General features: G+C 50.9%; 43 protein-coding genes, 1 other RNA gene and 1 pseudogene (3 of these 45 cut by a window edge). 17 read left to right on the top strand and 28 right to left on the bottom strand.

Going from position 1 to position 57,671, the window contains the following annotated elements:
* The 11 genes from carB to ACYVUU_RS04895 form a co-directional block, all read right to left on the bottom strand.
* On the bottom strand, positions 1 to 2,273 hold the 5' portion of the coding sequence (gene carB, locus ACYVUU_RS04945) for a carbamoyl-phosphate synthase large subunit (protein ID WP_484500128.1). Its footprint begins 919 nt before the window's first position; only the first 2,273 of its 3,192 coding nucleotides appear in the window; its start codon is at positions 2,271 to 2,273; its stop codon lies off the left edge, out of view.
* Positions 2,273 to 3,328, bottom strand: coding sequence for a carbamoyl phosphate synthase small subunit (locus tag ACYVUU_RS04940; protein WP_484500127.1), 1,056 nt, complete (start codon positions 3,326 to 3,328; stop codon positions 2,273 to 2,275). The genes carB and ACYVUU_RS04940 overlap by 1 nt, the downstream gene beginning before the upstream one ends.
* 1 nt (position 3,329) lies before the next feature.
* Positions 3,330 to 4,244 carry an RluA family pseudouridine synthase gene (locus ACYVUU_RS04935; protein WP_484500126.1) on the bottom strand — a complete coding sequence of 305 codons (915 nt, stop codon included), beginning with the start codon at positions 4,242 to 4,244 and terminating at the stop codon, positions 3,330 to 3,332.
* 1 nt (position 4,245) lies between these two features.
* Positions 4,246 to 4,698 (bottom strand): signal peptidase II, encoded by a 453-nt coding sequence (lspA, locus tag ACYVUU_RS04930; protein ID WP_484500125.1) that lies wholly within the window; start codon positions 4,696 to 4,698, stop codon positions 4,246 to 4,248.
* Positions 4,699 to 4,709: 11 nt separating this feature from the next.
* Complete coding sequence (locus ACYVUU_RS04925) at positions 4,710 to 6,389, bottom strand: formate--tetrahydrofolate ligase (RefSeq protein WP_484500124.1); 1,680 nt, start codon at positions 6,387 to 6,389, stop codon at positions 4,710 to 4,712.
* On the bottom strand, positions 6,382 to 6,738 hold the full coding sequence (locus tag ACYVUU_RS04920) for a hypothetical protein (protein ID WP_439775066.1): 357 nt from the start codon (positions 6,736 to 6,738) through the stop codon (positions 6,382 to 6,384). Before ACYVUU_RS04920 ends, ACYVUU_RS04925 begins: the two co-directional genes overlap by 8 nt.
* Before the next feature lie 154 nt (positions 6,739 to 6,892).
* Positions 6,893 to 8,119 (bottom strand): metallophosphoesterase family protein, encoded by a 1,227-nt coding sequence (locus tag ACYVUU_RS04915; protein ID WP_484500123.1) that lies wholly within the window; start codon positions 8,117 to 8,119, stop codon positions 6,893 to 6,895.
* A gap of 18 nt (positions 8,120 to 8,137) precedes the next feature.
* A complete protein-coding gene (locus ACYVUU_RS04910) occupies positions 8,138 to 9,262 on the bottom strand; it encodes a THUMP domain-containing class I SAM-dependent RNA methyltransferase (protein ID WP_484500122.1) in 1,125 nt (374 codons plus the stop codon).
* A 127-nt stretch (positions 9,263 to 9,389) separates the two neighbouring features.
* Positions 9,390 to 9,750: RNase P RNA component class B (rnpB, locus tag ACYVUU_RS04905), an RNA gene on the bottom strand.
* A gap of 28 nt (positions 9,751 to 9,778) precedes the next feature.
* The gene (locus ACYVUU_RS04900; protein ID WP_484500120.1) at positions 9,779 to 10,243 is read right to left on the bottom strand and encodes a DivIVA domain-containing protein; all 465 of its coding nucleotides are present in this window, start codon (positions 10,241 to 10,243) and stop codon (positions 9,779 to 9,781) included.
* Positions 10,244 to 10,318: 75 nt separating this feature from the next.
* A complete protein-coding gene (locus ACYVUU_RS04895; protein WP_484500119.1) occupies positions 10,319 to 10,879 on the bottom strand; it encodes an SLOG family protein in 561 nt (186 codons plus the stop codon).
* Positions 10,880 to 11,039: 160 nt separating this feature from the next.
* Between ACYVUU_RS04895 and recU the strand changes: the two genes are divergently transcribed.
* From recU to ACYVUU_RS04855, 8 genes and pseudogenes are all read left to right on the top strand, one after another.
* Positions 11,040 to 11,672, top strand: coding sequence for a Holliday junction resolvase RecU (gene recU / locus ACYVUU_RS04890; RefSeq protein WP_439776335.1), 633 nt, complete (start codon positions 11,040 to 11,042; stop codon positions 11,670 to 11,672).
* Positions 11,659 to 13,974 carry a transglycosylase domain-containing protein gene (locus ACYVUU_RS04885; RefSeq protein ID WP_484500118.1) on the top strand — a complete coding sequence of 772 codons (2,316 nt, stop codon included), beginning with the start codon at positions 11,659 to 11,661 and terminating at the stop codon, positions 13,972 to 13,974. The genes recU and ACYVUU_RS04885 overlap by 14 nt, the downstream gene beginning before the upstream one ends.
* Before the next feature lie 177 nt (positions 13,975 to 14,151).
* Positions 14,152 to 14,607, top strand: a complete 456-nt coding sequence (locus ACYVUU_RS04880; RefSeq protein ID WP_484500117.1) for a MarR family winged helix-turn-helix transcriptional regulator — start codon at positions 14,152 to 14,154, stop codon at positions 14,605 to 14,607.
* Positions 14,608 to 14,661: 54 nt separating this feature from the next.
* Complete coding sequence (locus ACYVUU_RS04875) at positions 14,662 to 16,419, top strand: ABC transporter ATP-binding protein (protein WP_484500116.1); 1,758 nt, start codon at positions 14,662 to 14,664, stop codon at positions 16,417 to 16,419.
* Positions 16,412 to 18,174, top strand: a pseudogene (locus tag ACYVUU_RS04870) (ABC transporter ATP-binding protein). The gene ACYVUU_RS04875 and the pseudogene ACYVUU_RS04870 overlap by 8 nt, the downstream one beginning before the upstream one ends.
* Before the next feature lie 126 nt (positions 18,175 to 18,300).
* Entirely contained in the window at positions 18,301 to 20,229 is a 1,929-nt protein-coding gene (locus tag ACYVUU_RS04865) for an alpha/beta hydrolase family protein (RefSeq protein ID WP_484500115.1), read from the top strand.
* A gap of 47 nt (positions 20,230 to 20,276) precedes the next feature.
* Positions 20,277 to 21,278: a D-2-hydroxyacid dehydrogenase gene (locus ACYVUU_RS04860; protein WP_484500114.1), complete on the top strand. Its 1,002-nt coding sequence runs from the start codon at positions 20,277 to 20,279 to the stop codon at positions 21,276 to 21,278.
* A gap of 157 nt (positions 21,279 to 21,435) precedes the next feature.
* Positions 21,436 to 22,344: an alpha/beta hydrolase fold domain-containing protein gene (locus ACYVUU_RS04855; protein ID WP_484500113.1), complete on the top strand. Its 909-nt coding sequence runs from the start codon at positions 21,436 to 21,438 to the stop codon at positions 22,342 to 22,344.
* Positions 22,345 to 22,469: 125 nt separating this feature from the next.
* On the opposite strand, the gene nth is transcribed toward ACYVUU_RS04855, so the two are convergent.
* The 7 genes from nth to ACYVUU_RS04820 all read right to left on the bottom strand — a co-directional run bounded on the left by nth (position 22,470) and on the right by ACYVUU_RS04820 (position 35,762).
* Positions 22,470 to 23,099: an endonuclease III gene (nth, locus tag ACYVUU_RS04850; protein WP_484500112.1), complete on the bottom strand. Its 630-nt coding sequence runs from the start codon at positions 23,097 to 23,099 to the stop codon at positions 22,470 to 22,472.
* Between the two features lie 20 nt (positions 23,100 to 23,119).
* A complete protein-coding gene (locus ACYVUU_RS04845) occupies positions 23,120 to 23,767 on the bottom strand; it encodes a DnaD domain-containing protein (protein ID WP_484500111.1) in 648 nt (215 codons plus the stop codon).
* 90 nt (positions 23,768 to 23,857) lie between these two features.
* Positions 23,858 to 25,156, bottom strand: coding sequence for an asparagine--tRNA ligase (gene asnS, locus ACYVUU_RS04840; RefSeq protein ID WP_484499122.1), 1,299 nt, complete (start codon positions 25,154 to 25,156; stop codon positions 23,858 to 23,860).
* A 62-nt stretch (positions 25,157 to 25,218) separates the two neighbouring features.
* Complete coding sequence (locus ACYVUU_RS04835) at positions 25,219 to 25,713, bottom strand: hypothetical protein (RefSeq protein ID WP_484500110.1); 495 nt, start codon at positions 25,711 to 25,713, stop codon at positions 25,219 to 25,221.
* A 1-nt stretch (position 25,714) separates the two neighbouring features.
* Positions 25,715 to 28,498: a helicase C-terminal domain-containing protein gene (locus ACYVUU_RS04830; RefSeq protein WP_484500109.1), complete on the bottom strand. Its 2,784-nt coding sequence runs from the start codon at positions 28,496 to 28,498 to the stop codon at positions 25,715 to 25,717.
* Positions 28,499 to 28,526: 28 nt separating this feature from the next.
* The gene (addA, locus tag ACYVUU_RS04825) at positions 28,527 to 32,210 is read right to left on the bottom strand and encodes a helicase-exonuclease AddAB subunit AddA (RefSeq protein WP_484500108.1); all 3,684 of its coding nucleotides are present in this window, start codon (positions 32,208 to 32,210) and stop codon (positions 28,527 to 28,529) included.
* 12 nt (positions 32,211 to 32,222) lie between these two features.
* Positions 32,223 to 35,762, bottom strand: coding sequence for a PD-(D/E)XK nuclease family protein (locus ACYVUU_RS04820; protein ID WP_484500107.1), 3,540 nt, complete (start codon positions 35,760 to 35,762; stop codon positions 32,223 to 32,225).
* Positions 35,763 to 35,895: 133 nt separating this feature from the next.
* Between ACYVUU_RS04820 and mvk the strand changes: the two genes are divergently transcribed.
* The 4 genes from mvk to fni all read left to right on the top strand — a co-directional run bounded on the left by mvk (position 35,896) and on the right by fni (position 40,017).
* Positions 35,896 to 36,807 (top strand): mevalonate kinase, encoded by a 912-nt coding sequence (gene mvk, locus ACYVUU_RS04815; protein WP_439775859.1) that lies wholly within the window; start codon positions 35,896 to 35,898, stop codon positions 36,805 to 36,807.
* A gap of 55 nt (positions 36,808 to 36,862) precedes the next feature.
* On the top strand, positions 36,863 to 37,822 hold the full coding sequence (gene mvaD / locus ACYVUU_RS04810) for a diphosphomevalonate decarboxylase (RefSeq protein WP_484500106.1): 960 nt from the start codon (positions 36,863 to 36,865) through the stop codon (positions 37,820 to 37,822).
* A 76-nt stretch (positions 37,823 to 37,898) separates the two neighbouring features.
* Entirely contained in the window at positions 37,899 to 38,981 is a 1,083-nt protein-coding gene (locus ACYVUU_RS04805; RefSeq protein WP_439775861.1) for a phosphomevalonate kinase, read from the top strand.
* A gap of 10 nt (positions 38,982 to 38,991) precedes the next feature.
* Positions 38,992 to 40,017 (top strand): type 2 isopentenyl-diphosphate Delta-isomerase, encoded by a 1,026-nt coding sequence (fni, locus tag ACYVUU_RS04800; RefSeq protein WP_439775862.1) that lies wholly within the window; start codon positions 38,992 to 38,994, stop codon positions 40,015 to 40,017.
* Between the two features lie 213 nt (positions 40,018 to 40,230).
* Here fni and ACYVUU_RS04795 read toward each other — a convergent pair whose 3' ends face one another.
* From ACYVUU_RS04795 to parE, 3 genes are all read right to left on the bottom strand, one after another.
* Positions 40,231 to 41,166, bottom strand: coding sequence for a manganese-dependent inorganic pyrophosphatase (locus ACYVUU_RS04795; protein WP_439775863.1), 936 nt, complete (start codon positions 41,164 to 41,166; stop codon positions 40,231 to 40,233).
* A 115-nt stretch (positions 41,167 to 41,281) separates the two neighbouring features.
* Positions 41,282 to 43,765: a DNA topoisomerase IV subunit A gene (gene parC / locus ACYVUU_RS04790; protein WP_439775864.1), complete on the bottom strand. Its 2,484-nt coding sequence runs from the start codon at positions 43,763 to 43,765 to the stop codon at positions 41,282 to 41,284.
* A gap of 13 nt (positions 43,766 to 43,778) precedes the next feature.
* Positions 43,779 to 45,713 (bottom strand): DNA topoisomerase IV subunit B, encoded by a 1,935-nt coding sequence (gene parE / locus ACYVUU_RS04785; RefSeq protein WP_439775869.1) that lies wholly within the window; start codon positions 45,711 to 45,713, stop codon positions 43,779 to 43,781.
* A 92-nt stretch (positions 45,714 to 45,805) separates the two neighbouring features.
* Here parE and plsY point away from each other — a divergent pair, with 92 nt between their 5' ends.
* Entirely contained in the window at positions 45,806 to 46,450 is a 645-nt protein-coding gene (gene plsY, locus ACYVUU_RS04780) for a glycerol-3-phosphate 1-O-acyltransferase PlsY (RefSeq protein WP_439775865.1), read from the top strand.
* Between the two features lie 106 nt (positions 46,451 to 46,556).
* Here the strand turns inward: plsY and ACYVUU_RS04775 are convergent, their stop codons facing one another.
* The 7 genes from ACYVUU_RS04775 to ACYVUU_RS04745 all read right to left on the bottom strand — a co-directional run bounded on the left by ACYVUU_RS04775 (position 46,557) and on the right by ACYVUU_RS04745 (position 55,104).
* Complete coding sequence (locus tag ACYVUU_RS04775; protein WP_439775866.1) at positions 46,557 to 48,380, bottom strand: ABC transporter ATP-binding protein; 1,824 nt, start codon at positions 48,378 to 48,380, stop codon at positions 46,557 to 46,559.
* 2 nt (positions 48,381 to 48,382) lie between these two features.
* Positions 48,383 to 50,107 (bottom strand): ABC transporter ATP-binding protein, encoded by a 1,725-nt coding sequence (locus ACYVUU_RS04770; protein WP_439775867.1) that lies wholly within the window; start codon positions 50,105 to 50,107, stop codon positions 48,383 to 48,385.
* A complete protein-coding gene (locus ACYVUU_RS04765; protein WP_439775868.1) occupies positions 50,100 to 50,582 on the bottom strand; it encodes a MarR family winged helix-turn-helix transcriptional regulator in 483 nt (160 codons plus the stop codon). Before ACYVUU_RS04765 ends, ACYVUU_RS04770 begins: the two co-directional genes overlap by 8 nt.
* A 120-nt stretch (positions 50,583 to 50,702) precedes the next feature.
* Entirely contained in the window at positions 50,703 to 51,506 is an 804-nt protein-coding gene (locus tag ACYVUU_RS04760; RefSeq protein WP_484500105.1) for an HAD family hydrolase, read from the bottom strand.
* A 124-nt stretch (positions 51,507 to 51,630) separates the two neighbouring features.
* Positions 51,631 to 52,212 carry a hypothetical protein gene (locus ACYVUU_RS04755; RefSeq protein WP_439775732.1) on the bottom strand — a complete coding sequence of 194 codons (582 nt, stop codon included), beginning with the start codon at positions 52,210 to 52,212 and terminating at the stop codon, positions 51,631 to 51,633.
* A gap of 6 nt (positions 52,213 to 52,218) precedes the next feature.
* Complete coding sequence (locus ACYVUU_RS04750) at positions 52,219 to 53,379, bottom strand: diguanylate cyclase (protein WP_484500104.1); 1,161 nt, start codon at positions 53,377 to 53,379, stop codon at positions 52,219 to 52,221.
* Between the two features lie 36 nt (positions 53,380 to 53,415).
* On the bottom strand, positions 53,416 to 55,104 hold the full coding sequence (locus tag ACYVUU_RS04745; protein WP_439775904.1) for an EAL domain-containing protein: 1,689 nt from the start codon (positions 55,102 to 55,104) through the stop codon (positions 53,416 to 53,418).
* A gap of 384 nt (positions 55,105 to 55,488) precedes the next feature.
* Here ACYVUU_RS04745 and ACYVUU_RS04740 point away from each other — a divergent pair, with 384 nt between their 5' ends.
* Positions 55,489 to 56,103, top strand: coding sequence for an ECF transporter S component (locus tag ACYVUU_RS04740; protein WP_439775905.1), 615 nt, complete (start codon positions 55,489 to 55,491; stop codon positions 56,101 to 56,103).
* Positions 56,100 to 56,876: an energy-coupling factor transporter transmembrane component T gene (locus ACYVUU_RS04735; RefSeq protein WP_439775906.1), complete on the top strand. Its 777-nt coding sequence runs from the start codon at positions 56,100 to 56,102 to the stop codon at positions 56,874 to 56,876. Before ACYVUU_RS04740 ends, ACYVUU_RS04735 begins: the two co-directional genes overlap by 4 nt.
* Positions 56,855 to 57,671, top strand: partial view of an energy-coupling factor ABC transporter ATP-binding protein gene (locus ACYVUU_RS04730; protein WP_439775907.1) — the 5' portion only. The gene runs 2 nt beyond the window's last position; 817 of the gene's 819 nt are visible here — the first part of the coding sequence; it begins with the start codon at positions 56,855 to 56,857; the stop codon is cut by the window's right edge — 1 of its three bases falls inside, at position 57,671. Before ACYVUU_RS04735 ends, ACYVUU_RS04730 begins: the two co-directional genes overlap by 22 nt.
* A protein-coding gene (locus ACYVUU_RS04725; protein ID WP_439775908.1) for an energy-coupling factor ABC transporter ATP-binding protein crosses the window boundary here: on the top strand, positions 57,663 to 57,671 show its 5' portion. The gene runs 759 nt beyond the window's last position; the window shows 9 of its 768 coding nt (coding positions 1–9); it begins with the start codon at positions 57,663 to 57,665; its stop codon lies beyond the right edge, outside the window. The genes ACYVUU_RS04730 and ACYVUU_RS04725 overlap by 11 nt, the downstream gene beginning before the upstream one ends.

Genomic DNA, 57,671 nt, shown 5'->3' with positions numbered 1-57,671 from the left:
TTCATCCCCGAGATAAACTGGGAAATCGTGTAGTCATCAACCTGGTTTTCCCGGAAGTATTTCTCCAGGGCCGGCTGGTCATAGACTACGGCCGACTTTTGCTTGCTCTTTTGGTGGTAGCCCCCGACCAAAACCGGGTAGCCCACCTGGGCCACAAAGGCCAAAACAGCTTGGTAGTCGCTTGTTGCTAAATAAGGCACCCGTTTGACGTCAGAAATCTTCCCCGTATCTAAATGGCTGATTGGTAAAAGCCGGTCGATATCGTGCTGGCCAAAAATCTTCAGACCATGGCTCATCAATGGCAACCGCAAAGCTGACACCTGCTTGCCGGAGAACTGGGTGACCACGTCAGTGATCCCCTCTTCTTCGCAGATGGTGATAATGCTGTCCAGGTTGATCGGCTCAAAATAGACCCGGTCTGCCAGGTGGTAGTCCATCGAGGCTGATTCAGCGTTGTTGGACAAAAGGACCGTCTCATAGCCCTCTTTTTTCAAGGCCGCCAGGGCATGGTAGAGCATGTAGTCAAACTCACTGGTTACCGAGACCTGGAAAGGCGGCATCCCCAGCAAAAGAACCTTTTTCTTCTCCGGATCCTTGGCAAATTCCAATTCGCTTTCGACCCCGTAACTCTGGTAGTAAACCTTGACTTTTGGCTGGTAAACCCCAGCACTGTCATCGATTGCTGAGAATGACGGCCGGACATCTTTTTCATTGAGCAAAGGGAAAATGTCATGGACGTCCATTTTGGTCAATTTGGCCAAAAGGTCGCTGGAAAAGCCCCGGATCTTGGCCTTTAAAAGGAGGTCATGGTCTAATTCATCCGCGTGGGCGATGTCCCTGCCGATCTTGACCAGGTAGCGCAGCTTCTGGTAGTAGACTGGATGAATGTTGAAGACGCTGCTTATGGCCTGGTAGTCGATCCCCTGGCTAAGGGCAGCCAGCAGCTGGACCAGGTGCATTTCATTGGGGTGGCGGAGGTCATCTAAGATTACCTCGTCGCTCTTCTTCCGTTCGTTGATAAAAGCGGTCCACAAAACTTCCAGGTCATTGCTGGAAATCAAGGCCTTGAAAAAGGCACTTTCAAAATTCCGCCCGATCCCGACCGCTTCCCCAGTTGACTGAGTGTGCTTGCCCAGCTGGTAGTGGTTATAGCCAGTTTTGGCGAAGGACCAGTAAGGAATCTTGATGCTGACCGTGTCAGAGACAGGTTCAATAGCCGCGCACAGGCCGGTCGCCGGGTCAGTGACTTCATTCAGCCGCATCCCGATCGCCAGCTTGGCCAAAACATAACCAATTGAATACAGGCTGGTCTTTTGGTCCAAGACCGCTGTTCTGGTTAAGCGGGGCTTAACAGCCAGGAGCTTGTAGACCATGTCCATATCTCGGTGGCTGATGGCAAAATGGACGCTCAAAAAGCCGACCAGCTGCAGCTTGTCCGCGATTTTGCCAGCTTCCGCCCGCAAGACCTGGATCTGGTCATTGTTCATGGTCAAAAGCGGCTTGATCAAGACCGAGTCGCCTGAGTCGATCCCGACCGGTTCCAAAGACCCAGTTGCCCCGACAAAGCAGAGGTTGCCGTCCTCATCACGGAGCAGGTCCAGGATGACCTCTTCACAATTAGACAAGTCTTCCGTCATCCGGTAGCTGGCTGGGCGGAAGTCCTTGTCCTGGCTCTCCTGGCGCAGGTACTGGGCTAAATCCCGGCTGCTCTTGAAGGAGATGTGGTCATCGCGCTCAAAGTAGTATTTCTTGGTCAGAAGAATCGGGAAAGAGAGCTTGTTTTCCAGCTGCTCTTGCAGGTGCTCGTCGTATTTTAAGCCCAGGCCGTCTAAAAACCAGGTCTGCCCGACTGGCAAATGATTGGCTTCCAAAAAGCGGGTCCGCTTCTGCGGATTGGCCATGGAGATTGCCTTCTCATTAATCGTCAACAGCCGGATCCCCATCTGGTGCAGAATCCCGTCAGCCTGCAGCTTTTTGGTCACGTCCAGGGCCATCAAAGAACCGAAAGCGGTCATGATCGCGTCGGGCTCTTCCATCCGGAGGATCCGCTTCAAGAAGTCCAAAGTCATCGGCTCCAGGTACACGGTCAAGCCCGGCAAGGGGTCCGTCGATACGCTGGCCGGATTGGGGTTGACCAGGACCACCTGGATATTTTCTTCCAAAAGGGCCTCAATGGCGCTCTTAGTCAAAAGGTCCGTGTTGGCCACATTGCCCACCAGGGCTGAGCCGGCACCGATAATCAAGATTTTGTTTAAATCATTTTCGCGTGGCATTATTTCACCAGTTTCAAAAAGTCGTCAAAAATCACTTGGGCATCTTCCGTCCCCGGCGCTCCTTCCGGGTTGAAAGCCACTGCCAAGAGCTGCAGCTTGTCATTGCTGAAGCCGGCCAAAAGCTCATTGTGCAGGTCGAAATACTCTTCATTGAAGGTCATGGCCGTGTCATCAGGCAAAACCAGCTGGCCAATGTTCATGGCCGTCTGCCAGATCTGCCCGCTGCTCTGCCCGATCACCGGGAAATTGGTCCCGTTCTGGTACTGAGGCAGGTCAACCAGGCTGAGGTCCAGGTAAGCCGAAATGGCCAAAAAGCCCAAACCAATCCCCAAGATCGGCAGCTTGCCCAGATATTCATCTAAAATCTGCCGCAAATATGGCAAAACTTCTTTGGCCTGGCTGGGGCCGTTGGAAATGATGATCCCGTCTGGCCGCAGGCTCTTGATGTCGCGGACAGTCGCGTTATATGGCAAGACATTGGCGTTAACCTGTCTTAAAGACAATTCGCGCAGCATGGAGTGCTTAAGGCCCAGGTCGATAATGGCAATCGTCTTGCCGACGTTTGGCGCGGCATAGGCGTTCTTGGTTGAAACCAAAGAGCTCTTGTTTTTCGGCAACACCAGGGCTCTGATCTGATCAAAGGCATGGGCATCATTTGTATCCATGATTGAGGCTTTTAAAGGACCCAGATTTTGCAATTTCCTGACCAAAGCCCGGGTATCAACGTTAAAAATTGCCGGTACCTTTTTTTCTTTCAAAAAGTCGCCCAAAGATTGGAAGCTGTCATTGTCGGTGATATTCAAGGCAATGTCGTTAGCGATAACGCCGCGGACACTGGGCTGAATGCTTTCATAGTCAACGGCGTTGATCCCGTTGCTGCCGATCATCGGGGTGGTAAAAACGATGATCTTGCCCGCGTTTGACGGATCGGTCAAAACTTCCTGGTAGCCGTAGTTGCTGGTCTGGATGGCCAGTTCCCCCGTCGCGGTAACCATTGCCCCAATGCCGTCACCGGCATAAGAGCTGCCATCTTCAAGAATAAGGTAGCGTTTCATTTTATTTCACCCGCTTTTGCCGCAATTCTTTAACTGTTTTCTGGAAAATTTCCGGCGGCTGGACGGAAAATTCCAGCCACTCCCCGGTCCTTGGCTGCTCAAAGCCCAGGGTCATGGCATGCAAGAACTGACCCTTGCCAGGCAGAGTCTTTCTTGGCCCATACAAGGGGTCGCCGGCCAAAGGGTGACCGATATAGGCCATGTGAACCCGGATCTGGTGGGTCCGGCCGGTTTCCAGCTGGCATTCAACCAGGCTGTAGCCCTGGTATTGTTCTAAGACCTTGAAGTGGGTCACCGCGCTCTTGCCCTTTTCAACGACGGCCATCTGCTTGCGGTCCTTAGGATTGCGGCCGATCGGGGCATCAATTGTCCCCTCTTCTTCAGCAAAATTGCCATGAACGATGGCCAGGTACTGGCGCTTGTTGGACTTGGCCGCCAGCTGCTTTTCCAGTGATTCTCTAGCAGCAGCGTTTTTGGCCACCATCAAGAGGCCTGACGTGTCCTTGTCGATCCGGTGAACGATCCCGGGTCTGAAGCCTTCCGGGCTATCTGCCAGGTCCCTGGTGTGGTAAAGCAAGGCGTTGACCAAGGTGTGGCTAGGGTGGCCGGCGGCCGGGTGAACCACCATCCCCTGGGGCTTGTTGACCACGATGACGTCTTCATCTTCATAGACAATGTCCAGGGGGATATTTTCCGCTTCAAGCGCCAAGGGCTCTAACGGCAAAACGGTGACCTGAATCAGGTCACCTTTCTGCACTTTATATGAAACTTTGCTCTTTTTGCCATTGACCAGGACTTCGCCGGCCTGGACCAGTTCCTTGATCCGGCTTCTGGACAAATCAGCCATTTCTTCTGCCAGATACTTGTCCAGCCGCTGGCCACTTCCTTGCGCGGTCAGTTCATACTCACGGTTCATCCTAGTCCTCCCTTTCAATGAACAACAGATAGCTGAAGATTAAAATCACGCCAACGGTAATGGCGGCATCAGCCAGGTTGAAGATATTGAACTGCACAAAGTCCAGCTGAATCATGTCGATGACATACTTCAAATGCAGGCGGTCAATCAAGTTGCCGATGATCCCGCCCAATACCAAAACCAGGCCCGACTTGAACATCCAGTGGCTGTACTTCTTGTTGAAGTAGTAATACAGCACTACGGCAATAGCGACAGCGCTGACTACATAGAAGAACCACATCTTCCCGGACAAAATGTTCCAGGCCGCCCCATTATTCTGGATATAGGTAAAGGAGAAAAGGCCCGGCATCACGTCGTGGACTTCACCCAAATGGTAATTTGTGACAATATAATACTTCAAAGCTTGATCAGCTGCCGCGATCAAGGCAGCGATCACTAATCCAACTATCTGCATAATCCTCTTTTCTAGAACAAACCGCTGATCTTGCCGGTTTCGTCCACATCAATATCCAAGGCAGCCGGGTGCTTTGGCAGGCCTGGCATGTCCAGGATGTGACCAGTTGAAACGACCACGAAGCCGGCCCCGTTGCGGAGGCTCAAGCCCTTGACATGCAAAGTAAAGTCAGTAGGAGCCCCTAATTCCTTGGCATTGTCGGTAAAGCTGTACTGGGTCTTGGCAATGATGACTGGCAGCTTGTCCTTGCCCATCTTCTTCAGCTTGGCCAGCTGTTCTTTGGCCTTGTCGGTGTATTCCACGTCAGCAGCGTGGTAGATCCGCTTGGCTACCTTTTCAATCTTGCTTTCCAGGTCGTCATCCATGTCGTAGCTGCGCTTGATTTCGTAGTCGCTCTTGTCTGCCAGTTCAACGATCTTTTCAGCCGCTGCCTTAGCCCCCTTGGAGCCTTCGTCATGGGCAGTCACGATTTCGCATGGGAAGCCTTGTTCTTCAATCAATGACTTGAGCAGGTCAAGTTCTGCTTCAGTATCAGTTGGGAACTTGTTGATGACAACCAAAACCGGGATCTGGTATGAACGGACATTGTTCATGTGCCGGTCCAGGTTAGCGAAGCCTTCCTTCAGTGAGTCCAGGTTTTCTTCCTTCAAGTGGTCGGTTGACTTTTCTGCCTGGTACTTCAAAGCACGGACAGTAGCAACGACAACGGCGGCATCTGGCTTCTTTTCCAGCTTGGTTGAAACGAAGTCCAGGAACTTTTGCCCGCCAAGGTCTGAACCGAAGCCGGCTTCACTTAAAACGTAGTCGCTGAGGTGCAGAGCCAAGTTGGTTGAGAGGATGGAGTTGTTGCCGTGGGCAATGTTGGCGAAAGGCCCGCCGTGCACGAAGGCTGGGGTGTGTTCCAAAGTTTGAACCAGGTTTGGCTTCAAGGCAGTTGACAAAAGGGCAGCGATAGCGCCTTGGAAGCCCAGGTCCTTGACGAAGACTGGTTCATCCTCGTATGTGTAGCCAACCAGGATCTTGCCGATTCTTTCCTTCAAGTCCGCGATGTTCTTGGACAGGCAGAGAATGGCCATCAGTTCGTGGCCCACAGTCAGCTGGAAGCTGGCCGGACGCTCTACCCCGTTGAACTTGGAACCTTGGCCGATCGTTACCTTTCTCAAGGTCCGGTCGTTGACGTCCAGGCCGCGCTTGATGACGATCTTTTCCGGGTCCAGGCCCAATTCGTTGCCTTGGTAGATGTAGTTGTCAACCAAAGCTGACAGGTTGTCGATGGCTGAAGTCAAGGCATGCATGTCGCCAGTAAAGTGGAGGTTGATGTCTTCCATAGGAATGACTTGCGCGTAGCCGCCGCCGGCAGCCCCGCCCTTCATCCCGAAGACCGGGCCCATAGATGGCTCTCTTAAGGCGATCACCGTCTTCTTGCCCAATTGGTTGTTGATGGCATCCCCGATCCCGATCGTCATCGTGGACTTGCCTTCCCCGGCTGGAGTTGGTGAAATTGAAGTCACCAAGATCAACTTGCCCAGGTGGCCGTTTTCCTCACTGCGCTTGATTGCCTGCCAGTTGACCTTGGCCTTGTCATAGCCGTATGGTTCAAGGTCTTGGCTGGTCAAGCCCAGCTTGGCCGCAACGTCAGTAATAGGCAATTCTTCTGCTTCTTGCGCAATTTCGATATCTGATTTAACCATTTCTGTCACGCTTTCTCTTAAAAACAAGATAATCAATGCTTTGATGCTTGGAAACCCGCGCCCGATAGACTTCAAAGCCACGCCAACTAGTCACCAATTCTGGTTTTTCCTCCAGGACGAACTCCTTCCGGTATGGCAAACGCAAGCGCGTCTGGCCGTCAAAAGAAATGTAGGACTTTTTCCATGTAAAAACAAGCAGGAGCAAGAAGATGATGCCGGTTATCACAGTCGGCGGGTTGATGAACTGGCTGCCTTCCAGACAAAAGATCACAGTCAAAAAAAGCACCAGCAAGAGCCAGCTGTAATAAATAACGCCAAGGTCTCCTAAAAAGATCAAATGTTTTTTCATGAAAAACTCCTTGTCACTAGATATCTAGATTATAGCAAAAAAGCAGGGAAATACCGAGAAATACGAAAAATATTTTTAACTGCTGTTTTTAATATTCGGTAATCAAGTTATAATTAAGGCTTAAATCGAATTTGTCTAAAAAATGATCGGCTTTTCACCAAGCTAAATCTAAATTTTGGCTTGACTGAGTGCTCTCGTAGAGGGAGCTGATATAACTTTTCATGCTAGGCATGGCCGCCAGCAAAGTTCGGTAAGCGCTTGACCCGTAAATTGCCGCGATTTCCTCCTGACTCTTATAGCTTTGCCCGGTAAAAAAGTCCCAGTGCATCTTTTTGAGCAGGCTGGCTGCTTCCGGCAGGTCGTCTGCCGCCCCTTTCAGAAAGTGCTGGCGGATGAGCAGGTCATTGCTTTGGTCAAAAACTTCCTTCAGATAAGCGTGAAAATCATTGAAGGGAGCAAAAGCTTTTTCTTCAGCCGTCAAAAAATTGTCAATGTCAAAAGACTGCCGCTGGTAGCTGAGGGAATTATCAGTCAGCTCAACTATCCCATAGCCCTGGTCACTTTCCGCGAAACAGGATGAGACCACCTCGGGAACCGGTACCCAGCCGGACATAATGTGCTGGGCATGAATATGGCCGGAAAAGGCGCAGCGGACCGGATACTGACTGAGCAGCTGGATAATTTCACCGGCATTGTTCAGTTTAAAGCCGTCATGAACCACTGAATTATGGCTGTAGAGGTTGTGGTGCATAAAAAAGAGGATATCTTGACCCAATTTTTCAGCCTCGTCCAATTCCTGGCTCAGCCAGCGTCTTTCCCCATCATCGATGGCCCCGCTGGTCATTGGATGGGTGTAAGAAAACCGCTGGCTATAAAGGTTGGAATCAAGCAAAAGCAGCCGCCAGTGCCGGTTTAAGTTGACTGAATATGATAAAGAGCCTGGGTCCTGGCTTGCGGCTAAGTCATAACTGTCGGAAAAAATTCCCTTCCAGTCTTCTGGTGAAACCTGCTCTACCCGTCTTTCTTCGCTGCCGGCAAAACTCCTGGCCCAGCCGTCATATATGTCATGGTTGCCAGGAATGACTAGCAAAGCAATGCCGGCTTCTTTTAGGGGGGCAAAAATCTCCCTCAGCCTTTCTGCCGACCGCTTGGCCCCGTTAAAGGTCAAGTCCCCGGTAATAATCAAGGCTGCTGGCTTTGCCTGCAGGACTTTTCTGACAAAAGCTCTCAGGGCCAGGTCCTGGTAGGCAATATCCTTGCCGGCACTAGTCTGGCGCATCTCTAGAAACCTGGCGCCAAAATCATGCAGGTCATCCGCAATTAAGTGCGGGTCTGAGATCAGCCAAAAGTTTGGCTGTTCACTATCCGTGATCGTCTTCATCAGCTTGTCTCTTTTTCATTACTTGCGCTTAGCCCAGAACTGGTAGTAGTCAACCCGGAGGTTACCATTGTAGAGCTTGCGCTTCTTGCTGGCCTTTTGTCCAAAGCACTTTTCAAAATCCGGGTCCGCCGTCAGATAGTACTGGCTGAAAGAAGTAAGTGGCCGCAGGACTTCCCCCATTTGCCGGTATAGTTCTTCCGCCCCCTGCTTGTCTTTCAAACGCTTGCCGTATGGTGGGTTGGAAACGATGACGCCGTTTTCCAGGTCGGTGGTAAAGTCCTTGACCGCGACCTGCTTGAAGCGGATATCCTGCAAAACCCCGGCATTGTGGGCATTCAGCTTGGCCACTTCAAGAATTGACTGGTCAATGTCACTGGCCCAGATCGGCGCCTCAGCCGGTTTAACCTGGCTCTTAGCTTCTTCCAGCAGCTCTTCATGCAGGCTAGGATCAAACCAGTCAAAGTCATCAAAGGCAAACTTCCGCCAAGTGCCTGGAGCAATATTGCGGGCGATCAAGGCTGCTTCAATTGGCAGGGTCCCTGACCCGCACATTGGGTCGATAAACGGGTGGGTCCCATCATATGGGGTCAGCTTGATCAAAGACGCCGCGAAGTTTTCCTTTAAAGGCGCGCCACCGTGTTCAATCCGGTAACCCCGCTTGAAAAGACTTTCCCCAGTCGTATCCAGTGACAGGCGGACAGTATCCTTGTAAATGTGCACGTCCAGCTGGTAAAGGCTGCCGCTTTCCGGCAGCTTGCCCCGGCGGTGGTACTGGGCTGCCATCTTGTCAACGATCGCTTTTTTCACAATTGACTGCACGTCCGGCTCAGAGTGGAGCTTTGAGCGGACGCTGCGCCCCTTGACCGGGAAAGCCGCGTCGACTGGCAAAAGCATGGCCCAGTCAAAAGCGTAAGTTTCGTCATACAGGATTGAGAAGTCTCTTGCCGTGAATTCCTTTAACAGGATCTTGACCCGGTCAGCGGTTCTCAGCCACAGGTTGCATCTGACGATGTCTCTCTGGCTCCCTTTAAAAAAGACCCGGCCGTTTTCAGTCGTCGTTTCATAACCCAAGGACTGCAGTTCCTTGGCCACGACGCTTTCAAAGCCGGCCCCCATGGTCGCGTATAATTGGTATTCTTCCATCGCTGTCTCCGTTCTTTTACTTCTGAATTTTATTCTGATCTTTATCTTGTTTTTATCTTTGCAGGCTTTTTCCTTAAAAAAGAAAAAGTTGGGCTTCAAACGAAGTCCAACTCTCTGCCTTGCAAATTTCTATAAGCCACGTTCTGTTCCACCAACCGCCGGCCGCGGCTGGTTTCAGCAGCCATCTATCTCTACATGATGTAGTCCAACTTTTGGTTCATTTGCCTAAGTTGAGACGCCCCTACCAAATTTTGGGTTACACGCTCGCAGGGTTTACCTCGTTCCACCAAGCCGGTTTCCCGGCTTGCTCCGTCACTGTGGCACTTTCAAGATATTCACGCATGGCCAGGCTTTAGCGCTTTCTCTGCCGTGAGGCTCAAGGCCTCCTCCAGCTTATTGGGCTGAATACGATCACTACGGGCATCGCAGCCCGTGCGTGCGTGGACTTTCCTCAGCCGGCTCAAGGCCGGCCGCGACTGCTCAAAATTTGCAACATTACTATTATAGCAAACTTTCTTACTTTTGTAAGTCCTGAATTCCGTAAACTCTTTGTTCCAGATTGTAGACCTTCCGCTCCAGAGTTGAAAGTCTTTGAATGATTGCCATGTTAGTTGAAATTTCGCCGCTAGTATTGCTGCTATCCAAGGCGAAGTCGGTCCGCTGCCTTTGTGAGCTCGGCACGTAGGTCTTGACGTCTTCTTCCTTGCTTTCAGTAGTCGCTGATGCCGGTACGGCTGCCGGGATTTCCTTGACGGCCTTTTCTTCCTGCTTGACCTGCTTCTCAGCGTCGATCACTTGCCCCTGCAGTTCACCAATCCGCCCGTAAAGGTCTTCAATGATGTCCTGGAAGGTCTCATAGTCGGAAATGATTTGGTCCAGGTAAGAATCAACCTCATCCGGATCATAGCCCTTGACCTTGCTTCTGAACTGCTTCTTTAAAATGTCCTGCGCGGACAGCTTAATATCGTTTAAATCTGCCATTAACTCTTGACTCCTTTATACTAAAGTCATTTTATCAAAAAGCGACTCCATAAAAAAGAAAGAAAGAGTTAAAATTTACCATTCTCTTTGATTTTCTTCATATTCCCGGGCGGCCTGCTCCAAGTCATAATAATCGAGCAGGTCCAGCTGGTAGTCATCCCGCTTTTGCAGGTATTTTTCAATCATCTCGTAGTCATATTTGCTCTTGCCTGGGTATTCCGGGTCATAGACCAAAAGGGCCCGGTCGGTATGCTGAAACATGAACTGCTGGTAGTCCCTAAGCTGGCGGGCACCCTGGTAAGATCCTTTTGAAGTCGCGGACCAGAAGTCAGCTTGATTTTTTAAATTCTGCAGCTTGAGCTGGTTGTTTTCGCTCCAGCGACTGCCAAAGTCCAAGTAAGGCAGCATCACCGCAACCCGCAAGTTGTATTCCTGCCGCAAATCCAGCGCCACTTCCGCGCTCCACTGCTCAACGCCCAGGTTAGCGCCGGTGATGACCCAGTCCAGCTGTCCTTCTTCCAGCAGATTAGTCAGGTACTGCTTAATGGCGTATTTGATCACCGTGATTTTTGGATCCTTGTCGCCAAAAGTTCCCAGTTCATAGCTGCGATAGCCGCTGATCCAAATTCGCTGCACGCAAATTTCCTCCTTAATTCTTTTGCTTTGCCAGGTCTTTAAAAACATTGTAACATTAACCGAAAAAGCAAGGATGATCGAGCTTTAGCGCTAGCGCAAAAATAATCTGATTAGGTTTCTCAAGTTTTTATTGTTATAATGACTTCCAGGAGTGAACTTTATGGTTAAATACCCAACTGGATCTGTCATCCCCTTAAGGGCAGCCCAGCGGCAAGGAGAAAAGGCCCTGCTTAAGAAGGCCAGCTTTTCCGACCGCGGGATGACCCTGGAGCAGCAGATCAACGAATCAAACCAGTACTACCTCGACGCGGGCATCGCGGTCGTCCACAAGAAACCGACCCCGATCCAGATCGTCAAGGTCGACTACCCGAAAAGATCGCGGGCCGTCATCCGCGAGGCCTACTTCCGACAGGCCTCAACGACTGACTACAATGGCGTTTATCAGGGCTACTACCTTGATTTTGAAGCCAAGGAGACGCGCAACAAAACTTCTTTTCCTTTAAAGAACTTTCATGACCACCAAATCCTGCACCTGCAGCAGTGCCTGGACCAAGAGGGCATCTGTTTTGCCCTTATCGGTTTCATGAGTTTGGAGCGCTACTTCGTTACCCCGGCATCTTTTTTGATTCAAGCTTGGCAAAACTGGAAGGCTGCCGGCAAGAGTTCTATGACTCTTGCTGAAATCGAAGCTAACTCCTTTGAAATTAAAAGCGGATTCCGGCCTGCCCTGCCTTATTTAGAGGCGGTCGACCGGATCATTGCGGATAGGAAACAAGAACATGGCAACAAATAGTCCAGAGCAAAAGAACACGCGGATGGCGCGCCTGCATGCCAATGACGGCGCCAAGAAGGCCCGGCCCGTTCTGCGGGTAATCAAATGGCTTTTTCTGCTCTTTTTCTTGCTGATCATCTCCGGTGTCGGCGTCTTCGCTTATTATGCCAAAGACGCGCCGAGCATCAGCACCGCCAAGCTGCAAAGCGGCGGCACATCAAGTTTTTACACTACCGATGGCAAATTTTTAATGTCACTGGGTTCACAAACCCGGGTTTATGCTAAAGACTCGGATATCCCCCAGACCTTGAAAGACGCGGTCGTCTCCATTGAAGACAAGCGCTTCTATTCTGAAAGCTTGGGGATCGACCCCTTCCGGATTGTGTCTTCCTTCTTGACTAACGTCAAGAGCTCCAGCACCGTGGCCGGCGGGTCAACCATCACCCAGCAGCTGGTCAAATTGACCTGCTTCTCAACCGCCAGCTCCCAGCGGACCCTGTCCAGAAAGGCCCAGGAAGCCTGGCTGGCCATGAAGGTTGAAAGAGAATACAGCAAGGACCAGATCCTTGAATTCTACATCAACAAGGTCTACATGAACTACGGGACCTATGGGATGGGGACGGCAGCCAACTACTACTATGGCAAGTCTCTCAAGCAGCTGGACCTGGCCCAGCTGGCCCTTTTGGCCGGGATGCCTAACGCCCCGGTGGCCTACAACCCTTACTTATACCCAAAGAAGGCTAAGTACCGGCGGGACCTGGTCTTAAAGGCCATGTACGACAACAAGAAGATCACTAAAAAGCAGTACCTGGCTGCCAAGGCTGAAGACGTGCAGAAGGGTCTGAAGAAGCACACGACCAGCACTGAATCCAAGCTGCGCAAGGTCGACGACGCCTACATCAAGGAAGCAATTGCTGAAGTACAGGCTGACGGCTATGACCCATATAACGACAACCTGAAGATTACCATCAACATCAACCAGGCTGCCCAAAACAAGCTCTACTCCCTGGCCAACAGCGGCAGCGTTGCTTTCACCAGTAAGAAGATGCAGATCGGGGCCACGGTCGTCAACCCGAAGAACGGCCACGTCATCGCCATCCTTGGGGGCCGGAAATTGCCATCAGTCCAGCTGGGACTTGACCGGGCAGTCCAAACCGGCCGGTCGACCGGGTCAACGATCAAGCCAGTCTTAGACTACGGTCCGGCAATTGAATATCTCAACTGGGGAACCAGCCATATCCTGCAGGATACCAAGTACACTTACCCAGGTACCAACATCCAGCTTTATGACTGGGACAACACTTACCAAGGGTCAATGAGCATGCGCTACGCCCTGGTTCAGTCCAGAAACGTGCCGGCCGTCAGAGCCTTGAATGAAGTTGGGATTTCCCGGGCATCACTTTTTGCCAGAAAACTGGGCGTCAACGTCTCTGCTAATGCTGGTTTGTCAACAGCGATCGGGGCTGACGCCTCCAGCTTGCAGATGGCGGCTGCTTATGGGGCCTTCGCGACAATGGGCGTCTACCGCAAGCCGCAGTTCGTCTCCAAGATCGAAACGGCTGACGGGCAAGTGCGCAAGTACAACTCTACTGGCAAGCGGGTCATGAAGAAGTCAACCGCCTACATGATCACTGACATGCTCAAGGGCGTCTTCACCAGCGGGACCGGGACCACGGCCAAGGTCAGCGGGATTTACGAAGCCGGCAAGACTGGTACGGTTAAGTACTCCGACTCAGAGCTTGTTAAATACCCAAGCTACAGCTCAACGCCAAAGGACTCCTGGTTTGTTGGCTATACCAAACAGTACTCGATTGGGATCTGGACAGGCTATGACAATTTGAAGGACGGGACGATTTCCGGGGTCGGCCAGTATTCAGCCCAGCTGATTTACAAGTATATGATGTCTTACTTGATGGCTGACGAAGACAGCACCGACTGGGAAATGCCATCAACGGTCGTTAAGAAGCGGATCGTCAAAAATACTGAAGACGAAGTAGCCTCCCCTGGCCAGTCCTATACTTGGGAACTCTTTGTCAAGGGGCATTCGCCGACTGACGCTGACTACGTTTCCTCAAGCACGAGTTCTGCTACAAGTTCCAGCTCAACTGTAACTTCCAGCGTCAAGTCCAGCTCCAGTTCCAGTTCTTCTAAGTCCAGTTCAAGTTCTTCAGTAAGTTCAAAATCCTCATCTTCATCCAGCTCAGCAAGTTCAAGCTCTGCTTCGTCCAGCTCTGCTGTTTCGTCCAGCCAGAGCAGCGAAGCCCCGAAGGCTGAAGAAAACAAGCAGGACAACAATAATACTGACAATAAACAAGGCAATTAAGCCTCAGGTCTGCCAGACAGAGTCTGGCAGGCCTTTTTCTTTGCTCTTGTCTTCTTAAGTTTATGTTTTTTGACCATACTTTATTTTTTCTCTTTCAAAAATCGATACCTCGCTATTGATTTTCAGAAGTGAAACAAATAGAATAGACAGTGAATCATTGAAAAGGAGGTTTTTATTTTGAAAGAATTTGGCCAACCAAAAATTGAAGACGCGGACATCCCCTTCCAAATCAAGATGATCCACGATGAAATCAGCCGGCAGATGACCCAGCACATGAAAAAGCTGGACGTCACCCCATCTCAAGCAGCAATCTTGCGGCAATTTTCACTGGCTGGCAAGCGGCAGCTGCCTCTTAAACTGCTTGAAAAGCAGCTCCACATCGCCCAGTCAACGGTAGCCGGCTTGGTCAAGCGCCTGGAAGAAAAAGGGATGATCCAGCTGCTTGAGGATCCCCAGGACCGCAGAAGCAAGCAGGCCAGGATCACTGACAAAGGCCTGGAAGTCGAAGGCAAAGCCAAACAGAACATGATTGAAACCAGAGACCGCCTTTTAAGCGGAATGACTGAGACAGAGCAAGGAATTCTCCACTCTCTTTTGGTCCAGGCTTACAAGTCGATTTATCAAGCCAAATAATGCCTAAATTAATAGCTAGGTATCGTTATTTCGATTTTTGTTAAGGAGGAAAAGATGAAGAAAGCACTGCATTATCTGACTCCGCGGGAAGCTGCCCAAACCGCAGTCTGCTTTTTAGCCATCATTATGACCGTCTGGCTCAGCCTAAAGATGCCGGACTATATGTCAGCCATTACCAAGCTGGTTGAAACGCCCAAGGCCAAAATGGGCGATATTTTGGTCCAGGGGGCCTGGATGCTGGCCTGCGCTGTTGGGGCTGGGATCGGCATGATTCTGGCCAACTACCTGGCCGCCCTTGTCTCGGCTGGCCTGGCTAAAAGCTTGCGCCATGAAATGTACCAAAAGACTATCCACATGGCCATGCAGGATGTCGACCGCTTCTCAAGTGACTCTCTTATCAACCGCACAACCAACGATATCACGCAGATTCAGAACTTTATTGGCATGGGGATGTCATTTATGTTCATGTCACCGATCATGGCCACTTGGGCGATCGTTAAAATCTTGAACAAGGCCTGGCAATGGACCGCGGCAACGGCACTGGCCCTCTTGCTGATCACGGTTGTACTTGCCATCGGCTTGACAGTTGCCATGCCCCGCTTTAAAAAGATCCAGTCCTTAAACGACAACCTGAACCGAGTCACCAGAGAACAACTGTCCGGGATCAGAGTCGTCCGGGCCTACAATGCGGAAAAATACCAGCAAGACAAGTTTGCCCGGGCTAACAACGAACTGACCGACAACAACATGACCGCCTTCCACGTCATGAGCATCTTCAACCCCTCCGTTCAGTTCATCAATTCATTTTTGCCCCTGGTTATCTATCTTTTAGGTGCATCCCTGATCACCAGCGCTTCTAGCGGGCAAAAGCTGGGGATTTTTTCCGACATGGTCGTCTTCTCCAGTTATGCCATGCAGATCGTCATGAGCTTTATGATGCTGTCCATGATCGTCTTTCTCTGGCCCCGGGCATCCGTTTCCGCCCAAAGAGTCAGCGAGGTTCTGGATACTCCTGATTCAATGGCTGACGGGACGGAAACTGCCAGTCAAGGTCCGGCAGGCTCTATCGAATTCAAAAATGTTTCCTTCAAATATCCTGGCACTAGCGGTGAAGTGCTGAAGAATCTCTCTTTTAAGGTCGAGCCTGGTTCAACTTTTGCCATTATCGGCAGCACCGGGTCGGGCAAGACTACCCTGCTGAACTTGATCGTCCGCTTTTATGACCCAACTAAAGGACAGATTTTGGTCGATGGCCAGGACATCAAGTCCTACAAGCGGACCAGCCTCCGGGACCGGATCGGTTACGCGACCCAGAAGGCCATTTTGTTTAAAGGAACAGTCAAGTCCAATATCAGCTTTGGCCAGGCCGACCGGGTCAAAAGCGCGGAAGAGCTTGACCAGGCGATTGAAACCGCCCAGGCCAGTGAATTCGTTGACCAGATGCCTGGAAAAACTGACGCCCCGATCGCCCAAGGCGGCAGCAATGTGTCTGGTGGGCAAAAGCAGCGGCTTTCTATTGCCAGAGCCATCGCCCGCAAGCCAGAAATCATGCTTTTTGACGACAGTTTTTCCGCTCTTGACTTCCAAACCGACCGGCTTTTGCGGGAAGCTTTAGGCAAAAAGCTAAAAAACACTACTAAAGTTATCGTTGCTCAAAGAGTCAGCACTATCAGAGACGCTGATCAGATTTTGGTCCTGGAACACGGCAAGGCCGTTGGCTTGGGCAAGCACGACGACCTGCTCAAGAATTGTCCAAGCTACCAGGAAATCGTCTCTTCACAATTGTCAAAGGAGGAAATGAGCCATGAGTAAGAAAAATACAGGTTTTGCCTCCAACCTGAAGACCGCTAAAGAGTTTATCGCCTACCTGGGCCGCTACCGGCTCGGCTTGATTCTTTCCATCATCGTCGCGGTTATTGGTGCCCTTTTGAACGTCTGGGGACCAAGCAAGCTGTCAGAAGTCACCAACTTGATCTCCGCAGGCTTGACCGGCCCGATGAACATGAAGAAAATTGGCTCAATTGGTACTTTATTGATAATAATCTATTTCATTGCCGGCCTCTGCAACCTTTATCAAGCCTGGACCATGTCCACGATTACGCAGACTATGACCAAGCAGATGCGGCAAGATATTTCCGCAAAAATCAACCGCATCCCCTTAAAATATTTTGACGGCCACACAACCGGCGACACCTTGAGCCGGGTAACCAACGACGTTGACACCATTGGGCAAATGATGAACCAGAGTATTTCCAACCTGGTCTCCTCTTTGGCCATGCTGGTCGGTTCCATCGTCATGATGCTCATGACCAACTGGATCATGGCCCTGGCCGGGATGATTACCGCCCTCCTGGGCTTCATCTTCTCCACCGGCCTCATTTCCTCATCACAGCGCTACTACAACAGCCAGCAGCAAACGCTGGGCGCTTTAAACGGGAAAGTTGAGGAAAGCTACACTGGCTTGGCAATTGTCAAGGCCTACAATGGAGAAAAGCAGCTTGGCCAGGAATTTGACCAGGTCAATGACCAGCTTTATGAATATGCTTGGAAATCCAATGCTCTTTCCGGCTCCATGAATCCAATCATGCAGTTTGCCGGCAACGCTGCTTACGTGGTTGTCTGCATCGTCGGTGCCATCGCCGCCCACCAAGGGCAGATCGGCTTCGGGACCATCGTGGCCTTCATGATCTACATCCGCCTTTTCTCAGAGCCCTTGCAAAACCTGGGCAAATGGCTTCGAGTTTAGAAATGCTGCTGGCCGCTTCCCGCCGGGTCTTCGACTTTTTGGACGAAGAAGAAATGCCAAAAGAAGAAGGCAAAAAGCAGCTCGACCAGGTCAAGGGCCAGGTCAGCTTCCAGCACGTGGTCTTTGGCTACAACTACCCAGAGCAGGTCATCGTCCACGACTTCACCGCTGAAGTTGCTCCTGGTGAAAAAGTTGCCCTGGTTGGGCCAACCGGCGCCGGCAAGACTACTATCGTCAACTTGCTGATGCGCTTTTATGAGATCAATTCCGGCTCAATCAAGATCGACGGCGTCTCTACCAAAGATATTACCAGAGAAAACGTCCACCAGCTCTTTGGCATGGTCTTGCAGGACACCTGGCTTTTTAACGGGACTCTGAGAGAAAATTTGGTCTATAACCAGACTGGAGTAAGTGATGAACGCTTGGATGAAGTCTGCCAGGCAACTGGCCTCAGCGACCTGGTTGACCAGATTGGCTATGATACCCCGATCAAGGCCGACGACCTATCAGCCGGGCAAAAGCAACTGATTACCATTGCCCGGGCCATGATCAAAGATGCCCCGCTTTTGATTCTGGACGAAGCAACGTCCAGTGTTGACACCAGAACTGAACTCAAGGTCCAGGCTGCCATGGACAAGCTGATGGAAGGCCGGACCAGCTTCGTTATTGCCCACCGCCTGTCTACCATCCGGGATGCTGATCTGATCCTGGTTATCAACCACGGTGACATTATGGAGACTGGTAACCACGAGGAACTCCTGGCCAAGGGCGGCTTCTACGCTAGCCTTTACAACTCCCAGTTTGAAAAGGCTGATGACTAATATAGCTGGAATACTTTCTGTAAAAAAGCAGGTATTCTAGCTTTTTTATCTGCTAAAATATATGACAACAGGATAAAAACAAGAATAACTGCCAACAAGACTTACAAAAATAGAAAAGAGGAAATTATGGAAGCAATTCAAATTGAAGACTTTCTGCACTATGCCAACCTGGGCAAGCTCAAGGCCAAGGGGCAGAACCTGGTCTGGGTCAAAGGACTGCCAGATGCCGGCAAAAAGGACAAGTACCTCTATACCTTAGAGACACTAAAAAACGGGCAAGTCACCCCGCTTAGCTCCTTTGGCCAGGAAAAGGACTTCGTCTTTCTTGATAAAAACACGGTCTGCTTTGCCGGTAACCGAAGAAAGGAAAAAGGCAAGACTTTTATCTACCTGCTCTCTTTGACTGGCGGTGAAGCAAGGGAAATCGCTGCTTTAGAGGGAGAAGATTTCGCGGTCGAAAAGGTCCTAGAAGACGGCCGCCTGCTTTTAAGCCGGCGGGTTGACCTGCGCGAAGCGGAAAAGAAGCAGGATCCGGATGAAAAAGATTATGTGGTCTTAGACGAATTCCCTGCCTACTTCAACGGCGATGGCATTATTTCCAAGTTCCGCGACCGCCTCTTCATTTTTGACCCGGCCCAAAACGAACTGACTGAGCTCTTAAAAGACGACCCATATTTCAACTTTGACCTTCATTATGTGAGCGACTCTGTCCTCTACTTCACCGGGGACTCTTACACCAAGTCCAAGGCCCGCAAGTCCGCCCTCTACCAGCTGGACTTAAAGAGCTTGGAGTACCGTCAGCTTTTGCCAAAAGAAGAATGGTCAATTTTTGCCATTTGCATTTTAAAGGGCCAGCTCTACCTGGTGGCCACTGATGAAAAGCGCTACGGGTCAGAAGAAAATCCGCAGTTTTACAAGTATGACTCAGAAAAGCAAGAATTATCCTTAGCCGCGGCTTGGGAAGACTGCTGGGGCGACTGCGTTGACACCGACCTCTGCCTGTTAGACGTGCGAACCAGTCAAGTCTTTGACGACTGCCTTTACTTCACTACTACCAAGGTCGACCACACGGTCTTGGAGTGCTTTGACGGTGAAAAAATTACCCCAGTCTTTGAATTCCCCTCAATCGAATTCTTTGACTTTACGGAAGATGGCACTTGCTGGTTCACCGGTCCAAATGCCAACGAGACCCAGCAGCTTTACAGCTTTAAAGACGGACAGCTGACCAAGCACTCCAGCTATAACGAAGCTGCCTTAAAGGACCGCTATGTCGCTTCCGCTTTTCAAGTTGACTACCAGAATTATGCTGGCAATACCCAGCACGGCTGGGTTCTTTACCCGAAAGACTTTGATGAAAAGCAAAAATATCCGGCTATTCTCGACGTTCACGGCGGGCCAAAGACCGTCTACGGGACGCCATTTTTCCATGAAATGCAGGTCTGGTCAGGCAAGGGCTACTTTGTCTTCTTTGCCAACATCTACGGTTCTGACGGCCAGGGCAACGACTACGCCAACATGCGGGGACACTGGGGCCGGGAAGACTACAATGATTTGATGAAATTCACCGATGCAGTTTTAGCTCAAATCCCGCAAATTGATGAAAGCCGCCTGGGTATTACCGGCGGCTCTTACGGGGGCTACATGACCAACTGGGTAATCGGCCACACTAACCGCTTCAAGGCTGCCGCCAGCCAGCGGTCCATGTCCAATTGGTTGAGCGATGCCTTTATGTCTGACGTGGGTCCTTGGGAAGACCTTTACTCCATTGATGCTAAGGATCTAGATGAAAAGCTGGACTACGCCTGGCAGCAGTCTCCTTTGAAATACGCTAACAAGGTTACCACGCCGACCTTGTTCATTCACTCATTGGAAGACTACAGATGTCCTTTGCCGGAAGGGATGCAAATGTTTCGGGCCCTGCTCTACTACGGGGTAGAAAGCAGAATGTGCCTCTTTAAAGGCGAAAACCACGAGCTTTCCAGAAGCGGGCAGCCAAAACACCGGATCCGCCGCTTGCAGGAAATTACTGCCTGGTTTGACCAGCATTTGCGGTAGAATATAAGTAGTAAAAAGCAAAAGCTGAAGTAACAAAGGAGTTTTTTATGACTAAAATTGCCATGTATAACGTCAGCCCGATCGAAGTGCCTTACATTGAAGACTGGGCTAAGAAGAACGATGTTGAAGTCAAGACGACTGACCAGGCCTTGACCAGCGCGACTGTTGATTTAGCTGAAGGCTGCAGCAGCGTTTCCATCAAGCCCCTGGGCCCGGTTGACGAAGAAGTTGTTTACCAAAAATTGAGCGAATACGGGGTCAAGTGCATCGGCCTCAGAATCGTCGGCTTCAACACCATCAACTTTGACTGGACCAAGAAGTACAACTTACTGGTGACTAACGTCCCAGTCTACTCCCCGCGGGCCATCGCTGAAATGACGGTTACCCAGGCCATGTACCTCTTGCGCAAAATCGGGATCTTCCGCTATCAAATGGACCATGACCATGACTTCACCTGGCCAAGCAACTTGATCAGCAATGAAATCTACAACTTGACTGTCGGCTTGATCGGGGTCGGCCACATCGGCAGCGCTGTAGCGGAAATTTTCTCAGCCATGGGGGCCAAGGTCATTGCCTATGACGTGGCTTATAACCCGGAATTTGAACCATTTTTGACCTACACCGACTTTGACACGGTTTTAAAGGAAGCTGACATTGTCTCCCTCCACACCCCACTCTTCCCATCAACTGAAAACATGATCGGCGAAAAGCAACTGAAGGAAATGAAGAAGTCTGCCTACTTGATCAACTGTGCCCGGGGTGAATTAGTCGACACTGAAGCCTTGATCAAGGCTTTGCAAGATGGTGAAATCGCGGGTGCCGGCCTGGACACCTTGGCTGGGGAATCCAGCTACTTCGGCCACAAGGACCTTAAGGACAGCGAAATTCCAGAAGACTACAAGACCCTGGCCAAAATGCCAAACGTCGTCATCACTCCTCACTCAGCCTTCTACACGGAAACTTCCATCCGCAACATGGTGCAGATCTGCCTCAGCGACCAATTGACCATCGCCAAGGGCGGTCGGCCAAGAAGCATCGTCAACCAGTAATTTTTACTGAATCTATAAACGCGAAAACACCGTCAGTTTAATCTCTGCCGGTGTTTTTGGTGTATTGTAATTTCTATTGAAAACGCTGACTTTTTGCCTGGAATAATCCTTTTTCCTGCCCTACAATTGAATTAGCATGTGAAAAGGAGAAAAAATTATGGAAATAAAAAAATGGTCTTACGCGGATTTTCCGGAATACCAAACCGACTTGCCTGACGTAAAATATATCGACAGCACAGGCGATGAAGTCAGAGTCCTCTACCACCCAAACGTTGAATACGCTGATTATGGCGGGCAGAAACTAAGCTTGCAGATCTTGGAGCCAACCACGCGGAATCACCCAAATGGTCTGACTTACCCGATCTTTGTTTACGTGCAAGGCTCTGCCTGGATGAAACAAGATGTTTACCGGGACCTGCCCCAGATGGCAAAAATTGCCGCTCTCGGCTATGTCGTCGCGGTTGTCGAATACAGAGGCAGCGACGTGGCTTCCTTCCCCAAGCCGATTCTGGATGCCCAAAACGCCGTTCGTTTCATGAAGCTGCACGGGCCCGAATACCAGGGCGACCCAAAGCGGGTTATTTTAGCGGGCAATTCTTCTGGCGGCCACACTGCCGTTTACGCCAGCTTTTTCCCGGAAGGCGAAGACAATCTCTACCCTGATGTAAATGCCAAAGTAAGTGGTGTAGTCGACTTTTACGGCTCTGTCTCCGTCATGCGGGAAGACAGCAACCCGACAACCATCAACCACCTGCAGGCTGACAGTCCTGAAGGGATGGAAATGGGCCGGGTCGACTTAAGAGAGCAGGCAGACCTGCGCCGGAAATTGTCAGTTGAGTGCAATATCAGCAAGGAGACCGATATTCCGCCAGTTTTGATCATTCATGGAACAAAAGACCGGACGGTCAACACAGCCGGCAGCACTGACCTTTACTTGAAATTAAGGGAGTGCGGCAAAGAAGCCTCCTATATCTTAATCAATGGTGCTGACCACGGCGGCGGGGAATTCACCTCTCCAGCTGTTTTAAAGGAACTGGATGCTTTCATCAAGCATGTTTTAGCATAATATATATAAAAAAGGCCGCCTTCTCCGGCGGCCTTTTACATGCCCAAAACTTCTTTTTCAATCGTGTCAAGGCAATCAATTTTATCATGACTATCCCCTGCAAAAAGTTATTCTTTTTTCTTAGCTTATTCCAGGTAGCTGTAGGGATCCGGGTTCTTGGCCCGGGCGGGCATCTTGTAGCGGCCAAAGAAAATCATGGCATGGTGGGTATGGATCCACTCATCTTTTGGCAGCAGCTCTTCCAGCCGCTTCTCCACCTGCAAAGGAGTTGCCTTCTCCGGCACGATCTTGAACTTCTTGGCAATCCGGGACACATGGGTGTCGACCGCGATGGCCGGAATCCCCCAGCCTTCAGCCAAAACGACATTGGCCGTCTTGTTGCCGACCCCGGCTAATTTGACCAGGTCCTCCTTCTTGCCCGGTACCTGGCCGCCGTATTCATCAACCAGGGTCTGGGACATTTCCTTGAGGTGCTTGGCTTTCGAATGATAGAGGCCGAGCCGGGAAATATCTGCCTCGATTTCCTCCTGGCTGGCTGCCGCCATGGCTTCCGGGGTCGGAAAATCCGCGAAGAGCTGCGGGGTCACCTTGTTGACCATTTTGTCTGTCGTCTGGGCGCTGAGCAGGACAGCGCAGATCAGTTGGAAACGGTTGTCCCAGTTCAGCTCCCCTTTGGCCTCCGGGAACATGGCATCGATCCGCATTAAAACCCTTCTTGCCTCTTCGTCACTCAAAAGCTTTTCATCTTTTCCCATCAAAATCCTCCGTAAACTTACTAACGATTTCTTTCCAAGTACTGCTGGACCTCGCTGGCAGTCTTTAAATTCATTCTCTGCCAGTTCAGCAAAATCCGGTCAACGTACTTGAAGCTCATAGCCCGGGACAAGACTGCTTCCCGAAGAGCCAGCTTGATTATCTCCGGGGCATAGTGATCCAAATTCAGCCAGTCCTGGATTTCTTCCCGCTCAATCGGGGTCAAGTAGCGGCCAAATTCAATCTCAAACTCCCGGGCCAGGTCACTCATTGGGTCGTTGTTCAAGCTGTCCTTAGCTTCTTCCAGGACTTCCCCATTCATGTCCTTGACCTGGACATGCTGGTCTAGATACTGGTCCAGCTTGTCATAGAGCTCATCCAGGCTGTAACGGCTGCTGATCTTCCCGCTGGCGTCCTTTGCCTGCCTCAGTGACAGGCAGCCCTTGTCCAGCAGGCTCTGGATCAAGAGAGTGACGTCGCTGACGCTGAAATTGGTGTTGGCCGCGATTTTTTCATTGCTGGGGAAGTAATTTCCCCTTTGAAAAAAAGCTTCCAGCTGCAAGACCAGGGCCAGTTCCGCTTCAGTTAGGCCCAAGCGGGCATAGTAGGCAATCAAGCCATTGCTGATGCTGGTCACTCCCAGCTGCCGGTAAAAATTGTAACTTGGCATTTTCTCACGTTCTTTCACAAAAAATAAAAGAGTGAGTTAACTCACTCTTTTATTTTAGCTTTTATACTTGTTAAAAAACAACTAATGCGCTTATGGCTGCATTCTGTTGATCATTCTTGGGAATGGAATAGCTTCACGAACGTGGTCCAGCTTGCAAATCCAGGCGATAACCCGTTCAAAGCCCATCCCGAAGCCGGAGTGCGGCACGCTGCCGTACTTTCTCAGGTCCAGGTACCAGGAGTAGTCATCCAGGTTGAGGCCTGCTTCTTCGATTTGCGCCTTCAAGGTGTCGTAGTCAGCTTCACGTTCTGACCCGCCCATGATTTCCCCGTAGCCTTCTGGGGCTTCCACGTCGGCACAGAGGTAAGTCAATGGGTTTTCCGGGTTCTTCTTCATGTAGAATGGCTTGATGGCCACCGGGTAGTTGACGATGAAGAATGGCCGGTCGAATTGTTCTGACAGGAAGGCTTCATCTGGCGCGCCGAAGTCGTCGCCCCACTTGAAGTCCTTGCCGGCTTCTTGCAGCATCTTAACCGCGTCATCGTAGGACAGGCGGGTGTAGTTGCCTTCAGCAGCTGGGCGCAGCTTGTCCAGGTCCCGGCCCAGGATGCTCAATTCGTATTCACAGTGCTCCAGGACTTGGCCAACTACGTAAGACAGGAAGCGCTCTTGCAGGTCCAGGGATTCATCTTGGTGCATCCAGGCCATTTCCGGTTCCATCATCCAGAATTCAGTCAAGTGCCGGCGGGTCTTGGAAGCTTCTGCCCGGAAGGTTGGCCCAAAGGTAAAGATCTTGCCGAAGGCTTCTGCCCCGACTTCCCCGTAAAGCTGGCCGGATTGTGACAGGTAAGCATCGTGGTCGAAGTAGTCAATGTGGAAGAGTTCCGTAGTGCCTTCTGGCGCTGAGTGCATCAAAAGCGGCGCGTCAAACTTCACGAAGCCTTCGTTTTCAAAGAAGTCGACCGTGGCCTTGAAGATCCGGTTTCTGATCTGCATGATGGCAAATGGCCGCCGGCTTCTCAGCCAGAGGTGACGGTGGTCCAAAAGGAAGTCGATCCCGTGTTCCTTGTTGGTGATCGGGTAGCCTTCGTTGTTGGAAACAACTTCCAGGTCGCTGATCTGGATTTCGTAGCCAAAGTGGGACCGGGCGTCTTCATGGATGGTCCCAGTAATGTAGAAGGAAGCTTCCTGGCGCAGGCCCTTGGCTGCTTCAAAAACTTCCTCGCTGACATTGTTCTTGCGGACAACGCCTTGGAAGAAAGCCGTGCCGTCTCTTAATTGCAGGAAGACGATCTTCCCGCTGGACCGCTTGTCAGTCAGCCAGACATGCATTCTGACTTCTTCGTCAACGTGCTTGGCTGATTCTCTGATTGAAATCAATTCTGTCATTCTTTTTTATTCCACCTTATTTTATTAACTCTATCCATGATAGCAGATTTTTGCCCGCTCTTCTATAACTTATCGACCAGAGACAGGAGCTTGCCGTCTTTAAACTTGTAAATGGCATAGCAGTAGCTGCCATCGCTGTTGACTGCAGTGACTTCCCAGACGGCTTGCTTTTGATACCAGCCCAGGTTGACTTCCTTGATGGTCTTCTTCGGGTATGACTTTTGGAAGCTGGCTTTCACCGTGCTTTCGCTAATGCCGTCATTAGCTGAATAATAGTAGGCCTTGTGGCTGCCAGGCAAATAGATGAAGTAGGCTGCCTTGCCCTTGCTGGTTTTACCGCTGGCTGAATAGGAACTGACACCGCGGTTCAGGTGGTAGTACTTGTCAATCTGCTTCATAGAAGTCTGCTTGACCAGCTTGGCGACTTTCTCCTTGTGCTGGCTGTAAGGCTTGGCGGCCTTAGCTACGACGGCTACCGTTCCCGCGTAAAGCAAAAACAGGAAAAAGACCAGCCAGGCCAGATATTGCAGAACATTTTTGACTCTTTCGTTAAGCATTTTACCTCTCGAACTTTAACTTATTTTTTAATTCACTTGCTTTGACCTTCTGCACCGGAGCCGGCAGGCTGGACCGGAAGGCCGGGCCATAGCTCTTGGTCCAGATCCGGGGATCCAGGATCAAAAACTGCCCGTAATCATCCTCGCCCCGGATCAAGCGGCCGCATCCCTGCCGCAGGCGGAGAATCGCCCGGGGCAAAGAATCCTCTTGAAAGACATCCCAGCCTCTTTGGGCCAGGTAATGCTGCCTAAGGCTAACCTCCGGCAGGTCCGGGGACTCAAATGGCAGGCGTGTGGCGATGACCAGGTCAATCCCGCAATTGTGGAAGTCCACCCCTTCCCAGAAGCTGTCCGCCCCCAGCAAAATTGACCTTTCCGCGATAACGAAACGACGGGTGATCCGCTCGTTTGACCCGGTCAAGCCCTGGGCCAAAAGCTCATAGTCCTTAACCCGGGGATCATTCAGCAGTTCAAAATAGAGCTGCTTGATCAAGTCCAGGTTGGTAAACAGGCACAAAATATGCTTTTGCCCGCTTAAGTCCTTGGTCAGGATATTTTTCAATTCTTCCAAAAAACGCGGACTGTCTGGTTCCGGCTGTCCTTCCCCCATGGCCAGGATCTCTAAGTGGTCGGCCATTGGGAAGCTGGCCTTGCCCTTGTAGCAGGAAACGCCCAAATTTGGCAGGGCCAGGACCTGCTTGGCAAAGGCAAAATTGCCGTCATTAGTTATTGTCGCACTGATCATGCTGATATGGTCAAAGCGGTCGTAAATTTTATGCAATTCTTCAGAACTGTCCAGGCTGAGCCAGTGAAGGTTGCTGCTGAGAGCATCTTCGGGATTGGTCACGTTGACCACAAAGCCCAAATGATCTAAGAGCGGTTGGTTCAAGAGGTCAGCCAGCTGGTAGCTCTTTTCCGTGTAGAATTCCAGCAAGTCAACCTGGTCGTTCAATTCTTCCAGCAGGGATTCTTCATCTGTTAAAAAGCGGTCTTTTTCCTGCTCCAGCAAGTAGCGGATCTGGTTGGTATGGATCCGGACCTGTTCCAATTGCTGCTGGAACTGTCTGAGCAGGGGCTTAAACTGGGAGTTCTCCGGGAAGAGATCCTGGCCCTGGATAGTGAGCTGTAGGCTCTTGTTGGGCAAAACCACCTGGCTGATTGCCTGCCCCTTGTGCTGGTAGAGATACTTTTGCATCCGGTTCAAACTGTGAATCAGGTCCAGGCTCTCCTGGTCCAAGAGATCCAGCATGAACTGCAGCTGGACATTTTCCTCACTTTGCCTGAGCAAGTTGTTGTCCGTAAAATAGAGCAAATTGCGCAGGTGGCTGATGCTGCCCCAGATCGCTTCCAGGCGAAGTGAGTCCGTCCGGGCCGTCTGCAGGTTTTCGCTGAAGCGGTGGGCTTCGTCAATTACCAGGTAAGGGTTCTGTCCCCAGATGGAGTCCATGTAGTGGTTGACCAAGTAAGCGTGGTTGGTCACCAGAATGTTGGCCTGCTCCTGCCGGCGGCGGGCCAGGTTCCAGAAGTCAACGCTGGCGAACTGGCTGGCCACCCGGGCATCCCCGGGGTGCTTGAGCTGGTTAAAAATCGGCAGCTGCTGGCTGGTCAGCTGCAATTCATCCATGTCCCCCGTCGTCGTTTCCGTCAGCCAGACCAGGATCTGCATCTGCAAGAGCAAGGTCGCCTTGTTAGGTGAATTCTGGTAGAGGGTTTGGGCAAAACCGTCCAAATCCAGGTAGTGGCTGCTGGACTTGACCATTTCCGCGTTTAAGCCCAGGCCCGTAACCCGCAGGAGCTGGGGAATTTCCTGGTCTAAGAGCTGCTGCTGGAGAACCTTGGTCGGCGTGGCAATGACCAGTTTTTTGCCAGAGTAAAGCTGGTAGGCATAGGCGAAAAGGTAGGCAAAAGTCTTCCCTGTCCCATTTGGGGCCTCAGCCAGCATGACTCTTTGCCCTTCTTCTTCGACAAAGTCGTGCAGGCGGTCGATCAAGTCCACCTGGGCTTGCCGGTAATTGATCTTGCCTTTAAAAAGCTTGCGCTTGTCAGCGTCTTTAACTGGGAAATGCCCGTTTTCCCCATGTTCAACCGCGGGAATTTCCTGCCTCTTCAAGACCAGGTTGCGGACCTGGATCTTGTCTTTAGGCAGCTTGCGCCGGCTTTGCCGGGACTGGTCGGCAATCTCCTTGATCACATCGCCCGTGTCCCGGATTAACCCCCCGGCCAAAGAGCCCAGGACATTCAAAGTTGCCTGGGGCAAGGAGGCCAGCTTATCGATGATCTTGATGAGCAAAACGGCTGTCCCATAAGCATCAGAATCGGCCTTGTGAGGGTTGGCGTGCTTAATCTCCAGGCTGGCCGTCAAGTCTCGCAATTTGTAAGAAGGCAGGGTCGGAAAAGCGATCTTGGCCAGTTCAACCGTATCAACCGCCTTGCAGGTCAAGGCTTCAAAGCCGGCATTGGTCAGTTCATAGTTCAAGAAGGGAAAGTCGAAATTGACATTATGGGCCACAAAAACCGTATCCTGCAAAATCTCGCGGATTTTCGGGGCATAGTGCTTAAAATCAGCCTGGCCAGCCACCATCTTTTGGTCAATCCCGGTCAGATTGGTCACGGCTAGTGGAATTTCCCGGTGGGGGTTCATCATAAAAGAATAGGTCTTGACCACTTCGCCGTCTTTGACCAAGGCGCAGCCAAACTGAATGATCCGGTCCCCCTCCTCCTTGCGCGTCCCGGTCGTTTCCAAGTCAACGACCGCGAAGGTTTCGCCGGCAAAAAAATCCGCCATTTTCCGCTCCTTTCACTCCTAAAAACTTCTAATCAACTTCAACAATTTCCCGGCAGCTCAAAAGCACCAGGTACTTTTTCAAAACAGGCAGCCGGCCTGATTCGTTCAAGGCTCTTTCATAGAGGCGCAGCTGGCCCTGGTACTTCTCTTTCAGCTTCTGGATTGCTTCATCCTGCTTACGCGGGTTAACGTGGTCAGTCTTGTAGTCAAATAAAATGATACCATTCTCTGCTTCATAATAGCCATCGATTGTCCCATGAACCAAAATTTCTCCTGGAAAATCGCTGAAATCCTTAAATAAAGTCTTCGGTGACAAGATGGTGGCAAAATTTTCTTCCCGGTAAAGGCGGTCGGGGTGCTGGTAAAAGTCCTTGGCAAAGTCGCTCTTGACAAACCAAGACAAGGCTTCCCGATCCAACTTGCTGGCCAAAGTTGGGCTCAGCCGGCCTTTTTCAACCAGGCCGGCAATGCAGCTGTCAATTGCATCCCTGTCGCCCTTGGCATAGTCATAGTACTGCAAGACCAAGTGGCTGGCCGTCCCCAGTTCAGCTGAGCTGACCGTGTTTTGGAAGAGGAATTCTGGCTCAGTATCGATCGGCTGCAAATAGCGGTTGGCTGACTGCAGTTCTGAAATGTGGGAGTCGGCCAGTTCGTCTTCGATCGGGTCGCCAAAAGCCTTCTTGATTTCAGAGACCGCCTGGTAGGCCGTCGTCCGGCTGGCATCCAAGTAGGGATAGCCGCCCTGGCTGAAGGCATAGAGTTTTTCCGCCTGCTCAAAGACGGCTTCTTCCTCTTCAGTCAAGTCTTCCCCGCCGGCAGCTGCCGCTTCATTTGCCGGCAGCTGGGCCTGGTCTTTCTTTGGGTCAAAGTGGACAAAGACCAGACTGTCTTCCTGGCCAACTGCCAAGTCACTGACGGCTTTTTCTCCCAGCCGCTTCACTTGCTTGGCGTGGGCTAAGGCCGGGGCTAAAAAGTCCAGGGGCTTGGCCACCTTCATCTTGTCCAAAAGGGGCAGGCGGCCAGCTGAAATTTCCTTGGCCCACTTCTCTTCCAGGCCTGCCAGGTCAGTTTTAGCCGGCAGCTTGATATTTGCCGCCAGGATCAGCTTCTGCTTAGCCCGGGTCAAAGCTACGTAAAGCAGACGGGCTTCTTCTTCCAGCAGCTTCTGCTTTTTGGCAATCTTCAGCCAGGCATTGACCAAAGTATCTGCCCGGTATTCCGCTTCATCAAACGGGTAGGCAAAGGACAAACCCAGCCCGCTGGCATCTAAAACATAGTTGCCGGTGATGTCTTGCTGGTAATTGTAGCGGTGCTCCAAGCCCAGGACAAAGACGACCGGGAATTCCAGCCCCTTTGAGGCGTGAATGGTCATCAGCTTGACTGAATTGTCAGCATTTTCGCTCAAGATCGGCTGGGCCAGGTCCTTCTGGTTCTTCCGCATTCTGGCGATAAAGTTGATGAACTGGTAAAGGTCCTTGAAGCCCGAGCTTTCGTAGGCGCTAGCTCTTTCATACAGGGCGGTCAAATTGAGCCGGCGCTGCTGGCCGTTGGTCATGGCGGTCACGATTTCCAAAAAGCTGGTCCGCTCATAAATGGTCCAGAGCAGTTCTGAAATCCGGTGGCTCAAGGCAAAGTCCCGCAAATCTTGCAATTGGTCCAAAAAGTCCCGGCAGCGGGCAGCCAGATCAGTATCTTTTTTAGCATATGTTCTTAAAGCCGCGTAGAAGCTGATGCTCTTGTTGACCAGGCGGATTTCCGCCAAATCAGAACTAGAGAAGTTGAAGATCGGAGACCGCAAAACCGCCACCAGGGGAATGTCCTGGTCCGGATTGTCGATGATCTTCAAGTAGGACATGATGACCGTCAATTCAAAGGTCTGAAAGTAGTTCTGGACATCCATGACAAAAAGCGGAATCCCGTAACGGTCAAATTCCTGCTTGATGTCCAGGTTGCTGGTCTTGGACCGGGTCAAAATGGCAATGTCTCCATAGCTGATCGGCCGGGTCTGCCCGGTCTTTGGGTCAAAAATTGGCGTCTGGTCGTTAAGCAACTTTTGGATCCGGCTGATCACCATGGCCAAATCGCCCTGGTCCAATTCCCCGTCATCTTCTGAAGCAGAAGAATCTTCTTGGTAGAGGACTTCTGTTTCTGTTGGCAAGGCAGCGTTTGGATCATAACCGGCCGCGAATTTCAGCTGCCCTTCGTTTTTGTAGTCAATCCCGCCAAAGTCCTTGGTCAAGAGGCTGTCAAAGATCAAGTTGACGGCCTGGGTGACCGGCTGGCTGGAGCGGAAGTTTTCGGCAAAAATAATCCGCTTCTTGCCTGCCGAATTTTCCTGGCCATATTCGTCATACTTGGCAATAAAGAGACTGGGCTCCGCCTGGCGAAAGCCGTAAATTGACTGCTTGACGTCCCCAACCATAAAGAGGTTGTTCTTCCCGTCTTTTTTCAGCCGCTGGATCAAACCGTCCTGCAAGGCGTTGGTGTCCTGGTATTCATCGACCATGATTTCCTTGAAGCGGTTTTGGTAGTAAGCCCGGGCCAAGTCGGAATTTGAACTGTCCTGGGTCAGGATTTCATAGGCTAATTGCTCCATGTCGCTGAAGTCCAGAACCCGGTCATTCCGCTTTAACTCATTGAAGCGATCGATAAAGGCCAGCTCGACTTCAGCTGCTGTCTTCACGATTTCAGCCCCCTTGGCCAAAAGGGCCTGCTGGTCAGCATTGCTATTTGCGTAAAAACTGGTGTAGACATTGAAGACCAGCTGCTTGCCAGCTTCTTTAACCTCCTTTGCCTCCTCGACAAAGTCGGCGATGTCCTTGTTAGTCCGCAAGGTCCCGTCAAACCGGCAGCTGGCCAGCAGGTCTCTTTGCCGGTCAAAGGGATCATCTGTAGCCAGGCTTTCCCGGTAGCTGGATAAGCTGGCGGCGAAAGCCCTAAAAGGTGGCTGGTATTTGACAAACTTTTCATGGTCAAAGTCTGCTTCGGCCATCAAAGCCGTCAGCTTGTCAGCCAGGTTGGAAAATTCTTCTTCCAGGTAAGGCTTGATCTTCTCCTGCCACAAGGGGCTGTCGACGACGTCGCTGGTCTCCAGCTGGTAAGAGGCAGGCAATTTTTGCAGCCAGCCTCGGTAGTTTGGCCGGGCCATGGCAAAATGGTATAACTCCAATAGCAGGTCTCTGGCCGCGTCCACGTTGCTGTCGCCGGCAAACGCATCGTAAAAGGCCCTGAAGCGGTCTTTTTTCTTCTGGTCTTCATTTTGCAGGTAGCCGTTTTCGACATCCCGAAGAGCTCTTTCCTTTAACAGCTCAATCTGGGTCGCGTCAGTTAAAATGCTGAAGTCCGGGTCGATATCAATCACGAAGTAGAAGCGGCGGATGACATCCAAACAGAAGGAGTCGATCGTGGAAATGATCGCGGTATCAATCTGGGCCAGCTGCCGGCGCAAAAAGTCGGCCTGGCTGCTGTCTGTTTCCACTTGCAGGCGCTCTTGCAGTCGCTGCTTGATCCGCTGCTTCATTTCACTGGCCGCGGCCCGGGTAAAGGTGATGACCAAGAGCTGGTCAACTTCCAAGTGGTCTTCCATGATTTCCCGGATGACCCTTTCAACCAAAACGCTGGTTTTGCCTGAGCCGGCAGAAGCCGAGACCAAAAGATCCTGGCCCCGGCTTTCGATAGCGCTGGCCTGGTCTGGTGTGTATTTTACAGCCATACTTTTTCCTTTCTATATACCCTGCCCCAGCCTTTTTTCAATCAAGGCCAGCAGCTCAGCCTTTTTCAGGCTTGGCAGGTCCCGGTAAGAGTTGGTCGGCAGCTGCTGGTCAAAGTAGAAGATGTCCTTGTAGTCACTATATGTTAGGCCAGTGCTGGTCCCCTGCCGGAAGGGATTTAGGGCGATCTGCCCGCTCAAGATTTCGCTGGCCGCGTCTTCGATCAAGGCTTCGACATACTCTAAGAGCTCCCTCATTTCGTCCTGGCTGAAGAAGTTGTCTTTTTTGCCAAAAGTGCCACTCTTATTCAGCTTAAGGCCCCGATAGACCGGACTGGCTGACTTTTTCTCCAGGACTTGGTCAACTTCCTGGTACCAGGCTGGCTCGCTGACAAAGACCCCGGACAGTTTCAGCTTGTCTTCCCCGCCCAAAAGGTTCTCTTTCAGCTGCAGCTTGCTGTCAAACAAGGCCCCATTTGATGAAGAATTGACGGAATTCAGCTTCCGGGTGACATACTGATAAAAGGCACCAAGAAGGTCAAACTGCCGCCCGCCAGCCAGGAGGTCCCGGTTCTTTTCCAAGACATCCAGGTAGGCAATCATCTGCAGATCCACCCCGCCGGCAAAACGGGCCAGGTTGAAGCTGTGGTCAGAAGACTTGTAGTCAATCAGTTGCCCTAAAACGTGCTGGTCCCCGTTAAAGAGGTCGACCCGGTCAATCTTGCCCCGGAGGCTGATCTTCCGCTGGCCGGCAAACTTCTTCAAAGGCAGGACCAGGCCGGCCAATTTTTCCGCCGGGCCAAAGGCCAGTTCCCCGTATGTAGCCCGCATTTTGTTCTCCTGCTGCTTTCTCCGGTAGTTCTGGGCCACCTTGCTGGTCGTCTTGTCAAAAGCTTTGAAGAGATATTGATTAAAGGGATCGCGCAAAAACTGTTGGTAAAGGGGTTCTTGCAGGATCTCGCTTCTGACCTGCTTGAGCAAAAGCTCCAGGTCCAGCTCGCTGAGCTTGTCAATTTCGATATTTTTCTTTTGCATTTCCTTGAGCAAAAGCTCAAAAGTCCGGTGGAAGTAGTTGCCGGACTGGATGGCGTTCAGCTCGTTTTCTGCCCGGGGCCGCAGGCGCAGGCCATAGTTAAGGAAGTATTCAAAGGAATTCTGGTAGTAGCTTTCCAGCTGGGAGACCGATGACAAAAGGTCTTTGCCGTACAGGCGCTCAGCCAGGTCCTCTGAGATGTCTTGCGGATTGTTGTCGTAAGCCATCCCTTCCGCGATTTCTTCTGCCTTTTCTTCTTCATACTGCCGGCTGAGTTTGACTAATTTGGTCACCAGCGGACTTTGGGCGGAATTTTCCTCTGCATAGGCCAAATAGCCCAAGCTGGCCTTGGGACTGGTCAAAAAGAGCAAAAGCTGACGGGCAAATTCGGTCCGGTCTTTTTCGCTGTTGTCTGGCAGGTCCCTTTGCCGGTATTCCCGGCCGTTAACCATCTTCAACAGACGCTTGTAATAAATAGAAGGATCCAGCAAGTCGTTATTGGAATTGATTACCGGATAGGAAATGTAGACCCGGTCAGAGGCCAGGGCTAAAGCATTGCCAAATTGGTATTCCTGGTCCAAGTTGCGGAGCTGCTGGGCATCTTCTAGGTAGGCGTCTTCAGCAAAAAAGTCAGCCAAACTGGCCAGGTTTTCCGTGGTCAAAAAGTTGGGCTGGTCACTGATTTGCGGCAGGCTGCCATTGGCTGCCCCGATGATGAAGACCTGCTTGTAGCCACTGGTCTGCACCATCCCGTATTCTGACAAAGTGACAGCGTCCAGGCTGGCTGGAATCGTCGCGAAATTGGCCTGGGAAAAGGCCGCCGTCAGCATCTTGAAGAAGTCAGCCCAGGCAAAGTTTTCCGGGTTGACCAAAAGGTAGTCTTTCAGAAGAGACAAAAGCAGATTCCAGCACTGTTCCGGCTGCTGGGCCTGCTGCAAGTCCCCGCTCTCGCTGGCTTTTAAGCGCCAAGCTTCCAGGCGGGCACTGACCCCGTTTTTGACCAAGAAGTCAAAGAAGAGCTTAACGGCGGTCATGCTGTCTTTTTCATTTTTCAGCTGGCTGGAAAGGCGGGAGATCTTGCTGACAAAAAAGTCCCGCAGCTTATCCAAACGCTCCAGGCGCTTTTGATATTGCTCTTGGTCCAGGGCAATCACCTGGGCCTTGGTGAAGTCCTTGAGGGGCTTTTGCCAAAGGCTGTACTTGATCCCGTGGGCTAAGGCAAAATTTTCCAGCTGGTCGACATCGCGTAAATACGCGGCTTCCCCAGCTTCTTCATCCCCTTCTAAATACCAAGCCGGGATCAAGAGGCGGGTCTTCATGAGGCTCAAAAGAGCTGGCGTATCGCCTGGCTGCTGGAGAAGCTTGCCTAAATTTTCCAGCAAAATCACCAAAGGGTGGTACTTCATTTGCTGCTGCAAGTCATCAAAGAAGGGAATCTGGTTTTGCCGCAAGATCGGGGCCAGGTAAGTTTCATACTCTTGCAGGTTCGGAGCCAGGACCAAAAAGTCCCGGTACTGGCAGCCTTTTAAGGCCACCTCGTCATAGATGGTCCGGGCCACGAAATAGGCTTCGGCGTAGCGGGAATCCGCCTTGACCAGCTGGAGGTTGTTTAAGTCCGGCACGCTTTCCCCCTGCCAGGCCCTGTTTAAACTTTCTGCCGGGCTGCTTTGGCTGGTGATTTTTTCACTTTCCCAAGCAAAATCATGAGCAGAGAAATAGCCAGTCAAGTCCCGGATGGTCTTCTGGACCACGTAGTCGTATTCGCCTGCCACGGGTTCGAGCAGGCTGCCGTCAGCGGTCTTGAAGGCAAAAGTCATGTCGCTGGCAAAAGCCGCCAGCAGCTGCATGGTCATTTTTTCTTGAATGGAAAAATGGGAGAAATCAGTCACATAGAAGCTGGCCTGGCTGACCAGGTCTGGCTGGCTGGCCAGAAGCTGGTTCAGCTGGATATTCAGTTCATCCTTGGTGGCAAAGTGCTTGTCGCTGACAACTTGCAAAAAATCCTGGTAGATCAAGTCCAGGTCATGCAGCTTATCTCTGGTTTCATTGTCCAGGTCCAAGGATACTGCCGGGTCAGCTGCCCGCTCTAGAAGGCTGGCCAGGTCCAGCTGGCCGGTATGAACCTGCAGGATCGTGCTGTAGACTTGCTTGATCATGCCAGAATTGGCGTGGGTGTTTTTAAAAAGCAAGAGTTCATCCCTGCGCTTGTTGATGATCTGCTCCAAAATCATGGTCGCGGCCGCGTCATCCAGGCTTTCTGGCATGAGCAGGTCAGCTTTTTTAAAGAAAAACCAGGCCAGGCGGGAGAAGGACAGGACGTGCAGGTGCTTAACGCTGGTCTCTTTCCGCCCTTGAAGTTGGGCGACTTTGCCTATTGCGGCAACTTCTGTGTTAAACTTGATATGGTTTGGAACAATAATAAAAGTATCTTTGCCAGGCTGAGCCAGATAATTTCGGGCAGCCCGGCCGATGATTTCAGTTTGCAGGGGATCGGACTGTCTGCCGGTTAAAATTTTGATCATTGCTTCCACTCCTTTGTTGACTGATCGATCAATCTAAATTTTATCAATCTCTTTCCTTTTTGGGAACTGATTGCCATTGATTCTAAGCAAACGTTAAGCGAACTAGCGAAATTGTTTATTGAGGTGATTCTTTTTGCAGACTTCTTGTACTGCTCATGGAAAAGTAATTTTGATCGGCGAGCATTCCGTTGTTTACGGCTATGACGCCCTGGCCATGCCGATTCAGGCTCTCCACATCAAGACGACTGTCAGTGATTATGCCGGTCCGGTCTGGATGGATACCAAGCTCTACCAGGGTCCTTTTTTTGACGCGCCGGACGACTATAACGGCCTTAAGTATGTCGTCAAGGAACTTTTTGCCAGAAGCGGGAAAAGTCCCCAGATCAAACTTACCTATACCGGGGAAATTCCCATGGAGCGCGGGCTTGGCTCCTCAGCCACTGTTGCCTATGGCACTACCGTCGCCTTGAGCCAATACCTGGGCCTTGAGCTGAGTGAAAGCGAAGTTATGGACATCACCAACCAGGCAGAAACGATCAACCACGGCAAGGCTTCTGGCTTGGACGCGGCCACGGTTAATTCCGATTACCTGGTCTTTTTTAATAAGCAACAGGGCGTTAAAAAGCTCTCCTCGAAATTAGGCGCCAGCCTCTTGATCATGGACACGGGCGATTTGGGCAATACCAGAGAAGCCGTCACCATGGTCGCCAAGCTTTTAAATGAGTCTCCGGACGCGCAAGCAAGAATGCGGCAGTTGGGGCAACTGGCTGACGAAGTCAAAGCTGCCTGGCTTCTTCAAGACCCAGAAAGCGTTGGTAAATTTTTCAATCAAGCCCAGGAGCTTTTAGCCTCCTTTAATTTGTCGACGGCCAAGATCGACCGGATCTGCCAAATCGCCCAAAAAGGCGGGGCCTTAGGCTGCAAATTGTCCGGCGGGGGGCTGGGCGGGATCGTCATCGCTCTTTGCAAAGATGCCGGTGCTTGCGAAAAGCTTGCCCAAGCCTGCCAGGCTGAAATCAGTGACTACTGGATTGAAGAAATTTGATTTTTGGCAAAAAGTTATTGAAAAACAGAATTGCACAGTAAAGGAATGAAAAAAGATGAGTAAAACTGCCCGCGCCCATACCAATATCGCCTTGATCAAGTACTGGGGCAAGAAGGACGCCAAATTGCGCCTGCCGCTCATGTCCAGTCTGTCCATGACCCTGGATGCTTTCTACAGCGACACCAAAATCTCAGACAGCGAGCAAATGTCCTTTAAATTGAACGGCCAAGCCGTTTCGGGCCCGGCTGCTGACCGCGTTTTCGCCTACCTCCGGGCTATGCAAGACCGCTTTGGGGTCAAGGGAAATTTGGCGGTTGAATCAGTCAACCAGGTGCCAACCGCGGCTGGCCTGGCCTCTTCCAGCTCAGCTTTCGCGGCCATGGCGGCGGCTTTTGCCGACCACTACCAGTTAGGCATTGACAGACGGGAACTGTCCAGAATGGCCCGGATGGGGTCTGGCTCTGCTTCAAGATCTGTTTTTGGCGGCTTTTCCGTCTGGCAAAAAGGCGACAGCGATGAAACTTCCTATGCCTACCCGCTGGATGAAGCGCCTGACATGGACCTCCGTCTTTTGGCCGTTGAAATCAACGACCAGGAGAAGAAAATTTCTTCAACCAAGGGAATGGAAATGAGCAAGAGCTCACCTTTTTATCAACTTTGGTTGGACAGAAATGACAGTGAAATCGCCGAGATGGAAGAAGCAATCAAGCAGGCTGACTTTAGCAAATTGGGTTCTCTGGCTGAATTAAATGCCAGTGAGATGCATGCTTTGACTTTCACTGCTGTCCCTGGCTTCACCTATTTTGAGCCTAATACCATCAAGGCTATCAAGCTGGTTCAGGACCTGCGCCAGCAAGGGCTGGAATGCTACTACACCATTGACGCCGGCCCGAATGTCAAGGTCCTCTGCCAGGGAAAAAATTCTAAAGATATTATTAATCACTTTGAGTCCTCCTTTGATCGTGTTAAGATTATTGAGGCAGGTTTTGGTCCAGGAGTCACTCTGTTGGACTAAAGCTTATTTAATTGGCTATAATGTCTAAAGGCATAAAATAAAAGAAAAAATTAAAAGAATAAGAGGAAGAGTTTTTTTGATTACTGAAAAAGCACCAGGCAAGCTTTACATTGCCGGGGAATACGCTGTTTTGGAACAAGATTGTCCAGCCATTCTGGTCGCCCTTGACCAGTACGTCAGGGTCTCAATCAAGCCAAGCAGCAGCGATACTGGTTTGATTCACTCCAAGCAATACTCCCAAGATTCAATTCACTGGGTCAGACGGGGGTCAAAGATGGTGATCGACAACCGGGACAATCCTTTTGAATACATTCTGTCAGCAATTTCTTTTACCGAAAGATACTGCTTGGAACAAAAGGTCAAGATGGGCGTTTACGACTTGTACGTCAACTCTGACCTGGATTCAGCAGATGGCAAGAAGTATGGCCTGGGTTCTTCAGCCGCGGTAACGGTCGCGACCGTTAAGGCAATCCTGCGCTTTTACGGTGTCCAGGCAAGTAAGGATTTGATTTACAAACTCTCCACCATTTCCCACTACTCAGTCCAGGGCAACGGCAGTGCCGGCGACATCGCGGCCAGCGTTTACGGGGGATGGATTGCCTACCAGACCTTCAACAAGCTTTGGCTGAAAGAAGAACTGGCAAGCAAGTCCCTGTCAACAGTGGTCGGTGAAGCCTGGCCAGGTCTGAAGATCCAGCAATTGGTTCCGCCAAAGGGCATGGAGCTCTTGATTGGTTGGAGCCAGCAGCCGGCTTCAACCTCCCGCCTGGTTGACAAGACCAACGCCAACAAGAACAATCTGCGGACTGAATACGCCAAGTTTTTGGCAGACTCGCGCAAGTGCGTTTTGAAGATGATCCGCGGCTTTGAAGAAGCAAACATTGCTTTGATTCAAAAGCAGATTGGCATCAACCGCCGCTTGCTGCAGCATTTTGCCGCTATCAACAATATTGCCATCGAAATTCCCCGCTTGACCGAGCTGATCGAAATCGCCAACAAGTATGGCGGCGCAGCCAAGACCAGCGGCGCGGGCAACGGCGACTGCGGCATCGTCATCGTCAACAAGGACACCGATATTGACCGCCTCCGCAAGGACTGGGTCAAGAACAACATCCTGCCCCTGGAATTTCACATTCACCAATCTGAATTAACTTACTAAGAGCATTGCGATGTCACAAAGATCTATAAGAAAAGAAGAACATCTGGCTTTGACACAGATGTTTTTTAATGCCCAAAAAACGAATTCCTTTGACCAGGTTCACCTGCTCCGCCCGGCCCTGCCAGAAAGCAAGGTAAAGCTGAACGCGATTAAGACGACCTGGTTTGGCAAAGAACTGTCTGCCCCCTTCTTCATCAACGCGATGACTGGCGGGTCGGAAAAATCCAGGCAGATCAACCGGCAGCTGGGTGAAATTGCCAATAAGCAGCAAATTGCCCTGGCCTTAGGTTCGGCCAGCATCTTGACCAAGGAAGAAGACCAGCTGGAATCCTTCTATGTGGCTAAAGAAGCCAATCCAGACGGCCTATTATTTGCCAACGTCAATCCCTTGACCCCAGCTAAAGCGGCCGCCAAGATCGTCAAGGATCTGCAAGCAGATGCCCTGCAGATCCACCTTAACGTGGCCCAGGAGATTCCCATGCCTGAAGGTGACCGCGACTTTGTCTGGCTGGACCGGATGCTGGAGATTAAAGAAGCAGCTGGTGTGCCCGTCATCGTCAAAGAAGTCGGCAGTGGCCTGGATCCAGTCAGCCTGCAAAAATTGCAGTCAGCTGGCTTTACTTGGTTTGATATTGGAGGAGCTGGCGGCACCAATTTTGCCCAAATTGAAAATTCCCGCAATCCCCACCCCATGGCGTATTTGAACGACTGCGGCCTGCCAACGGCCCTGGCTGCCCTTTTGGCGGCGCCTTTGACCAAGCAGCTGATCGTCTCTGGCGGAGTCAGAAACCCGCTGGACGTCTTCAAGGGCCTGGCCCTGGGCGGCAGATTTGTGGGCGTAGCCAACCACTTCCTCCACACCCTTTTAAATGAGGGAGCTGACGGACTGGATGAAGAAATCGGCCGCTGGAAGGAAGAACTCGCCTACCTTTTTGCCTTATATGGGCAAGACAGCTTGCCAGTCAAGCAACCGTATTACTTGGACTTGGAACTGAAAAATCAGTTTGACCAGCTTAAGCAGTATTCTGGCAAATAAAGCAACAAAGAAAGAACTAAAGAAATAACTGTTGACAAATTCTCCCTCAGGATTTATTTGTTAACAGTATTTTTATTGGCGCGGCAGAGCCGCGCTTTTATTAAAAGAGATATATTGTAGTAACAAGTAGGATGTTAAAAATGTAGCAAAAAAAGAATCCAGTTTACACTGGATTCTTTTAGTTTCTATTTTCGCTTATTGCTACTTTACTAATTAAGCTTCAAATGCCCGGGTCAATGGCGGAACGATTTGCTTCTTCCGGGAAACGACGCCTGGCAGGTGGGCTTCTGAGTCAACCAGTTCCTTGCCGAAGGCCTTGGCAAAGACTGACTTGCTTTCGTCGTCCCCGATGAAGAGAACTTCTGAGTCTGAGTCCAAAACGTTGGTAATTACCAGCATGAACAGGTCGTAGCCATTTTCCTTGGCATCCTTTTCCATGGCTGCCAGGAAGGCATCCTTGCGTTCCAAGGCTTCTGGGACATCAACAACGTTGACTTGGGCGATCCGGGCAGTCTTTGAGCCCAGTTCGAAGCTCTTGGCGTCCAAGTCGATCAGTTCTTCAACTGACTTGGCAGCAATGTTGGTACCAGCCTTAAGCAATTCCAGGCCGTATTCCTTGTAGTCAACGCCGGCAATCTTAGCCAGGTCTTCAACTGCGTGCTTGTCGATGTCAGTAGTGGTTGGTGACTTCAAGAGCAAGGTGTCGGAAATAATGGCACTCAGCATGATACCAGCAATGTTGGCTGGAATTTCCATATTTTGTTCCTTGAACATTTCCCACAAAACAGTGGAAGTGCAGCCAACTGGTTCAGCCCGGTAGAACAAGGGGTCGATCGTCGCGAAGTTGCTGATCCGGTGGTGGTCAATTACGTGGGTAACCTTGACTTGATCCCGGTCTTCAACGCTTTGTTGTGGTTCGTTGTGGTCAACCAGCATGATGGCCTTGACTTCGTTTGCGACAGTCTTGACCACGCGTGGTGCTTCAAAGCCGAACTTCTTCAAGGCAAAAGAAGTTTCGTCGTTGGCTTCACCCAAAGCAACAGCTTCAGTGTTGTAGCCATGTTGGTTCTGGAAGTATGAGTAGGCAATCGCCGTGCCGATCGCGTCAGTATCTGGGTTTCTGTGACCAAAAATCAGTTCTTTTTCCATCTTGGAATTTTCCCTTCTAGTTTTAGCTAAAATTAATTCTCTCTAATTAAGTCTACTAGAAAATCAGCGCTTTGTTCAATCTTTTCGCGATCTTTTCGCAATCTTTTTTGCTTTTTTAGAACAAGCGGCTGACATCCTTGGCCTTGTCCGGCAAAGGCCGGCCCATGAGCAGCTCCTTGGCTTCCCCATCTGTCCTGACATCAATGACAAAGGAGCCATTGCTCTGCCGGTCACCAACTGGGTGGTCGCTGGTCCGGATGACCTGCTTACGCAGGCTGGAGGTGATCAAGATAAGCTCATGGTTTTGCCCGTAAGCCTTCAAGGCCACGATCCGGTGCGGCTTGGTCTTCAAATTCCGCAGAACCAGAACTCCCCGCTTGGCCCGGCTGGTCTTGCCGATCAAGTTCAGCGGCATTTGCTTGAAGGCCCCTCTTTGGGTTACCAGACCCACCTTGAGCAGGTCTTCAAATTGCGGGTCAGTCACCAGACAGGCAACGACATAGTCGTCTTCCTTCAAGTTAATTGACTTGACCCCAGCTGCTCGAGCCCCGACTTGCGGGACTTCGTCAATATCATACTTCAGGGCAAAGGCCTGGTTGGTAAAGAGGGTAATTTCCCGCTTTTCACTTGTCTTGACCAGGTCCACAGTGATAACGCGGGAATCCTCCCCCTTCATCTTCATGGCCATGATTGCCCGGGACTTGTAAGTTCTGGTTGGCTGCAGGTCAGCCAGGGCCACCTGCTTGATATAGCCGTCGTTTGTGGCCAGCAAGAAGGAGAGGTCCGGATCATCCAAATGATCCAAGGCAAAGACCTGGATGATGCTTTCGTCAGCCGCCAGGCCCAGTTCCTGGGACAGGTGCTGGCCGACATCCTTCCACTTGCTTTCAACCAGTTCATGAACTGGCCGGTAGATCAAATTGCCGTGGTTGGTGAAGAGGTAAAGGTTGGTCAAAGTCGACAGGGTCCCTTCATAAACCACCCGGTCAGTTTCCGGCAAGCCATTGTCGCCAGCTTCAGTTGACTGGAAGGACCGCAAAGATGACCGCTTGATGTAGCCGTCGCGGCTGATCAAGACCCGGACAGATTCTTCAGTGATCAAGGCCTTTTCATCGACTTCAACTCTGGCAGTTTCATCGCTGATTTCGCTCAGCCGGTCTGAACCGAATTCCTTCTTGACTGCCCGGAGTTCCTTGATGATTTCCTTTTGCAAAACTTTCGGGTCAGCCAAAATCTTTTCGTAAGCCGCGATCTTGCCTGTCAGTTCCTTTTCTTCAGCTTGCAGGGCCAAAACGTCAGTGTTGGTCAAGCGGTAAAGCTGCAAGGAGACAATAGCTTCGGCCTGGCGGTCAGTGAAGGCAAATTCGGCTACCAGGTTCTTCTTGGCGTCAGACTTGTTCTTGGAAGCCCGGATGACCTTGATCACCTGGTCCAAGATGCTCATGGCCTTGATCAGGCCCTGGATGATTTCCAGCCGGTCTGAGGCCTTCTTCAAGTCAAACTGAGTCCGCTTGGTTACAACTTCTTCTTCGTGTTCCAGGTAGGCAGCCAGAATCCGCTTAAGGCCAACTTGAACCGGAGTCATGTGGTCAATGGCCACCATGTTGAAGTTGTAGGAAACCTGCAAGTCAGTATTCTTCAAAAGGTAGTTGAGGATGTTCTGGGCGTCAGCGTCCTTCTTAAGCTCGATAACGATGGAGAGACCGTGACGGTCCGTTTCGTCTCTGACTTCGCTGATCCCGTCCAGTTCCCGGCTGACTCGGATTTCGTCGATCTTCTTGACCAGCTGGGCCTTGTTGACCAGGTAAGGAATTTCCGTCACCACGATCTGCTGGCGGTGGCCCCGGATCTCTTCGATATGGGTCTTCGCGCGGACCTGGATCCGGCCTTTACCTGTCTTGTAAGCATCCCGCAAGCCCTTTTTGCCCATGACAATCCCACCAGTCGGGAAGTCTGGCCCTTTAACAAAAGTCATCAAATCTTCCAGGCTGGCATCTGGGTGCTTAAGAAGGTGGATAGTCGCGTCTAAAACCTCGCCCAAGTTGTGGGGCGGAATTTCCGTAGCGTAACCAGAGGAAATCCCAGTTGAGCCATTGACCAGAAGATTAGGAAAGCGAGCCGGCAAAACCGTTGGTTCATAAGCGGTGTCGTCGAAGTTGAGCACCATTGGCACGGTTTCCTTGTCAATGTCTTCCAGCAAGACATTGGAAATTTTAGACAAGCGGGATTCGGTGTAACGCATGGCGGCAGGACTGTCGCCGTCCATTGACCCATTGTTGCCGTGCATTTCAATCAAAGGCTCTCTCATCTTCCAGTCTTGAGACAGGAAGACCAGGGCCCCGTAGATGGAGCTGTCGCCGTGCGGGTGGTAGTTACCCATGATGTTACCGACAGCCTTGGCTGCCTTCTTAAAAGGCTTGTCAGCCGTGTTGCCGTCACGGTACATGGCGTAAAGAATCCGCCTTTGCACCGGCTTGAGCCCGTCGCGGATGTCCGGCAGGGCCCGTTCTTGAATAATATATTTGGAATAACGGCCAAAGCGTTCGCCCATGACCTGTTCCAAAGGCATTTCACGAATTCGCTCGTGAGTTTCTGGCATAAATTGCTTCCCCCTAATCATTTACCTTGTCTAAGATCGACTCTTCATCGCCCAGGCGGAACTTGACGTTTTCCTCAATCCACTTTCTTCTGGCGGAAGCCTGGTCCCCCATCAAGGTGGTCACCCGGCGCTCAGCCAATTGGGCATCGTCGATTCTGACCCTGATCAGCATCCGGCTTTCCGGATTCATGGTCGTCTCCCAGAGCTGGTCGGCGTTCATTTCCCCCAGCCCCTTGAAGCGCTGCAGGGCATAACCCTTGCCAACCTTCTTTTCATCCTCGTCGCGCTCTTCATCAGTCCAAGCGTAAAGGTTGGTCTGCTTCTTGCTGATCCGGTAAAGCGGCGGCAGGGCGATATAGACCTTGCCTGCTTCAATCATCGGCCGCATGTAGCGGTAGAAGAAGGTCAAAAGCAGGATCTGGATGTGAGCCCCGTCGTCGTCGGCGTCAGTCATGATGATGATCTTGTCGTAGTTGGAGTCTTCGACCTTGAATTCGGTCCCGACCCCGGCCCCGATCGTGTGGATCATCGTGTTTATTTCTTCGTTCTTAAAAATGTCAGCTAGCTTGGCCCGCTGGGTGTTCAAGACCTTCCCCCGCAAAGGCAGGATGGCCTGGAAACGCCGGTCTCGGCCTTGCTTGGCACTGCCGCCGGCTGAGTCCCCTTCGACCAGGAAAAGCTCGTTTTTCTTAGGGTTTCTGGACTGGGCCGGTGTTAATTTCCCGGACAGGACTTCCTTCTTGTGCCGCTTCTTTCCGTTTCTGGACTCGTCTCTGGCCTTCTTAGCCGCTTCTCTGGCATCCCGGGCCCTTTGGGCCTTCTTAACCAAGTCCTGGGCCCATTCACCATTTTCCAGCAGGTAATAGGACAATTTCTCGTACACGATGCTGTCGACCGCGCTTCTGGCCTGGGGAGTCCCCAGCTTGCCCTTGGTCTGCCCTTCAAATTCCAACAATTCTTCCGGGATCTTGACGCTTAAAACGGCGCTGAGCCCTTCCCGGTAGTCGGACCCTTCCAGGTTCTTGTCCTTCTTGCCCAAAAGGCCCTGCTTCTTGGCATAGTCGTTAAAGGCCCGAGTAAAGCCACTTCTGGCCCCAACTTCATGAGAGCCGCCGTCCGCGGTCCGGACATTGTTGACAAAGGAAACGAAGTTCTCTGAGTATGAGTCACTGTACTGGCCGGCAAATTCGATTTCCATCCCATCCTGGCTGCCTTCAAAGTAGAAGACCTTGCCGATCGTTCCCTTGCCTTCGTTGAGGTAGGCAACAAAGCTTTCAATCCCGTCGTCATACTGGAAGACGTCGTGGTGGTTGGGCGTGCGCTCGTCGGTCAGAGTGAACTTGACTCCCTTGAGCAGGAAGGCAGATTCCCGGATTCTTTCCTGGATGGTCTCGTAATTATACTTAGTCGTTGAAAAAATCATCGGGTCCGGCTTGAAAGTGATCGTAGTCCCCGTCTTTTCCTTGGTCGCCCCCAGGCAGCGCAGGGTGCCGATTGGGTGGCCGCCATTTTGGAATTCTTCCTCGTAGGCCTTGCCGTCACGCACCACGTGCACCTTCATGTAGCTGGACAGGGCGTTGACAACGGAAGAACCGACCCCGTGCAGACCGCCGGAGGTCTTGTAGTTCTGCTCCGTGAACTTGCCGCCGGCATGCAGGACAGTAAGGATGACTTCAATGGTTGGTCGGCCTGAGGCATGCATCCCTGTCGGCATCCCCCGGCCAAAGTCCTGCACGGTCACGGAATTGTCCTCGTGAATGGTCACGTTGATTTCCTGACCAAAACCGGCCATGGCTTCATCGACGGAGTTGTCGACAATTTCATAGACCAGCTGGTTCAAGCCGTGGATGTCGGTTGACCCGATGTACATCCCTGGCCGCTTGCGGACTGCTTCCAGCCCGTGCAGAATTTGAATTGAAGAATCATCATAGGTGTTCTTTGGCAAAATAAAACATCTCCAAGCTTTAGATTAATAACTTCGTATCAATTCAGTCCGTTATTTGTTAAAATAGCAGGTACAAGATAAACGGAGTTGATTTGATGTTTGCAATAAAATTTGCATTACTTTTAATTTTAGCATACTTAATTGGTTCTTTTCCGACCGGTGTTTTAGTCGGCAAGCTCTTTTACCACAAGGATATCCGGGACTATGGGTCACACAATATTGGGACCACCAACACCTTCCGGGTTCTGGGCCCCAAGGCCGGCACCCTGGTCTTCCTGGTCGACTTCTTCAAGGGGACCCTGGCTACCTGCCTGCCCCGGATTTTTCACTTGGGCGACCACCACTTGTGCTTGATTTTCGGGGCAGCAGCCATTTTCGGCCACGCCTTCTCAATCTTCCTCAAGTTTAAAGGGGGCAAGGCCGTGGCCACTACAGCCGGTTTCCTCCTGGGCTACAATGTCCAGTTCTTCGGCCTCTGCGCCTGCTTCTTCATCCCCTTGCTCTTAATCACCAGCATGGTGTCCTTGAGCAGCTTGATTTCAGTAGTCTTGATTTTTATTTCCAGCTTCTTCTTCCATGACACTTTCCTGACCATCATGTCAGGGGTCCTGGTTGTCCTCATCTGGTGGAGCCACCGGGCCAACATCAAGAGGATTGCCGCCGGAAATGAAAACCTTGTCCCCTTTGGCCTTTACTATCACATCAAGCAAAAGCAAGGCAAGGACAAAAAGCAGAAGTAATTTTTGAACCAATCCTATTATACGGAACACATGTTCAAAATGCAAAGGGGCATTTTTTAAATATTGCTAAAGCAAAAGCCATGATTCAGTTGAATCATGGCTTTTTTCAGATTTCCTGGCCTAAAAACTGGCTCTGGTAAAGGTCAGCGTAAAAGCCGCCCTTGGCCAAAAGGCTTTGGTGGTTGCCACTTTCGACGATCTGGCCGTGGTTGATCACGATGATCTTGTCGGCATCCTGGATCGTTGACAGGCGGTGGGCGATCACGAAACTGGTTCTTTCCTGCTTGAGGTCTGCCATGGCCTTCTGGATCAAACTTTCAGTCCGGGTGTCAACCGAGCTGGTTGCTTCATCCAGGATCAAAATTTCCGGATCGGCCAGAAAGGCCCGGGCAATCGTCAAGAGCTGCCTTTGCCCCTGGGAAATATTGGACCCTTCTTCGTTTAACAGAGTCTGGTAGCCATCCGGCAATTGGCGGATGAAGCTGTCGGCCCTGGCCAGGCGGGCAGCCCGGTAAACTTCCTCATCACTGGCAGCTTCTCTGCCGTACTTGATATTGTCAAAAATCGTCCCGGTAAAAAGCCAGGTATCCTGCAAAACCATGGCGATATGGCCGCGAAGCTCTTCCCGGCTCATTGACCTGGTTTCCCGGCCGTCTAAGTAGATTTGCCCGCCCTTTACGTCATAAAAGCGCTCCAGAAGGTTGATGATCGTGGTCTTGCCGGCACCGGTTGGCCCGACGATAGCCACCATCTGCCCTTTTGGCACTTCCAGGCTGAAGTTTTCAATCAAAGGCGCGTCAGTATAGCTGAATGACACGTCTTTAAAAGTCAGTTTGGCATCTGTCGCCAGTTCAGCTGCCGGGTGGACTGTTTCATCCATGTTTTCAGCATCCAGAACGGCAAAAATTCTTTCCGCTGAGGCAATGGTCTGCTGGATCGTGTTGGACATGTTGGCCAGCTGGGTCAAGGGCTGGGAGAACTGGTTGGAATACTGGAGGAAGGCCTGGACATTGCCCAGGCTGATGGCCCCCTTGATGACATCGATAACCCCAAAAACGGCAATCAAGAGATAACCGACATTTTTGACAAAGTTCATCAAGGGGAAAATCATGATGGAAAGAAATTCTGCCTTCCAGGAAGCATCAAAGTAGGCGTCATTATGGTCAGCAAAAGTCTCCTCTTCATTTTCTTCCTGGCCAAAAACGCGGACAATGCCTACCCCGGCATAGATTTCTTCTACCTGCCCGTTGATCTTGCCCAGCTGCTCTTGCTGGCGGCCAAACAGCTTCTGGGCCTTAGGGGCAATCGTACCCGTGATCAAAACGGAGACTGGAACGGTCAAAAGAGCCACTAAAGTCAGCTTCCAGGAGATCGTGAACATGACGGCCAGGGTTCCGACCAGGGTAATGGCGCTGGTAATCAGCTGGATCAAGGTCTGCTGAAGAGTGCCGGAAATATTGTCCATGTCATTGACCATCCGGCTCATTAGGTCCCCTTTGGAGTGGGTATCGTAGTAGGATACCGGGACATGGCGCATTTTTTCTTTAAAATCAGCCCGCAGATGGCAGACGACCTGCTGGGAAATCCGGGTCATGATGATCTGCTCGGCAAAATTGAAGACGCTGGAGATCAGGTAAAGACCGATTACCCAAAGCCCGATCTTAAAGACGCCGGCAAAGTCGATTGGCAGGCTGGTCAAATGCTGGCCGGCCTTCTCTTGAGCATAGCCTTTCATCACCCCTTGATAGATCAAGGTCGTGGCCTGGCCCAGGACTTTCGGGGCAAAAATCGAGAAAACCGTGGCAATAATGGCAAACACTATTGACAAGCCCACGCCAAAGCGCCAAGGGCGCAGATATGCCAAAAGCCGGCGGCTGGTCGGCCAAAAGTGCTCAGCCTTGTCAATTTTTCCTTTATGACCGTGATGCATCCCTAATCCACTCCTTTCTGGAACTGGGAAGCGACAATCTGCTGGTAGTTCGGGCAGGTCCGCTTCAATTCTTCATGCTTGCCCTGGCCGACTACCCGGCCGCTGTCTAAGACCAGAATCTGGTCAGCAGACGCCACCGTAGAGACCCGCTGGGCCACGATGACGGTAATGGCCTGCCGCATCTTCGGATCAGCCGCCAGGGCCTTTCTAAGGGCCGCGTCAGTCTTAAAGTCAAGGGCAGAAAATGAGTCGTCGAAAATATATACATCGGCATCTTTGATGATGGTCCGCGCGATGGCCAGTCTTTGCCGTTGGCCGCCGGAGAAGTTGGCCCCGCCGGCTTCGACCGTGCTGTCCAGGCCCCCGTTTTCTTTGACAAAGTCTGCTGCTTGGGCAATTTCCAAGGCCTGCCACATCTCTTCCTCACTGGCATCCCCCTTGCCAAACAGCAGGTTTGACCGGACTGTCCCTTTAAAAAGCACGGCTTTTTGCTGGGTCAAGGAGACCAGCTTGTGCAAATCAGCCTGTTTCAAGTCAGTCACCTTAACTCCGGCAAGTTTGACCGCGCCTTTTTCCACGTCCAAAAGGCGGGGAATCAAATTGACCAGGGTCGACTTACCCGACCCGGTTCCCCCGATCAAAGCCAGGGTCTGGCCAGCCTTGACTTTAAAATTAATTCCTTCCAAAGCTGCTTCTTCAGCTCCGGCATAGCGGAAGGAGACCCGGTCAAATTCCAGCTCTGCCGGACCTTTTGGGAGGGGTGCCGGCTCTGCTGGGTCCTGCAGCTGATTTTTCGCGTCCAGTACTTCATTGATTCTTTTGGCTGATACAGAAGCCCGCGGAATCACGATAAACAGCATGGACAGCATCATGAAACTCATCAGAATCTGGGTAGCATAAGTCAAAAAAGTCAAAAGACTGCCGACTTCCATGACCCTGCCGCTAATCAAGCGGCCGCCCAGAAAAATGATCCCCACGTTGGTCAAGCTCAGCACTAGGGTTACGGCTGGTTGCATGAAAGAAATGATTGTGTAGGCCTTGATGCCGACCTTGGTATAGTCCAGATTAGCCGCGGCAAAGCGGTCCTGCTCGCGCTGGTCCTGCCTGAAGGCCCGGATGACCCGGACCCCTGTCAAGCCTTCTCTGAAGATCAAGTTGATCCGGTCGGTCTTTTGCTGGATGCTCTTAAACAAGGGCATGGCAAAATGCATGAGCAAGAAAATGATGGCCGCCAAAATTGGCAAAGAAATGGCGAAAACTTTTGCCAGGCGGGGCTGCTGAAGATAAGCCAAAACGGTCCCAGCCACCAGCATGATCGGGGACTGGAGCAGCATCCGCAAGAGCTGCATAAAAGTCATCTGAACCTGGACGACGTCATTGGTCGTTCTGGTAATTAAAGAGGACTGGCCAAAGCGGCTGATCTCTTCATCAGAGAAAGTCAGTACCTTGGCAAAGAGCATGGCTCGGAGACGCTGGCCGACCTGCATGGCCTGGTGGGAGGCAAAATAGATGTTGCCAAAAGCAGCCAGCAGGCCCAAGGCGGACACCAAAAGCATCTTGCCTCCGGTTTGCCAGATATAAGGCAGGTTCTTGCCAATGATCCCCTTGTCAACCAGGTCAGCCGTCACCGTCGGCAGGTACAAATCACATGCAACTTGTACTAATAAAAAAAGACTTGCCAGGCAAGTCGCCCAGCAAGTCAATGTTTTTCTAGCAATTTTAAGCATGGTTTTCACCCTCTTTTTTGGCATTTTCTTCCATGCGTTCTTCCAAGAATAATGCCTGTTTGTCCAGCTTCTTCAAGATGTTCAGGTATTCGGCCTTTTCGCCTTCGCTTAAGGGGCTCATCAAATCGCCCACAAAGCCCAGCCAGCTGGAGTGGTTGCGCTCATTTTGTTCTCGGCCCTTTCCAGTCAAGTAGAGGCGGAAAACCCGGTGGTCGCTGTTATCCCTGCGCCGTTCGATCAAGCCGTGCCGCTCCAGGCGGTCAACGACTTCACTGATTGAAGACGGCCTTACTCGGGCAAAGCGGGCCAGTTCTGCCTGCTTCATCCCTTCATTCTTGCTGAGCAGGGCCAAAGTCCGGTTCTGCCCCCGGACGCCGCCATGCAGCTTCTCATACCGCATCCCCATTTGGGCCAGTTGCCGCTGCAAACGCATGCTCCGGTGAAACAATTCTTCATTGAGTTCTTCTTCTGCCATCCTGCTTGTCCTTTCTGCAAAAAATAATCAAGAAATTAATATTCGGTACCTAACTATCAAGTATACCTGGATCATGCACAATGTAAAGCAAAACAGCCGCCAAAAGGCAGCTGCCACCAATTAATCAAACAATTTTCGCAGAATTTGCATTACTCCTTCATCGTTGTTGCTTGGAGCAATATGGTCAGCAATCTTTTTAAGGTCCGGGTGAGCATTGACCATAGCATAGCTGGTTCCGGCTGCCTCTAACATGGTCAAGTCGTTTAAGTAGTCGCCAAAAGCCAGGGTCTCTTCTTTCTTGATTCCCTTTAAATCTGCGATCTTCTTCATCGCTGCCCCCTTATTGGCGTCCTTGTTGACAATGTCAATCCATTCCGGCCCGGCCAAAACCGCGCTCAAGTTGCCCGGCATTTCCGGCAATTGCCGGTAGATTCTTTCTGCTGCCCCGCCTTCAATATAGGCTGTAAACTTGATGATTTCGTCACTGTTTACTTCAGCCGGCAGATCCTCGACATACCGCCGCTTGATATAGTAGGTATCCAGCTGCTTTAAAAAGTTCCGGTCTCCTTCCGGGTCGCGGCAAATAGCCTGGCTGGCCCCGCAAAGAATCGGATTGGCTAAAGGCTCTTTTTCAAAAAGATCAAGGCAAAATTCAGCTTCTTCAGCCGTAATGCCAGCTCTGGCCAAGACCTTGCCCTGCTGGTAGATCAAACCGCCATTATCGCCAATGAAGATCAAGTGATCCTTAATGTCCTTGAAAAGCTCTTCATTGGTGTAATATGGCCGGCCGCTGGCGATCACCATCTGCTGGTCGGGGTGATTCAAAACCCAGGGGGCAAAAGACGCTGGCACTTCTTTGGCGTCATTGACCAAAGTGCCATCCATGTCGGTCGCGATTAATTTGATTTCTTGCTTATTTTCCATGTAAAATGCTTTCCGTAAATTAATTCTCTCTATTGATTCTTCCCTTATTATTCCATTTCTTTTGCAAGAATTCAAAGATTTTCAACTAAAAAAGCAGGCTGTCGCCTGCCGATAATTCTTGCTTTTAGCCATAAATATTGTTGACTGCCTGCCGGTAGAGGTCGACTGACAAAGCAGAAGGATCTTCATTTTTCAAGCGGAGATATTCACCGCGCAGGTCTTCCCACTGGTCCCAGTCCTTGATCGTCTCTTCCTGGATGGTCAAAAAACGGCTGTTAAAGGCTTCGCTCCACTTGCCCCCATCAGTTTTAACCAAGCGGTATTCATCCCCGTCTTCTTCCTTGATGACGGTCAAGTCTAACTTGAAGTTGACCTTGCCGCTCTTCTTGGCCCGGTGCAGAAAGGTCAAAGCCTGGCTGTTTTCCCGGCCTGCTTCAAATTTATCCGCCAGGCCCGCCATTAAGCCCTCGCTGACTTTACTGAGCAAAAGTGCTGGATCTTCTTCAGCTGACTTTACCAGCTTTAACTGGTAATCCAGGTCCACCACCCCGTCGTTTTGGGTCACGAAGTTGCCAGCAGTTCCGACCGTGCTCTCCAGTTCCAGGCTGATGCCCTCCTGGCGCAAATCCGCCAGGGCGGCGTTGACCGCGTCAACGGTCAAATAGCGGTAAATCTTGATTTGTTCTTTCGGGATGTAGCTGTACATAATGCCTCATTTCTGCTTTTCGCCAACAATCTGGTTCTTGCCTTGGTCCTTGGCCTGGTATAGATAGTCGTCAGCCAGCTTGATTATTGCCCGCAGCTCTTCTTCATCATCGATTCTACCGGTAGCATAGCCGATGCTCAAGGTGGCTGGCTCTTTTAACTGCCGGTTTAGTTTAGCATATTCTTTTTGAAAAATCTGCAATTTTTTGACAAAAGCGCCATCTTCCATGCCCGACGCGATAATTAAAACCTCGTCGCCGCCATAGCGGTAGCTCCGCAGGTGCGAGTTCATCCAGTCTTTTTGCAAGTAGCGACCAAGTCTAGTCAAAACCAGGTCCCCATATGCATGACCGTAATTGTCATTGAAACGTTTAAAGTCATCCAGGTCGATCATGGCCACGCCAATCTCTTGCTTGAGATAATTTGGAAAATCTTCCCGCAAGGCAAGCCGGTTATATAGACCAGTCAATTCATCCGTCCGGCTGCTGACAAAGAGTGATCCATTTGCCCGGTGCAAGATGTAGTTGTACCAGGATGCCTGCCGAAACCAATGTCGGCGCAAAATAATACAGGATTGGCAAATAAAGTAAAAGAGAAACAAGTCATAAGCATCCTGCGAGGCGACCTGGACATGATTTATAGAAATAACTGACAAAGTTGACAGAAGACTCAATGCCACCAAGGCAATGCCGCGGCCTTTTTTATAATATGGCAGAACGCAGATGACCATCATCATCAAGACCAGCTCAAAAAAGTAGCTGCTCCCCTCTTGCGTGCTGTACAGGGTAAAGCCAGACAAAAGAGCGTTGATTGCAAAATTCGCAAATATTATTCTGATTTCTTCTTCTGCTGGCTGCCGGTGTTTATTTAGCCAGATCAAAAAAAGCAGGTGGGGCAAATTAGACAAGATCAACAGGAGATAAACCCACTCGCTCGGGATCATGGGAAAAGCCGAAATATTGGCATAATAAGAATTAAGGCCAAACATGCCTAAAAAACCAATGACCGTGATCAAGCTGGAGACAGCAATCCCCATAGTGATATTATTGTCGGCAACCTCTTTTTGAAAAGCTTCAGAATCAAGATAATCAGCATACACTGCCTCTTTTTCATTGGCTAATTGCCAGCTAAGGCCATGAACTTTTCTCCTGTTTCCCTTCTCTTTCATCTTCATCACATCACATTATTTTCTACTCGCTGACAATTATTCCGAAACAACCTGCTGGTTTTCATCCAATTTGACCGGTTTGCTGAAGAGGAAGCCTTGGAGCAAGTCGCAGCCAGCTTCTTGCAAAAAGTCTCTCTGCTCTTCCGTTTCCACCCCTTCAGCCAGCACCTTCATCCCCAACAGGTGGGCTACTTTAGCGATTTCCGGAATCAAAAGCCGGTTTAAAGGCCCGTCATCAAGGTGGCGGACAAAGACCATGTCGATCTTGACCAGGTCAAAGCTGTAGTCATTTAATGCATTCAAAGATGAGTAGCCGCTGCCAAAGTCGTCCATCCAAACCTCAAAACCATAAGCGCGCAGCTGCTTGATCTGCTCTTTTAACCGGACAGTGTTGGTCGACAGGTCCCGCTCGGTAATTTCAATCTTGATCAAAGACCGATCCAGGCCTGCTCCAGTAACCAGATTGTTGATCTTTTCAACCATATTGGGCATTTCAAAGTCTTCGTGAGCAAGATTGACAGACACTGGCTTGAGGTCCAGGCCACGCTTTTTCCACTGCCGCAATTTGGCAACCACTTCCCAGAGCATGTACATGTCCAGGTAATAAGTAAGGTGGTGCTTTTCAATCACCGGGATAAAGGCGGCAGGTGAAACCAAGCCCTTTTCCGGATCCTGCCAGCGGGCCAAGGCTTCATAAGAAGCAGTTTTTCCGTCTTTTGCCGAGCAAATTGGCTGAAAGTAGGGTGTCAGCCAGCCTTCATCCATGGCCCGGCTGAAGTTGTCCAAAAAGTAGCTTTCTTCCAAGTCTTCCTCTTCAACGGTCGGATTATACTTCTTTACGTAAAAGCGCCGGTCATGGCCGATTTCCTTCATGGCCTGGTTGGCCCGGTGAGTGATCGTCATGATATTCTGATCTTCGTCTTGAATGTCATAAAGGCCAAATTGCAGGTCCACGGCCTCGTTTTTGGCCAGGCTAATAAATTTTTCATGGATTTCCTTAATTTTTTCGTCAATGCCGGCAGCAGTCGTCAAAATCAAGAAATGGTCATCCCGGTTGTAATAGACATGGCCCTCTGTGATCTTGCTTACCAAAAGCTCAGCCAGTTCTTTCAAGAGCTGGTCACCCTTTTTCAGGCCATAAAGGTTGTTGTAGACGCTCATGCCGGCAATGTTAAGACTGACGCAGACTGGATCTTCCTTAGTCAAACGGAGCTTGGCCACTTCTTCCATGCCAAAAATTTCCATAAAACGGCGGTTTGGCAGATTAGTCAAGCGGTCTTGATACATCTGGTCATTGGCATACTTCTGGTAGTGGGTGTCCAGAATCTGGTTGTTCTTGCCAGATTCTTCCGCGTCCGTATAAAAAAAGAAACCTAAAGGAACGCCGTCGACCATCACATGGTTGGCCACAGAGTGAAAGATGTGGTAATCCTCCATGTTTGGCGTCTTCCAGCGGAAAAAGACGTCGTATTTCTCATCTGAGTGTGCCGCGAACTGCTTGCCAAAATATGCCATCCGGCCGATGTCGTCTGGGTGGACAAAACCAAACATGCTCTTGTCAAGACTGGCCACTAAAAAGTCGCGGTCAACCCTCAGCATTCTGCACAATTCATCGGTAACCAGCAAGGTTTTGATTTTGCCATCAATAATTTGATAAATTGCCATCCCTGTTGGCAGATTTTCATAGTCTTTCCTCTGCTGGTCTGAAAATTTGATTTCTTCCATGCTACCTGCTCCTGTCTTTCCGCTACCCGGTTTTTGGGATTTCGTGCGCTTACATTCATTATAAAATAAGAATGATATTTATTAAAGAAGAAAAACAGCATTTCCGTAAAATCAGCCAATGCTCTCCTTTCTTTACTTAAATAAACATAGTTTACCTATAATACAAAAATTATCATTTTAATAAACGTTATAAAAAATATCTCAGCAAAAAGGCTTGCAAAAATCTTTTTTTAATAATCCCTTGTCCTTGCCAGGATCTGGTGGTAAGCTTGCAGTAAATCATTTTCATAAAAGTATAGGTTACCTTTACTTTTATGAGTGGTTCGACGATCGCCTGTTTTTATGTCACTTTCTTTTTGTATATATTTTTCACGAGGTTGCAAAATGGATTCTAAAGAAATCAATTCTAAAAACAAGGCCAGCTTCTGGTCCTTCAAGCTTTCCGCCCACGCCATGACCCTGATTCCGGCCGCCGTTGGGATCAACTATGTCGCCAAGGCCTTTGCTGAAGGACTTAAATTGCCGGTCTGGCTGGGATCACTGGGTACTTTCCTGGCCAGCATGCTGGCTGGTCCTGTCGCCGGGGCCATCAGCGGCTTTATCAACAATGTCATCTACGGTTTGACTTTGTCGCCTATTTCTACTGTTTACGCTTTGACCAGCATCGGGATCGGCCTCGCAGTTGCCTGGCTGAACCAGCGGGGCTTCTTCAAGCGGCCAGTTACTGTCTTGCCGGCGGCTATTATCATTGCCCTGGTTTCAGCCTTGATCTCTACCCCGCTCAACGTCATCTTCTGGAGCGGGCAAACTGGGATTGCCTGGGGGGATGCCCTTTTTGCCTCCCTGGTTGCCAAGCACGTCAACATCTGGATCGCGTCTTTTCTTGATGAATTCGTCCTTGACCTTCTGGACAAGACGGTCGTTAGTTACCTGGCCTTTTTGATCTACAAGCAGCTGCCAAAGCGCCTGGTCTACTTCTTCAAGGGGACTGAAGAATGAAAAATAACGCGGAAGACCTGGCTTTGCCCGCCTGGCAGGCAGCCATTGACCCTATCAGCAAGTTGCTCTTGATTCTGCTCTTTACGCTCGCTGCTTTTGCTGCCGGCAATCTGCCTAGTGCTATTATCATCCTCGCTGCCAGCTTCATCCTGGCCCTTTTGACCAAAAATTTCCATGCACTCTGGGGAATGTGCGCCTTCAGCCTCTTCCTCATCTTGACCATGCTTTTGATCCAGGGGCTCTTTTGGCCGCAGAACCATACCGCGGCTTTTGCCATCGCTTCTGTGACTTTTTACCAGGAAGGACTTGACCACGCGGCTCTCTTAGCCTGCCGGATTTTAATCATCATCTTCTCCAGCAGCTTTTTCATCCAGACGACGACCATTTCAGAGAACGCCCGCTATTTGGAAAACTCCGGTTTGTCCTACCAGCAGGTCTATGTCCTTATGTCAGTCTGCTATATCCTGCCGCAGATGCAGCAAAACCTGCACAAGATCCAGCTGGCCCAGAAGGCCCGGGGGATTGCTCCGGCCAAGTCCCTGCTCTCCAGGATCAAAAATCTCTTTCCTGTCCTGTTGCCCTTGATCGTCAAGAGTTTCCAGCAGGCCATGAGCCGGTCAATTGCCCTGCAGCTGCGGGGCTATGCCAGCCCAAAAAGGCGGCCAGCCAGTCTGAAAGATGAATACTGGAAAGACAAGTTCTGCCACCGCCTGCTCATTGCCAGTTGCCTGCTACTTTTAGGAGTGAAAGCATGTCTGATAATTTTCAACTAACCATCAACGAGCTCAGCCTCCGCTACCTGGGCTTTGACAAACTAGCATTAGAAAAGATCACTGCCGAAAGCCGCGGCCAGCGCATCGGCATTATCGGACCCAGCCATGCCGGCAAAAGCAGCCTTTTGGCCCTCTTAGCCGGAATTGCCGGCCAAATGATTCCCGCCAAGATTTCCGGTTCAGTCCGGGTAAACGGCGAAGACTTGAAAACTTGGAAAGGCCAGCACGAAATCGCCCTGCTTCTGCAAGACCCGGCCAGCCAGCTCTCTGGCCTTTCTGACACGGTTTATGACGAATTAGCCTTCTCCCTGCTCAACCTGGGCAAGAGCGATGAAGAAATTGACGCGGACGTTAAGCGGGCTGCTGACCAGCTGGACTTGACCAATCTGCTGGGCCAGTCGCCAAACCAGCTCTCTGGCGGGCAAACCCAGCGGGTGGCGATCGCTACCGCCCTGGTTACTGAGCCCGACCTGCTTTTGCTCGACGACCCGACCAGCCAGATGGACCCTTTGGGCCGCCTGCACTTTTTCAGCTGGCTGGCAAAACTCTCCTGTCCTTTCTTGATCGTCTCCAGTGAGCTTGACGACTTGGCCGCCCTCTGTGACCAAATCTGGGTCTTACAAGACGGCCGCCTGCTTTTGGCGGACTCTCCCCAGAAAGTCTTCAACCAGCTGGATGACCCGGAAATCGACAAGCCGCTTGCCTGGAAAATGGCAAAAAAGCTGGACCTCACGCTGAATGGTTACTATCCTGTCAATGCCAGTGAACTTAAGAAAGCTGCCGAAAATGCAAATT

This window comes from Lactobacillus sp. WILCCON 0058, assembly GCF_057198005.1.
Note: the sequence above shows the minus strand (reverse complement) of the source record. Positions and strands in the feature narration are given on the sequence as shown.

Coding starts and splice junctions, on each gene's coding strand:
- ACYVUU_RS04940 (WP_484500127.1), bottom strand. CDS start 3,328: ATGAAACGCTACCTTATTCTTGAAGATGGCAGCTCTTATGCCGGTGAC.
- ACYVUU_RS04935 (WP_484500126.1), bottom strand. CDS start 4,244: ATGAACCGTGAGTATGAACTGACCGCGCAAGGAAGTGGCCAGCGGCTG.
- lspA (WP_484500125.1), bottom strand. CDS start 4,698: ATGCAGATAGTTGGATTAGTGATCGCTGCCTTGATCGCGGCAGCTGAT.
- ACYVUU_RS04925 (WP_484500124.1), bottom strand. CDS start 6,389: ATGGTTAAATCAGATATCGAAATTGCGCAAGAAGCAGAAGAATTGCCT.
- ACYVUU_RS04920 (WP_439775066.1), bottom strand. CDS start 6,738: ATGAAAAAACATTTGATCTTTTTAGGAGACCTTGGCGTTATTTATTAC.
- ACYVUU_RS04915 (WP_484500123.1), bottom strand. CDS start 8,119: ATGAAGACGATCACGGATAGTGAACAGCCAAACTTTTGGCTGATCTCA.
- ACYVUU_RS04910 (WP_484500122.1), bottom strand. CDS start 9,262: ATGGAAGAATACCAATTATACGCGACCATGGGGGCCGGCTTTGAAAGC.
- ACYVUU_RS04900 (WP_484500120.1), bottom strand. CDS start 10,243: ATGGCAGATTTAAACGATATTAAGCTGTCCGCGCAGGACATTTTAAAG.
- recU (WP_439776335.1), top strand. CDS start 11,040: ATGGTTAAATACCCAACTGGATCTGTCATCCCCTTAAGGGCAGCCCAG.
- ACYVUU_RS04885 (WP_484500118.1), top strand. CDS start 11,659: ATGGCAACAAATAGTCCAGAGCAAAAGAACACGCGGATGGCGCGCCTG.
- ACYVUU_RS04875 (WP_484500116.1), top strand. CDS start 14,662: ATGAAGAAAGCACTGCATTATCTGACTCCGCGGGAAGCTGCCCAAACC.
- ACYVUU_RS04865 (WP_484500115.1), top strand. CDS start 18,301: ATGGAAGCAATTCAAATTGAAGACTTTCTGCACTATGCCAACCTGGGC.
- ACYVUU_RS04860 (WP_484500114.1), top strand. CDS start 20,277: ATGACTAAAATTGCCATGTATAACGTCAGCCCGATCGAAGTGCCTTAC.
- ACYVUU_RS04855 (WP_484500113.1), top strand. CDS start 21,436: ATGGAAATAAAAAAATGGTCTTACGCGGATTTTCCGGAATACCAAACC.
- nth (WP_484500112.1), bottom strand. CDS start 23,099: ATGGGAAAAGATGAAAAGCTTTTGAGTGACGAAGAGGCAAGAAGGGTT.
- ACYVUU_RS04845 (WP_484500111.1), bottom strand. CDS start 23,767: ATGCCAAGTTACAATTTTTACCGGCAGCTGGGAGTGACCAGCATCAGC.
- asnS (WP_484499122.1), bottom strand. CDS start 25,156: ATGACAGAATTGATTTCAATCAGAGAATCAGCCAAGCACGTTGACGAA.
- ACYVUU_RS04835 (WP_484500110.1), bottom strand. CDS start 25,713: ATGCTTAACGAAAGAGTCAAAAATGTTCTGCAATATCTGGCCTGGCTG.
- ACYVUU_RS04830 (WP_484500109.1), bottom strand. CDS start 28,498: ATGGCGGATTTTTTTGCCGGCGAAACCTTCGCGGTCGTTGACTTGGAA.
- addA (WP_484500108.1), bottom strand. CDS start 32,210: ATGGCTGTAAAATACACACCAGACCAGGCCAGCGCTATCGAAAGCCGG.
- ACYVUU_RS04820 (WP_484500107.1), bottom strand. CDS start 35,762: ATGATCAAAATTTTAACCGGCAGACAGTCCGATCCCCTGCAAACTGAA.
- mvaD (WP_484500106.1), top strand. CDS start 36,863: ATGAGTAAAACTGCCCGCGCCCATACCAATATCGCCTTGATCAAGTAC.
- fni (WP_439775862.1), top strand. CDS start 38,992: ATGTCACAAAGATCTATAAGAAAAGAAGAACATCTGGCTTTGACACAG.
- ACYVUU_RS04795 (WP_439775863.1), bottom strand. CDS start 41,166: ATGGAAAAAGAACTGATTTTTGGTCACAGAAACCCAGATACTGACGCG.
- parC (WP_439775864.1), bottom strand. CDS start 43,765: ATGCCAGAAACTCACGAGCGAATTCGTGAAATGCCTTTGGAACAGGTC.
- plsY (WP_439775865.1), top strand. CDS start 45,806: ATGTTTGCAATAAAATTTGCATTACTTTTAATTTTAGCATACTTAATT.
- ACYVUU_RS04775 (WP_439775866.1), bottom strand. CDS start 48,380: ATGCATCACGGTCATAAAGGAAAAATTGACAAGGCTGAGCACTTTTGG.
- ACYVUU_RS04770 (WP_439775867.1), bottom strand. CDS start 50,107: ATGCTTAAAATTGCTAGAAAAACATTGACTTGCTGGGCGACTTGCCTG.
- ACYVUU_RS04765 (WP_439775868.1), bottom strand. CDS start 50,582: ATGGCAGAAGAAGAACTCAATGAAGAATTGTTTCACCGGAGCATGCGT.
- ACYVUU_RS04760 (WP_484500105.1), bottom strand. CDS start 51,506: ATGGAAAATAAGCAAGAAATCAAATTAATCGCGACCGACATGGATGGC.
- ACYVUU_RS04755 (WP_439775732.1), bottom strand. CDS start 52,212: ATGTACAGCTACATCCCGAAAGAACAAATCAAGATTTACCGCTATTTG.
- ACYVUU_RS04750 (WP_484500104.1), bottom strand. CDS start 53,379: ATGAAAGAGAAGGGAAACAGGAGAAAAGTTCATGGCCTTAGCTGGCAA.
- ACYVUU_RS04745 (WP_439775904.1), bottom strand. CDS start 55,104: ATGGAAGAAATCAAATTTTCAGACCAGCAGAGGAAAGACTATGAAAAT.
- ACYVUU_RS04740 (WP_439775905.1), top strand. CDS start 55,489: ATGGATTCTAAAGAAATCAATTCTAAAAACAAGGCCAGCTTCTGGTCC.
- ACYVUU_RS04735 (WP_439775906.1), top strand. CDS start 56,100: ATGAAAAATAACGCGGAAGACCTGGCTTTGCCCGCCTGGCAGGCAGCC.